Origin of the sequence: Tanticharoenia sakaeratensis NBRC 103193 (assembly GCF_000963885.1) — a bacterium.
Classification (GTDB): domain Bacteria; phylum Pseudomonadota; class Alphaproteobacteria; order Acetobacterales; family Acetobacteraceae; genus Tanticharoenia; species Tanticharoenia sakaeratensis.
In genome coordinates this window covers 57,672-101,509 of sequence record NZ_BALE01000015.1, presented here as the reverse complement: position 1 = coordinate 101,509, position 43,838 = coordinate 57,672, and the positions used below count along the sequence as shown (strand labels likewise).

Genomic DNA, 43,838 nt, shown 5'->3' with positions numbered 1-43,838 from the left:
TCCTGTCACGCCACAGAATCAGCGTTCAGTGGAGCCGCTCTAGTCGATGGAGACAATCCGCTGAAGATGGGCAGCAACAACAGCGGCAAGGCCGTCGGCGGATCGACGGTGCACTACGCCATGGTCTCGCTGCGATTTCGCCCCGAATGGTTTCGATCGCGGTCCCTGCTGGGATATGGCGCAGTCTGGCCGCTCGACTGGCGCGAGATGTGGACCTACTACGCGCAGGCCGAGCAGGATCTCGCCATTGCGGGTCCGGTTTCCTATCCGTGGGGTCCGTCGCGGCCGCGCTATCCCTATCGCGCCCATGAAATCAATGGCGCGGCGGCCCTGCTGGCGCGCGGCGCGGAAGCCATGGGTTACAAATGGACCGAGACGCCGCTTGCGACGGTTTCCGCGCCACGCGGCGATTTCCCGTCCTGCGTCAATCGCGGTTTCTGTCGGGGTGGATGCTCTACGAATGCCAAGCAAAGCCAGCTTGTCACCTATATTCCACGCGCTTTGAAAGCGGGCGCCGAAATTCGCGACCTTGCCATGGTCGGACGGATCGAGGTCGACGACGCCGGAACGGCACGCGGCGTGCACTATCATCGCGAAGGCCAGTGGCATTTCCAGCGTGCGAAGCATGTAATTGTCGCAGGCTATGCAATCGAAACGCCGCGCCTGTTGCTCAACTCCGCAACGGACCGTTTTCGCGACGGCCTGTCCAACAGCTCCGGCCTGGTTGGACGCAACCTGATGGTGCAGTCCAATCAGGCGGTCTATGGCGTGATGGACGAGGCGGTACGCTGGAACAAGGGGCCTCCGTCGCTCACGATCACCGAGCACTGGAATTACGAAGACCGGAAAGACTTTTTCGGCGGATATTGCTGGATGGCGCAGGGGCCGCTTCCCCTCGAGTGGTCGGCTGCCATGTCGTCCTCGCGCAAGCTCTGGGGTGCCGGGCTGCGCGAGAAAATGGCGGATTACAACCATCAGGTCGGCCTGAAGATGGTTGGCGAGATGCTGCCGAGCCTCGACAACCGTGTGACGCTTGCAGACGAAAAAGATCAATACGGCCTGCCGATCTCACGCATCACCTACTCGTGGCAGGATAACGATCGCACGATGATCCAGCATGCATTGGGTGAGATGCAGCGCAGCCTGGAGTTGATCGGTGCGCGCGATGTCTGGCGTCAGGAAAATGACACCAATCATCTGGCCGGCACTGCCCGGATGGGTTTTAACCGCGACAGTTCCGTCGTCAACGCTGACTGCCGGAGCTGGGATATTCCCAATCTCTGGATATGCGACGGCTCGGTGTTTCCGACCACGGGCGGCGTCAATCCGTCCCTGACGATCACGGCCATCGCCCTGCGTACCGCCGATCGCATTCGCGCGCTTCATCGAAGCGGCGACATTTCCTTCTGACGCTACGGCGTCTCGGCCATGACCTCCGCTGCGGACAGCTCCGTTCGCGCGATAACGGCACCACGCGCCGTTGCCACGGAAACAGCCGTGATACTTGCGAGAAAATTATGGAGCAGCGGTGATGCCGGCTCAGCCCAGGCGGCACCGATGTCGGACTGATAAGAACCAAGATCAAGCGGAAGGCGGCAGATGCCGTCGCTGCCGGAGGACATGGCGCAGGCGGGCACGATTGCGGCTCCGAGCCCGACAGAGGCCATCTGCACGGCACTGGTGAACTCCCGGAAATATTTGATGCGGCCAGGCATCAGTCCATTTTGATGGCAGGCGGCCGAGAGCGCATCGTGAAAACCAGGTGCGTTTTCCCGGGCCAACATGAGAATTGTCTGGCCGCGCAGGGCTCTCGGTGTCAGATGCGTGCGGCTGGCCAGCGGATGGCCATGTGGCAGGCACACGTCGAACGCTTCTTGAGCGATCGTCCTGATCGTTATTCCGTCCTGGCTGATCGGCATCCGGACAAATCCGAGATCAAAGCGGCCTTCGGCGATGCCCTCGATCTGTTTGCATGAGTCGATGGCCGTCAGGCAGATCTCCACATCGGGCCAGCTATCTTCGAACAGACGAATGGCCCGTGCCAGAAACAGGTTGATTGCCGACGAAACCGCACCGATCCGCAGTGTTCCGACGAAGCCCGTCCCCACGTTTCGTGCACTCTCAACGCTGCGATCCAGACTGTTGAGAATTTCGCGGGAGTTTTTCAAAAAGTCACAGCCGGCAGCGGTAAGACGAACGTGATGTCGCGAGCGTTCCACAAGCTGGACGCCAACATGCTGCTCAAGCTGCTTGATATGGCCGCTCAGGGCAGGCTGAACGATGTTCAGACGCGCCGCTGCCCGACCGAAATGCAGAGTCTCCCCCAAAACACAGAATGACTTCAAGTGTTTGATATCCATATATGTTTTTCAGCCTCTCATAAAAATATCTCACACAGGCAGATCGTTTGTCTCATTCTAACGGCGTAAGTGATCCATATGGATCACGCGTCGGTGATCACACGGCATGATGAACAGGATCATGCATCACTATTGGACATCGTGCCCCGGCGGACGGACATCGCATTACGCACAGGTAATACGGCGAGCCTGAAACGGGCCGCCATTTGAGAGAAGGACCCTCGGTCCGATGTCCAGTCAGCTCATTTCACCGTCACGACGCGGGCCAAGCCGCTGGCTTCGCATCATGCCGATCGTTTTCATAACCTACAGCCTCGCCTATCTCGATCGGACGAATTACGGGTTTGGTGCGGCCGCGGGGCTGAATGAAAGCCTGGGCATATCGCCCAATCGCGCGGCTCTGCTTTCATCACTGTTCTTTCTTGGCTACTTCGCCTTCCAGGTGCCGGCTGCCTCCTATGCGCGGCGCCACAGCCCGACGAAAATGATCTTCGGCTGCATCCTGGGCTGGGGCGTGCTCGCATCCCTCACCGGCGTGATCAACAGCTTCTGGCTGCTGGCGGCTGACCGCTTCCTTCTCGGCAGCATGGAAAGCCTGATCGTCCCGGCGATGCTGATCCTGCTGACGCACTGGTTCTCGAAGGACGAACGATCACGAGCCAACACCTATCTCATTCTCGGCAACCCGGCGACGGTGCTGTGGATGTCGGTCATTACCGGCTACCTCATTGCGCAGTTCGGCTGGCGGGACGTGTTCATCATCGAGGGCCTGCCGTCTGTGCTCTGGGCGTTCGTCTGGCTCGCCACGATGTCCGATGGCCCGAAGCAGGCGCGTTGGCTGTCAGATGAGGACCGGGCCGAACTCGATGCGCTGCTGAACCGCGAGCAGCGTGACATCGCTCCGGCCAGCACCGGAATCTGGGCCACCCTTGCCGACCGGCGCGTCATGAGCCTGAGCCTGCAGCTCCTGCTGTGGAGTGTTACGGCATACGGCTTCATCATGTGGCTGCCGGACATCATTCACCACGGCGGCGCGCAGAGCATGGGTCATACCGGGCTTCTGGCAGCCGGTCCCTACGCCGGCTCGATCGTGCTGATGATCGCGGTCTCGATCATTTCCGACCGCTTTCACATCCGCAAGCACATCGTCTGGCCGCTCCTGCTGGCGTCCGCCCTGTTCTTCCTGATCAGCTTTCTGGTCGCGGGCCAGAGTTTTGCCGTCGCCTATGCCTGCATGGTGATCGGCTGCGCCTGCATGCAGGCCCCTCTTGGCCCCTTCTTCGCCATTCCCGCCGACATCCTGCCGCGCGAGACAGCCGGCGTCGCAATGGGAATCATCAACAGCGCCGGCGCGCTCGGCGGTTTCCTGGGCTCGTGGATCATCGGCTACATCCAGGCCCGGACCCATTCGCTGGGCGCGAGCTTCGCCGCGATGTCTTTGTTCATTTTCGCGGCCGCCGTTCTCATGGCGCTGTTCGATGGCCGCCCCTCGGGACATCGCCACAAGACGCGCGCCCTTCCGCCGGCGCATCCCGTCTCGCTGTCCTGACCCCTTATCTCAACAGGAGAGAGCCATGTTGCTCAAACGCTCACAGATCAATGCCAGCATCGAACTCGCCATGGCCACGTTCCGCGAACATGGAATCGGCCTGCCCGAGTTCGCGTTCTGGACCGCCGACGACTGGCGGACCAAAGGCCACGAGGCGGACGAAATCCGCGACTGCATGCTCGGATGGGATGTAACCGACTTCGGCCAGGGCGACTTCACGAAGATCGGCCGCACGCTGTTCACACTGCGCAACGGTTCCATGCGGCATCGCGGTTACGAGAAATCATATGCCGAGAAACTGATTCTCGATCCCGAGGGACAGCGCTCGCCCGCGCATTTCCACCGCACCAAAATGGAAGACATCATCGATCGCGCCGGCGGCAACATTCTGGTGCAGCTCCAGAAAGCCGGCGCGGACAACGACCGCTCCGACGAGCCGTTCACAATCAGGGTAGATGGCATTGCGCGGCGTCTGAATCCGGGTGACATCATTCGACTCAAGCCCGGCCAAAGTGTCTGCATCCCGCCGCGCACGATTCACCAGTTCTGGGGGGAGGATGGAACAGGGCTTACGGTCAGCGGCGAAGTATCGTCGCTCTGTGACGACCATGCAGACAATTGTTTCCTGGAACCTTCAGCACGCTTTCCCGAGATCGACGAGGACGAAGCGCGTCGTTATTTCCTCTGCAACGAATATCCTCAAGCTTCCTAGCGGATCTGCTTCCCGGTGCGCGCGACCTGCCGCGCGCATCTGCGGACCGAACGCTGGACCCAGCCTTTTCCGGACCAATATGCGCGCACCATTTCATTGCCCGTTGTCGAAGTTTGCCCGGCGCGCGTGGCTCGCGCCCGCTCTGGCCACCCTGCTCTCTCACGAAGCGCACGCACAGTACCGGGGCCCGATCGCCCAGACGGCGCCGTCATTCGCGCTCGATACGCCGACTTCGTATGAGAACACGCCGTTCACACCCCGCGTCGAGCACATGTTCAAGTCGTGGGGCGACCTCATCAAGAGCCTGAACGACAAAGGCGTGGGCATTGTCGTTGACTACACCAGCGAAAGTGCCATGGCGCTCGATGCGGGCAACCCGGGTGATACCGGCTATGCCCACCAGATCGGCGTCGAGCTTGATCTCGACTGGGACAAGCTGATCGGCTGGCGGGGTTTCGTGACCCATGCGGTTATCGTCAATCGTGCAGGCCACAACATGGCCGCCGATTTCGGCGACAAATCGCTCAACGGGTTCGAGGAGATCTATGGCGGCGGCGGCAACACCGCCGTCCACCTCGTATACGTGTATGGCACGCAGAACCTCTTTCACGACAAGCTCCAGATCGCCGTCGGCAAGATGCCGGTCAACATCGACTTTTCGGCGTCTCCGCTCTTCTGCACGTTCATGAACAAGTCGATGTGCGGAAATCCCAAATCGCTCACGCGCGGCGCGGCGGGCTTCGGGACCTATCCGGGGTCGACGTATGGCACCCGTGTCCGCTACTGGCCGACGCATGGAATCTATGCGCAAGCCGGTCTCTACGGGGTCAATCCGGACCTGAACACGAACAAGTACGATCGCACCGGGTTCAATTTCAATACGAACCTCTACACGGGCGTTTATGTCCCGGTGGAAATTGGCGTCATTCCTACATTCGGCCATAACCAGCTTGTCGGTCATTACAAGATCGGCATTGCCTACGATTCATCGAACTATGCCGACAACTATTACGATATCGACAATGCTCCGCTCGCTCTGACAAAGAAGGCGGCGCGGATGGACAACGGCAAGACGCAGCTCTGGGTCGAGGGCGACCAGATGCTGATCCGCAACGGTCATGGGCCTCTGAACGGACTCTACGTCATGACCGGCATCGTGCGGAACACGCCGGAAAGCAGCCCCTATCTCTATCAATATTATTTCGGTGTCGTGGACCGGGGATTCTGGCGCGCGCGCCCTCTCGATACGTTCGGCATCGAGGTTTCACGGGTGACGGCGAGCTCTGAACTCGTCAGCACACAATGGCTGGACTACGCGCGCGGCATCAAGCTGCCGGCAAACGCCACCTATCCGCAGAGCCATCTGAGCGTGCTGGAAGCGACATACAGCATCCACGTCCTGCCGGGGCTGACGATCCAGCCGGATTACCAGCGGATCATGCGCCCCAACCTTCAGCGCAACAAGCCAGCCATCGATGCAATCGGCCTGAAAGTCCATGCAGTCCTCTGAGCGAACTGCCTGCCCTCTTTCAGGAGAGAGAGAGAGAGAGAGAGCTATCTTTCAGAAATCCCGCGTGAAAGACGCGGCGGACGTGCGCGACCGGCCTTCCGCCTGATAACCCCCGCGTGTCGATTGCCCGGTGGCGGCTGTTGGCCGGATTATCGACAGCCAAGGCGCAGCGTCAGCGGCATGTGGCCGGTCAGGACCCTCTAAACGCGTGCCCACGTCGCGTCGTTGACGGCACCGATCGTCTGGCGCGCGCGCCGTCGATGGCGACCGTCAGCCGAAGATCAGGCGGGTGATCCAGTAGCACCCTGCCCCGACCGTTGCCGCTGCCGGCAATGTTACGCACCACGCGATCACGATCCGGCGCGCCACACCCCAGCGCACGGCCGAAATGCGGCGCGCGGCACCCACGCCCACGATGGCGCCGGTGATCGTATGCGTGGTGGATACGGGAATGCCGGCCCAGGTCGCTGTGAACAGAGCCGCCGCAGCGCCCGTCTCGGCACCGAAACCCTGCATCGGCGTCAGATGCGTGATGCTGGTGCCCATGGTGCGGACGATCTTCCAGCCGCCGCACAGCGTGCCCAGCGCCATGGCGGTCTGGCAGCTCAATACGACCCAGAGCGGCACATGAAACGGGCCGGACATCATGCCCCGCGCATAGAGCAGGACGGTGATGATCCCCATCGTCTTCTGGGCGTCATTGCCGCCATGCGCCAGACTGAGCAGCGCCGACGAGACAAACTGAAGCTTGCGAAACCGTCGGTCCGCCGTGAACGGCAGGGTCCGGACGCAAAGCCAGGACACGACCAGCACGAGCGCCATGGCCGCGATCACGCCCGCCAGGGGAGACAGGACGATCGCGGATGCGACGGTCGCAAAGCCACCCCAGATCACGGCCGAGAACCCGGCCTTGGCGATCCCCGCTCCGATCAGGCCGCCCACCAGTGCGTGGCTGGAGCTCGAGGGTATCCCCAGACGCCATGTCAGGATGTTCCAGAAGATCGCGCCGCCGAGGGCCGATGCGATCAGCAGGCTGTCGATCACGTCGACGATATCCTCGCAGCGGTCCACCACAGCTTCGACCAGATCATAGACCTTCTCGACGATGAGCTTGTCGCCTGCGGGAAGGTCGGACGCGAACAACGCTCGCAGGCCCCGGTCGAGCATGTCATCGGCTTCACTTTCGCATGCCCGCACAGCCACCGACATCTTTCCCAGCGCCTCGGCGTTGCGATCGATCGTCCGCAGGAGCGGCATTGCATCCGAAATCAGGGACGATGCCCGCTCCGAACACTCCGCCATCGCGCGCATCTCCGGCGTGAACGCAACCCCGTAGAGGGTCATCCGGCGGCAGGTGTCCTTCATCAGATCGATCGTATCATCGAGCGCCGTGATGAGATCCAGGATCTGGGACCGGTCGAACGGCGTGATGAACGTGCGATGGATGTCCAGAACCGTCTGCCGGGTGATGGCATCCGCCTCGTTTTCGAGACGGTTGATTTCGGCGATATGCCGCTGTCCCTGGCCGTCGTTCGACATCAGCCTGGAGAATTCGGTCGCCGCTGCGACGATCAGTTTCGCATGGGCGCAGAAATATTCGATGAACCTCTCGTCCTTGGGCATCAGCGATCGGTAGAGCCGCAGTGCTGCATTCGGTCGGGACGGTCTGGTCATCGAACTGGATCACTCACGTTGTGCCTGACTGGCCTCGCTCGAGCCCCGGAGACATGCCCCGAGGCCAAGAGAAGCGGCGCGCGTGCTATACGCGATCGGCGGCACCCTGTCATGCCACGCACAAGCCTCGCGCAAACGTCGCGTCTCGGCAACGTTTCCGGCGCACCGTTTTTCATCCGGACCACACGGCCGCATGCGTGACCGCCCCCTGATCCGGCCTCGGGAGCCCCTCGGAGCCAATACGTCGTCCGGCATCCCCCCCCCCCGACCGACACGCCCGGGACCGGGCTTTCGGAGGGTCTGCTTGCAAGTAGAGATTTCGACCGGCTTGCGCCGTACGACAGGGCGGCAGAGGTCAGAGCGACGATCATGGCGATGGTGATCACGGTCGCATGCCCCTCGTTCAGAAACCCGAAGGCACGCAAGGCATCCGAAACGGGCACATCGGGTCTTCGATCCAAATGCCGATCGACGCGTTGACGGAACAGGCGTGACGGTTCGGACCGCAGCGCCGCCCCTGCTCTTTCGCGCTTTTCCTGCGTGATGCTTCCCGGAGACATTTCGTGCCCCGTTCGCTTCTGACCCGCAGCCTGATCTCGGGCACCGTATCCGGCATCCTGACGAGTGCCGCCTTGCTCGGACTCGCGCGCATGCGCGGCATTCCGGTCTGGCGGTCGCTGAATTGTACCGCACACTGGCTCGACGGTCCGAAGACGGCCGAGAACGAGGCTCTCGAACTGCGCCAGACGGGCGTCGGCTTCGGCACCAATCATGCCGCCTGCATTTTCTGGGCCGGTTTCGTCGAAGCCGCTCTGGGAGGCGGCCGCGTTTCGTGGGCGCGCGCCGCAGCCACGGCCGCGACCGTGACCGTGATCGCCGTTCCAGCCGACTACATCGCAACGCCCAAGCGCTTCACTCCCGGATGGGAGCTTGTCTTCCGCGTGCGGGATATCGCAATCGTCTATGCGGCAATGGCGATCGGCCTGACACTGGGCGCGCGCCTGACGCATCGGGACGCATAGCGGCCACTTTGCAACCGATCCGAGCAGCAAGCCGCCACCCGGGTCGACGCGCGATCAGAACGTCTCGCCGACCATGCGCTCGCTCAGCGCCCAGAGCGCGTCCGCCCGCGCCGGATCAAGTGCATAGGCGCGCACGCCCTGGTTCATGAGGCCGAGCGGCTGGTCGTTCGACACTGTCGGGCTGACCTGACAATCCTCGCAGTAATGCGCGCCCACGGCATCTGCCTCCGCTACGACACCTGCCCAGACGGACGTCGCGGCCCCCTGTGGGATCGACTTGAACTGGAAGGGCGGCTGGCCTTTTTCCGCTGCCGTGCGATTGATGTCGGCCACCATGGCCTCGATCTGGCCAGGCTCCATATGACGGGCGAGTTCCGTCATGATGCCGCCGGGATGGACCGCCGTCGCCCGGACGCCACGTGCGCGATGGCGCGCATCGAAGGCGACCGCGAACAGGATGTTGGCCGTCTTCGACCGGCCATAGGCCACAAACGGCGTATACTCGGTGTGTTCGAAGTTCGGATCGTCGAGATCGACGTCCGCGAACCGATGTCCCGACGAGGCGAGGCTCACCAACCGCGCGCCATCGCGCATCAGCGGCGCGATTCGGTTGACCAGCACGAAATGACCCAGGTGATTCGTCCCGAACTGGGTCTCGAAACCGTCCGCCGTGTGTCCGAACGGTGTCGCCATGACGCCGGCATTGGCGATGACGAGATCGAACGGCGCCCCACGAGCATTCAGGGTATCGGCGCAGGCGCGCACGCTGGCGAGATTGGCAAGATCAAGTTCGACCAGTTCGAAGGAGCCACCGCCTGCGGCGGCATCCGCACGCACCTGCGCGGTCGCCGCCTCCGCCTTGCGAAGATCACGCGCGGCGCCCACGACTTGGGCGCCATGGGCTGCCAGTGCGCGTGCGGTCTCAATACCGAGCCCCGCAGAGACACCCGTGACGAGCGCGCGTTTGCCTTTCAGGGACACGCCGCTCAGGACATCCTCGGTGGTCGATTGTGCGCCAAAGGAGTTGGACATGATGGCTTCTTTCCGGGCAATGGATCAGGGTGCGCACCGTCGGCCGACAATGCGCGAAATAAGAGGAAACATGCTCCGCTTTGATATATGCGGAGAGAGTTTCCGTTTAACAAGAGGGGAGCTGTCGTTTTGGAGGACAAGCCGGCGCGCCGTCGTCCGCGCAGTGACGGACAACGCAACCGCGCCGTCCTGATCGAGACCGCCAAGGCGGCCTTCACGGAAGGCAATATCGACATCCGGATGGATGAGGTCGCCCGCCGGGCTGGCGTCGGCATCGGCACATTGTACCGGCATTTCCCCAATCGCGATGCCCTGATCGAGGCGGTCTATCGAACGGAACTCGGTCGGCTCGCCGATGCGGCAGGCACCCTGCCGGCCGCGCATGCGCCGTTGGAGGCGCTGCGGGCCTGGCTGTATCTGTTCATCGACTATATGGAAGCGAAGCAGATCATAGCGCCTGCACTCGGCACGCTCGTCGGAGACCCGTGCGCGCTCTATGCACGCTCGGCGACATCGATCCAGGAAGCCGTCGCCGGCCTGGCCCATCGCGCGATCCAGTCGGGCGATATAAGGCCCGACCTCGACCCGATGGATCTTCTGCGCGCGATCGCCGGCGTCTGCACAATGTCCACAGGTGCCAGCTGGGCAACCGGCGCCCGGCGCGTGGCGGACGTCCTTCTGAAAGGCGCGCGCCCCGAGGTGTGACACTCATCGGGCGTGACGTTCAACGGGCACGACGCTTAACGGGCGGGCCAGTCCGGCACGGTCTGGAGGAACTGCTCCATTGCCGGCGCCCACATTTCCGGATGCATCATCGTCATGTGACCGTAAAGCTTCGATGCGTCGCGGATCATGAATTCATGCACGTTCGGCTGTGAAGGCAGGTGCAGGAGTTCGGGCGGGTTGAGCATGTCGTCGGCAATATTGATGGACAGGAACGGCGCCGTGATCCGCCCGAGATCCGGGGCCGGATCGTAGTCGTCCGAACTCTGGAACTGACGCAGGATGTCGCAGGCATTCAGGTTCCGGGCCTGTTTCGCCACCATCGCGTCCTCGAACGGGCCTGCCGCCTTGCGGTCCGGGATGGCCGCCTCAAGCCTCTGCACATCGCCGGTCATCAGCGCGAAAAGCGGCGATGCCGTGTAGGTCCACAGATGCGGCGGTCGCGCTGAATCCGGATGGCCGTCGTGCCAGTCGGGATCATGGGTGATCGCCTCCATGATCATCTGCCGCCAGAGCATGTTGCGCCCGCTGACCGCTGCGGGCGTCGATGACACCGCGATCAGGGCATCGCTGTCGGTCGGATAACGTTCGGCCCATTGCCAGACCTGCATGCCGCCCATCGATGTTCCGATGACGAGCCGCTCATGCGTGACACCCAGCCTGGCGAGCATGATCCGATCGAGTGCGAGCTGATCGAGATAGCCATAGCGCGGGAACGAATCACAGGCACCCTCGGACGGTCTGGACGAATCCCCTGCCCCGAGCCCGTCAGGACTGATGATGTAGAAACGGCGCGCATCGAGCGGTTTGCCGGGCGCATAGAGGTTGGAAAGATCGGGCGGCGACAGCGGTTCGCGGGCGGTTCCGATCGTGCCATGCTGGACCAGCACGGCATTCGTGATGTGTCCCTGCGGGTCGCGCACCGGTGTACCGAGCGTGAGATAATGCAGATGGACGGGACGCAGCGTCTCGCCATCCTCCAGTGCGTAGCGATCGAGCGTGACCGTGCCGGAACCCGGCGTGGACAATGTCCCTGCAAATCCCGGCATGCACGCCAGACCGACAAGTATCGCTGTGATCGCTGCGGCTTTCATCGCTCGCTCCCCCTGCTCCATCTCTGGATCATCGCAGGGAACGACGACATGTTTCGTCGTGATCGAGGTGTGAACGCCCCGCGCGCAGGGATAGTCTCCTGCGCGCGGGGCCATGGATCAGCCGGCGGGCGCCGCTGACGCTTCTCCAGGGTCCTGATCGGGCGCCTTCGGATGTGCGTCTGCGGGGGCGCCGGGCTGTTCGCCCAGGACGTGCATCGGAACGCCGGGCGGCGTCGTATAATACGATGTCGGCGTATAGAACTTGACGCTGGCGGCCGCGAAACGATTGGCGACCCGGCGATAGAACTCGCGCTTGACCTTCCATTTCATCATGGGGGCCGTGCGAATGGCGCCGAGAAGCGTGGCTCCGCCGCTGTCGCTCTGATCGACGCCAAGGTCGTTGAAGTCGGAATAGATCATGGGCTCGAAGATCGGGTCTTCGCGCATTTCCTTGACCACACCCGCCATGATCGCCACGACCCGCGGCAGGTTCTCGGAGAGATCGACCTGCTGGCGCACGACGATCTGGTTGTAGCCGCGCGCCGTGTTGGCGATCGAGGACACGGACGAAAACGGGATGATGTGCAGGTCCCCATCGATATCGCGCACCTTCACCGTGCGGATCGACAGGTTCTCGACCGTGCCCGAGACACCGCCCGTCGTCACCCAGTCGCCAACCTGAATGGCGTCTTCCACCAGCATGAAGAAGCCGGTGATGAAGTCCTTGACCAGACTTTGCGAGCCGAAGGCGATGGCCGCCCCCAGGATCCCGGCGCCTGTCAGCACCGGCGTCACATTGATACCGATCTGCGAAAGCGTCGTCACGGTGACGATGATGACGATCACTGCAAGCAGGACCGTGCGCATGATCGGCATCACCGTGCGAAGACGCGTGGCGCGCGTTGCCTGGTTCGAGCTTTCAAAGCGGTTCAACTGCCGATTGAGCAATACATTGACGATCTCCCAGACCGCCACCGCGACCGTGACGGCCACGATCATGGTAATCGCAGCGCCGAGGAGACGGCTGCCGAACGTATTGCGCAGGAAGAACTCGACCGTATGCAGGCCCCAGGCCTCCGTGATCGCGACGATCGTCAGGAAGATGAGGCTTCCCGTCAGCGCCGCGCGCGCGAAGGGATAATAGCGATCGGCACGCTGCTGAAGCTCCGGCATCCGGGCCGCCAGGGCCGGATTGACGCGGAAGAAATGGTCCTGCCATCCATACAGCAGGACGGCCAGAACACGCGAGACGACCAGAATGCCGATCGTGATGCCCGTCGTGCGCCAGATCCACATGTAGCCGCCCCGGAGCTGCGCTGCCCACACGAACCAGAGCGAAATGTCGAGAAAGATCGCGGGGATCCACCACAGCCGCGCTGCCGTGCCGATGAAATTCCAGATCGAGTGCGCACCGGCCGAGGACGGCTGGAGCGCGCTCGCCACGATATGCCGGATACGCCAGATGAAGGCCGCGATCATGATGTGCTCGGCCAGCACGATGGCGCGGATCATCGCTTCCGTGCCTCGCGGAGAGAGTTCGAAGACCTCGCCCAGCATCGACAGGCAGACCACGACGGCCGGGGCCGCGACCAGCACGTTCCACCACCGTGTGACCAGATGCGCCGTGGCGTTGCCTGCGGGTATCAGGCGAATGGTCGGGGATCGCGGCGCAAGACCGGTCTCGACGAAGAGATAGAGCATGCGCGCAACGGCGTAGGACTCAGCAAGGATCAACGTGACCGTGGTGCCGCGCGCGCTCCACGAAATCAGCCATGTCGCCGCACAGACGATGCCCAGAAACGCGGCAACCGGCAGGATCTTGAGCAGGAAATGGCCGAACGCATAGGGAATGCGGGCCAGAAACCGTAGCGTCTCGACCTGTCGGCGCTGATCGTCCGCGCGGATCTGGCGGGAATCATCGCCGCCAGAGGCCGCATTCACTGTCGCGTCGGTCTTGCGTTCCCGCCGGATCTCGCGGGCCTGCGCGCGCTGGGTCAGGCGCACGAGCGGCCCACGCAGGGCGAACACCAGACCGTATTCGACAATGAGCGCGACAAGGATGATCGCGAAGGCGCCCGTAAATGCCTCGAAAATCATGTGGCGCGCGGTCGGGTCGGCGATCTGCACGCGCGCCCAGCGCAGGACGATAGCCAGATTGGCGAATATGCCGAGAAAGTTCTGGGCATAAACCACCGCCTGATGGCGCAGGCTCGTCAGCCCGAGATCCAGGACAGGCTCGATCTTCTGCGTCGCGGCCGAGGGTGTGGTGGTTGTGGCGGGCAAGCCCCGCGTCATCAGGGTCAGCGTATGGACGAAGGCATCGCGCTGCTTGGGATCGTTGAGCACGTCGAGAAGCTGCTGGGCTTCCTGACGGGACAATGGGGCAGAAGGCGTGGCAGATGTTGCAGGTGCTGCTTGCGCGGATACGGCAATACCGCACTGAAATGAAACGACGATGAAAGCCGCGAGAAAGAAAAATGCGAGACGACCGACAAATGACCTGCTTCGGATACAATGAATACCAGGCTCTTCAATCATCAATCCCGCTTCCCCGCGTTCGGTCATCTATTGCAACATAGGCGCCCCGCGACACCGTCTCCCGGCAAATACGCATGGACTTCACCCGGAAGCGCCAATGCTTTGACCGTATCACCCTTGCCGCCCAGCGAACACCGGACGACGCCGCAGGTCTGCCTCCCTTGCCGGGAAATGGGTCGGAAAGCGGTTTCAACGTTGGCTGCCGCACGTCATGGGCGATGACGTCGACGCGTTACACAAACGCCACGCGTTCCTTGTGCGCCCGCGCTTTATTGGTGGGCATGGAGCAAAAGAAGATGTGAAACCTGTCGCATGGCAAGGACATTGCAGCCCGCGCATTCATTGGCTGGCACATCGAAGGCGGTAACGCGGTTCAGCAGGGGGGCGCCAATGGAAAACGCCGCGCACCGATGGTCAAGAATTCCGCCTCGCAAGGCGCTGGACAAGTGGGTTGATGCGGTCGCTGTCGCCTGATCGGTGCCTTCATCAATCCGTTGGCAATGCCTCATGATCCAGCATTGCATCAAGCCAGATATTCAGCAGCGGAAGGCCTGACCTCGGATCGGGCAGCGGCCCGGCTAGAACCAGAGCCACCGCCGCTTCGATGCCACCTCGTGACGGTTGCGAGCACTGGTCCCGGTTAGCGTGCGCACCACGGATACGGACGGTGGCTCACCAGATGCCGTCGGTTAACGACGATCTCCCCGGTTCGTGTGGTCCGGATATCCGGATTGCCATCGGCCACACGTCATCGCGCGAAAAGCGGGGCACTCCGTCCGGCACGATCGTTTCCCGTCGAAGCCCTTCAGCCAGCCGTCTGCCCTATCCAAAAGTATGATAGCCGCATGACGCCGGGAGGTTCAGGAGACATCCGTTGTGACAATGTCCTTCACGGAGAGAGCTTATGGATCCGATGCAACGGCGCGGTTTCTTGTCTGCGGCGAGCCTTGTCGGGCTGGCGGGTGCGGCGCATGCCGCGACCTTCGGTAACCCCGATCGCCCCCCCGAGGGGGCAGTCAACGCGCGCAACGCGTCGAGCCTGTCCGACCCCGGTCCGAAGAACCCGGCCCTCGCATCGCAGTTTCCGGATTTCCAGAATCCTCCGGCGACTGACATCAACGGCATGGCGCTGTTCTGGGCCTCGTTCAACAACGCACACAAGCGCATTCAGAATGGCGGCTGGGCGCGCGAGGTCACCCAGGACGATTTTGCCATCTCCGAGGATATCTCGGGCGTGAACATGCGCCTGAGTGCTGGCGGCGTCCGTGAAATGCACTGGCATCAGCAGGCCGAATGGGCGCTCATGATCACCGGCAACTGCCGGATCACGACGCTCGACGAGCAGGGCCGTCCGACCGTGGAAGACGTTCAGGCCGGTGATCTGTGGTATTTCCCCCCCGGCCTGCCCCATTCCCTCCAGGGTCTCGGACCCGACGGCGCGGAATTCATTCTGGCGTTCGACAACGGCCGCTCGTCCGAATTCAATACGCTGCTCGTGACCGACTGGCTCGCGCATACGCCGCCTGAGGTTCTGGAGAAGAATTTCGGTGTTCCGGCAGATTCGTTCAAGAACATCCCGCTGGACAACCTCTGGATCTTCCAGGGTGACATCCCGCCTGCTCTCTCCGCCGACCAGCAGGCCGCCCGTGTCGTGCCGGGCGCGGAAAAAGTGATTTTCCGCCTGTCGCGCTCGAAGCCCGTACGTTCGACGAAGGGCGGCACGGTTCACGTGGCCGACAGCTCGAACTTCCCGATTTCGAAGACGGTCGCGGCAGCGCTCGAGACCATTCATCCGGGCGGTTTGCGCGAGATGCACTGGCATCCGAATGCCGACGAATGGGCAATGGTGCTGAAAGGTCAGGGACGCGTGACGGTCTTCAATACCGGGCCGAAGGCGACGACGGCCGACTTCAAGGCAGGCGATGTCTGGTACATCAAGAAAAGCCTCGGCCATTACGTCGAGAATACCGGCAATGAAGACATGCAGGTGATTACGGTCTTCAAGTCAGACCGCTTCGCCGAAATCTCCCTCAACCAGTGGCTGACGCATATTCCGCCGGAAATGGTGCGCCAGACCCTCAATCTCGATCCATCCGTCATCGCGAAATTCCGGACCGATCAGCCGGAATTCATGCCGGCCTGATATTGGCTCCCGCCTGGACGATCAGTCCGCGCCGTATCGGCTGATGCCGGTCGCGCGGACACCGAGCCGCTCGAGCATGCGCACCAGATCCGCAAGCGACTGCGCCTCCATCTTGCGCATGGCCTGCCCCCGGTGGATCTTGACCGTGACAAGTTCCAGGCCGAGGCGTCCTGCGATCTGCTTGTTCATCAACCCTGCCACCACCAGCCCGGCGACCTCGCGCTCGCGCGGCGTCAGCAGCGCGTAGCGTCCCTGAAGCGCCGTCCGTTCGGCCGAAGCGGCCAGCCGGGCGCAGTCTCGCGCCAGTGCCCGGTCGATCGCCCCCAGAAGCGCGTCATCGGGAAACGGCTTGCTGAGAAAATCGATGGCGCCGGCCTTCATCCCCCGCACGGCCATCGGCACGTCGCCATGCCCGGTCATCACGATGACCGGGACGTCGATCCCCCTGCCGGGCAGTGCTGCCTGCACGTCCAGCCCGTCGACATCGCCCAGTCTGACATCCAGAAGCAGGCAGCAGTTCCGGGCCTCGTCATAAGCATCCAGAAATGCCTCGTGCGTGTCATGCAGCATGACCTCGAACGCCTCCGCGCGCAGGAGGCTGTCCAAGGCATCCCGAACATCCGCGTCATCGTCGAGAATATGCACGCGCGCCGTCATGAGCGGGGCCAGACAAGGCTGACGCGCGCACCGCCCTCGTCACGATTGTCGATCGCTATCTGCCCGCCATGCGCCACCATGATGGAACGGCTCAGGGACAGGCCGATCCCGACGCCGCCGGGCCGCGCGCTGATGAACGGCGCGAACATCTGCGCGCGGGTGTCAGGATCGAATCCCGGCCCCGTGTCGTCGATGATCAGAACGATTCCGTCGTCTCCCCTCGTCTGCAACGTCAGCGCCAGTTCGCGGTCCGGCGCGGCAGTCATGGCCTGCACGGCGTTGAGCATGACGTTCACCAGAACCTGCTGCATCTGGACGCGGTCCGCCATGATTGCCGCATGCCCGAGTGCTATGTCAGTGCGAACGCGTATGACATTGCGGCGCAGTTCGCCCGACAGCATTTCCAAAGCTTCCTGCACCAGATCACCTGGATCGAGCACCGTCATCATCGGCGGTTCGTTTCGGCTCATGGCACGCACACGGGCGATGACCTCTCCTGCACGCTCCCCGGTCCTGACGATCCGGTCCAGACAATGCGCGACTTCGCCGAGATCGGCCGGGGTTCGGGCCAGCCAGCGCTGGCCCGAACGGGCAAACGTCACGGCGGCCTGAAGCGGCTGATTGATTTCATGCGCGATGGTCGCCGTCATCTGGCCGAGCGCGGAAATCCGCGCGGCATGGGCGAGATCGGTCTGCATCCGCTCGATACGTTGCAGCGCACGCGTGCGTTCCGTCACATCGAGCGCCGTGATCAGCAGGACGCCCGCCTCGGCTCCGGCACTCAGTGTCAGGATGACGTCACGCCAGTCGTCATTGCATGTGCACAGATGCGCCGGCAGCTCCACCGTCTCGCCACCGGCGGATACGCGAAGGCGGGCCTGGCTCAGGGCCACCCGGTCGTCGAGTGACAGGTGCCCTGCCAGATCCATGCCGGCCAGGGTCGCGACATCGCCTGCATCCAGCAGGCGGGCGGCGGCACCATTGGCTTCGCGGATGAAGATCGTGGCGTAATCATCGGCCACGACCTCGAAAATAGCCACGCCCGCGCCTGCGAAGATCGCGGCATATCGCTTCTCCGAACGCGCGCGGGCCTGCTGGGCACGGCGTTGTTCGGTCAGATCCGCGCTGATCTCGATGATGCCGGCCGACCGCCCGTCCTCGTCCACGCGGCCCAGCCATCGACTGGACAGCACGATCGGACGACCGTCCCGACGGATGCGTGTGATCTCCCCCGACCAGCGCTCTCCCGGCAGAAGTGACGGCGGGTCACCGCCTGCCCGATAATCGGTCTGCAACAGAGCCCGCTCGCGCTGCCCGATCGCGTCGGCGCGAGTCCATCCGTAAAGGCGTGCAGCACCCTCGTTCCAGTCGAGGATCACACCATTATGATCGCGAATGATCACGGTATCGTGCATGATGGCGAGCCATGTCGCCTGCTCCGACAACGCCGCCCGCGCAAGCCGCGCCCGACGCGACATCGTCGTCGCGACGCCGATCGCGACCAGACTGACGGCCAGCCGGATATCCGCGCCCCCGAAGGCTTCTCCATGGTGCTTGATCACGAACGACGCGATCGACAGCCCTGCGCAGATGGCGCCCGTCATGAGGATCGTGCGGCTGCCACAGGCATCCGCGATCACGAGAACCACCAGCACGTAAAGCACGGCGACCGCATCGTGCAGCGGTGTCACGGTGTTCACCACCAGGATCACGGCGCCCAGACACAGTGCCGTGGCCGCCCTGAATGCCCCCGTCCGATCCATGTCGCGCAACCCCTTCGAAGGTGGCGATAACCCATTGCAGGCCATACAGGATCTTCCTTTTCCCGGCATCCTCATACCTTGGTACAGGATCGGTTTCCCTGCTCTTGTCAGGTGACGGGGCTTGCCGGATAAGTCGAACAATCCGACACAATTCTCGTGCCGGAGCGATCGTCCCGGGAGTGTCTTCGTGTCGGATTACGTCAAGCCGGCCACCATCGTCAGCAACATGATCGACGCCTCCGCCCTCAAGGCGGCCCTGCCCGCGCGGGACGTTCTGATCCGGGCCATGCTGGCCGGTGCCTATCTCGCCTTCGTCACCACCATGGCGTTTCTCGTCGCTGCCCAGACGGGACAGTTCATTGCCGGCGCCGTGCTGTTCCCCGCGGGTTTTGCCCTCATCATCCTTCTGGGCATGGAGCTGCTGACCGGCAATTTCGGCATGATGCCGCTGGGCGCGCTGGCCGGGCGGATCAGTGCGGGTGCCGTGTTCCGGAACTGGGGACTGGTCTTTGTCGGCAACCTGATCGGCAGCCTGATCTATGCGGTCCTGTTCTGGATCGCGATTACCGATTGCGGCCATGCAGCAGGCGGCCCGCTGGCCGACAAGCTGCGTGCCCTCGCTGTCTCGAAAACGACCGCCTATGAGGCGTTCGGCGCGGCAGGCATGCTGACGGTGTTCGTCAAGGCCATCCTGTGCAACTGGATGGTAGCACTCGGCTCCGTCGTAGGGCTGGCATCGACCTCAACCATCGGCAAGATCGCCGGATGCTGGTTGCCGATCATGATCTTCGTCAGCCAGGGGTATGAACACAGCGTCGTGAACATGTTCGCGATTCCGGCCGGAATGATGCTCGGCGCGCATGTCAGCCTTGCGGACTGGTGGCTCTGGAACGAAATCCCGGTGACGCTGGGGAACCTCGTTGGCGGTTTTGTCTTCACCGGGGGCGCACTCTACGCCACATACCGCAGTGCACCGATCTCGAATCAGGACCCCGCAGCACGCGCGGCCTGATCCGGAACGCGCAAGAACGAAAAGGCACGCCATCATGGCCGAAGAGACGCCGCGCTACGAAACCTATACCCACCCCGCCGGCGGCTGGGGCGCCGCGAAGGCGACCGCCAAGGTGCTGCTTGAGCAGAGCGTGGTCGGCAAGGGATCGCGCGCCCTCCTCTCGATGAACAAGCCGGGCGGCTTCAAATGCCCGAGCTGTGCCTTCCCGGATCCCGATCGGGAAAAGACGCTCGAATTCTGCGAGAACGGCGCCAAGGCGCTGGCCGTCGAAGCGACGAAGAAACGCGTGACCCGGGAGTTCTTCGCAACGCACACCGTGTCTTCACTGTCCGAACAGAGCGACTACTGGCTCGAGGAACAGGGCCGCCTGACCGAGCCGATGCGTTATGATGCGGCAACCGATCACTACGTGCCGATTTCCTGGGACGATGCCTACGAGACGATCGGCCGGCATCTGCGTGCGCTCGACGATCCGAACAGGGCCGAATTCTATACGTCCGGACGCACGTCCAACGAGGCCGCGTTCCTTTATTCGATCTTCGTGCGCGCCTATGGCACGAACAATTTTCCCGATTGCTCGAACATGTGTCACGAGCCGACCAGCCGCGGGCTGCCCGCCTCTGTCGGCATGGGCAAGGGCACGATCGTCATGTCCGATTTCGACCATGCGGAGGCGATCTTCGTCATCGGTCAGAACACGGGCACCAACTCGCCGCGGATGATGTCCAATCTGGTGCACGCGCGGAAGAAAGGCGTGCCGATCGTCGTCGTCAATCCGATGCCCGAGCGGGCGCTGATCCGGTTCACCGAGCCGCAGGACCCGATCCAGATGGCGACCTTCGGCTCGACCGCGATCGCGAGCGAGTTCGTGCATATCCGGATCGGTGGTGACCTCGCCTTCATCAAGGGCGTGATGAAGGTCCTGTTCGAACGTCAGGACGCAGGCGAGGCGATTCTCGATCACGAGTTCATCGCCCAGCATACCTCGGGCTTCGATGCCGTTCGCGCGGACGTCGTGAGCCAGGACTGGGCCGAGATCACACGGATTTCGGGGATCGGCGAAGAACAGATCCGCCGCGTCGCCGATATCTACGCACGATCCAGGGCGACGATCGTCTGCTACGGCATGGGCATCACCCAGCACCAGCAGGGCGCGCGCATGATCCAGCAGCTCGCGAACTTCCTGATGCTGAAGGGGAATTTCGGCAAGCAAGGTGCGGGTATCGCGCCGATCCGCGGCCATTCCAATGTGCAGGGCGATCGCACGGTCGGCATCGACGAAAAACCGACGGCCGCCTATCTCGACCAGGTGCGCGATGTCTTCGGCTTCGAGCCGCCGCGCGAGCATGGCCATCACGCGATCGAAGCCTTGCAAGCCATGATCGATGGTCACGCCAAGGTGTTCATCGGCTTGGGCGGAAATTTCGTGCGTGCCATTTCCGAGACCGAGCTTGCCTATGAGGCGATGCGGCGTCTCGATCTGACGGTCGGCATCGCGACGAAGCTCAATCGCGGCCATGTCGTGCATGGACGCGAAGCCCTGATCCTGCCTGTCATCGCGCGGTCGGAAATCGACCGCCAGAAATCCGGCGAGCAGTTCATCACGATTGAGGATGCCATGTCGAACGTGACGGCATCCAAGGGCATTCTGGCGCCCGCGAGCGACGATCTGCGTTCGGAGATCGAAATCGTCTGCCGCATCGCACGGGCCTCGCTGCCCGACAGCACCATCCCCTGGGAAGACTACATCGGCGATTACGGGCTGATCCGCGATCGGATCGCGGACGTCTATCCGGGGATCTACAAGGATTTCGCGGAGAAGATCAAAGATCCGAAAGGCTTCCACCTCGATGTGCCGCCGCGCAGGCGCGAGTGGCGCACGCCGAACGGCAAGGCGAATTTCCTGCTGTTCCAGGGGCTCCTCGTCGACGATGACGTAACGGAACCGGGCATGTTCCGGCTGTCCACCATCCGGTCCCACGACCAGTTCAACACGACGATCTACAGCAACAGCGATCGTTATCGCGGCGTGTACAACGACCGCATGGTGCTGTTCATGAATGCGTCGGAGCGTGCGGAACGCGGGCTTGCGGAAAAGGAGGTCATCTCGCTGGAGACGATCTCCGAGGATGGCATTTCCCGACGTGTGGATGGCCTGACCGTCATCGACTATCCGATGCCCCGCGGCGCGCTCGCGGGATACTATCCTGAACTCAATCCCTTGCTCCCGCTCGGGCATTTCGACGAGATCAGCGGAACACCGGCAGCCAAGTCCATTCCGGTTCGTATCGTGGCAAAGGCCGCTGCCGAGGTCGCATGACGGCTCCGGCAGCGTTCACCGCCGTCCCCTGCACGCGCATCCGCACCGGATGCCCGGCAGAGGCGGCGACGCGGGATATCGCTGAAGAAATTCCGGTCAATATCGTCTTCAACGAACTCTATCCCTACGCCGTCATGATGGCGTCCCCATGCGATCTTGAAGATTTTGCACGTGGTTTTGCCCTGACCGAGCGGATCGTCATGACGCCGGACAGCATTCGGGACGTATCGGTTCGGCCGGCAGAGGACGGGGTCGAGCTTCACGTCCGTATCGACGGTGCCGATCTGAGCCGCCTGATGCAGCGCGGCCGACGGGCCATGACGGGCCGTACCGGCTGCGGCATCTGTGGCGTGGACCGGATCGAGGCGCGGGAACACGCCCTGCCGCAGGTTGCGGCCGATGTGCGCGTGAGGCTTGGAGCCGTGCGGCGCGCACTGGATGACCTGGCAGAGCATCAGTCCCTGAATGCCCGCACCCATATGGTCCACGCGGCCGCATGGGCTAGTCAGATGGGGCGGATCGAGCTTGTGCGGGAAGACGTCGGGCGACACAACGCGCTCGACAAGCTGATCGGCGCGCGGTTACGAACCGGCGCCGGTTTCACGGACGGCTTCTGCGTGCTGACGAGCCGCTATTCGTTCGAGATGGCCGAAAAAACCGCCATCGCGGGCATGGCGGTTGTCGTCGCCATTTCGGCACCGACAGCGCGCGCACTGCGTGTCGCGGCGGAAACCGGACAGACGGTCCTGGCGATCGCACGGCCCGATGGACAGGTCCTATTCGGCGGCGCCGAACGGATCGTCATGGATTGAGAGGACGCGAAAGCAGCGATGCTGTTTGACTTTGAAAGCGATTTCGCAGGTTCGCTGCGCTGCATCCCGATGATCGTGCGCATGAAGCTCGACCTGTGCGGCATCAAGCTCACGCTTCGGCAGTGGAGCCGCTTTACGCACGAGGACCGCGTTGCCCTCACCGATCTCGCCTGTTCGACGCCCTCGGAACGCGAGACCTACCGCACGCGCGTCCTGGCGCTGATCGAGGCACGCAGCGAGGAGCCAGTGCGTTTCCTGCCCGAGGAAACACATGACGACTGGCAGCGTTCCGATCGGATGCCTGATGCCGTGACGCTGCAAGCTCAAGCCGATCTGATCGCTCCTCCCACCGCCGCGCAGTGGGCATCGTTGCTTCCCTTGCAACGCTTTGCCCTTATCAAGCTTGCCCGGTCGAAGCACGAGAACGAGAATTTCGTGCCGGCCATGAAGGAATTCGGACTGTGTCGCGCCAGCACGGACGCAGGCTGATGCTGGAAGTCAGCGAGGCAGTCGACCTGATCGAACGCCATGTCGGCAATTTCGGGACTGAAAACATCCCGCTGGTGGCTGCTGCGGGACGCATCCTCCGGCAGGCGGTCGATGCCGAGCGGGCACTGCCACCCTACGACCGCGTGATGATGGACGGCATCGCCGTTCGGCATGGTGAAGGACGCGTTTTTCAGGTCCTCGGCGCCCAGCGTGCCGGCATGCCGGCGCAGCGGCTGGACCGGGATGATGCATGTCTGGAGGTCACTACCGGCGCGGTTCTGCCTGAAGGAGCCGACGCCGTCATCCCTGTCGAGCGCCTGATCCGCAATGGCGATACGGTGACGCTGGAAGACGGCTATGTCATGGAAGCCGGGCAGTTCATCCACAGGCGCGGCATCGACTGTCAGCAGGGTGCGCGGCTTCTGGACCCCGGGCTTCGTCTGAATGCCCCGGCGCTGGCCGTGCTCGCCGGAAACGGGTGCGCCAACGTCGAGGTCGCGAAGGTGCCCCGGATCGGCATCGTCTCAACGGGAGACGAACTGGTGGCCGTCGATGCGCCGGTTCGCGAATGGGAGATCCGCGCCTCGAACGACCATGCGATCGCCGGTGCATTGCGGGCACGCGGTTTCGACGACGTCAGCTTCGACCGGATCGTGGATGATCTGGACGCGACTGTTGCGACACTCGGCGCGCTGCTCGATCGCTGCGATGTGCTGGTCCTGAGCGGCGGCGTCTCGATGGGCACGTTCGACTATGTTCCGCGCGCGATGGAAGCCCTGGGCGTGACGCGCATTTTTCACAAGATCGCCCAGCGCCCCGGCAAGCCTATGTGGTTCGGCGTCGGACCACGAGGCCAGCGCGTGTTCGCTCTTCCCGGCAATCCGGTCTCGGCCCTGACCTGCTGCGTCCGTTATGTCGTTCCAGCCCTGCTCTCGGCGCAGGGTCTGCTGGCGAAGGAGCGGTTCACGGTCAGGCTGGACGCCGAAGTCGCGCTCATCCCGACGCTTGCGCGCTTCGTGCCGGTGCGTGTGCACCACGATCAGGCCGGGCAGGCCTTGGCGCATCCCCTGCCCATGCCTACATCGGGTGACTTCAATCATCTGGCGACGACCCACGGGTTCGTCGAACTGCCGAAGGGGGAGCGCGCTCCGCCCGGCACACACGCGGTGTTTCATGGCTGGTGACGCAACACTTCCTGACCGGTTCGGCCGCCCGCTGCGGGATCTGCGGATTTCGGTCATGGACCGTTGCAACTTCCGCTGCCCCTACTGCATGCCGGAATCAACCTATCACGAGAATTTCCGGTTTCTGGAGCCGAAGGAACGGCTGAATTTCGCGGAAATCATCCGGGTTGCACGGGTGGCCGCAGATCTGGGGGTGACCAAGCTGCGCCTGACCGGTGGCGAGCCGCTCCTTCGCCCCAACCTGCCGGATCTCGTGGCCGAGCTGGTTCTCATCCCGGGGATCGAAGATGTCGCGCTGACGACCAACGGGGTGCTGCTTGACCGTCATGCCGAAACACTGCGCGCGGCCGGCCTGCACCGCATGACGGTCAGTCTGGACAGCCTCGATCCCGCGGTTTTCGCGCGCATGAGCGGTGGTCGCGCACAGCTCGCACAGGTGCTGACGGGCATAGAAGCCGCCCGCGCAGTGAATTTTCCCGGCGGGATCAAGATCAATGCCGTCGTGCAGCGCGACATGAACGATGCAGGCGTGCTCGATCTGCTCGACTATTTCCGCAACACCGGGATCATCGTCCGGTTCATCGAATACATGGATGTCGGCAACCGCAATGGCTGGCAGCGTGACGAGGTCGTACCCTCGCGGGAACTGCTCGCCATGATTGATGCACGCTGGCCTCTGGAAGCGCTTTCGCCGGCCTATCGCGGCGAGGTCGCACGGCGCTGGCGCTATCGCGACGGCGCAGGCGAGATCGGGTTCATCTCCTCCGTCAGCGCGCCGTTCTGTGGCGACTGCTCGCGCGCGCGCCTGTCATCCGAAGGCCAGCTCTATACATGCCTGTTCGCAACTGCCGGCACGGATCTGCGCGTACTCCTGCGCGAAACCTCCGATGATGCGCGCCTTCGCGAGGCCTTGGGCCGGATCTGGCGGAAACGCGACGATCGCTACAGCGAGGACCGTGCGGCACAGCGCGCGGGTGCGGCCGACGCCAAGATCGAGATGCATTATATTGGCGGCTGACGGGCCGCTTTACGGCCTGGTGCTCGCAGGCGGAGCAAGCCTGCGAATGGGCGCTGACAAGGCGGCCCTGACTTATCTTGGTCGCCCTCAACTGGCACGTGCTTACGACGCGCTGATATCCGTCGTCGATCACGCGTTCATCTCGGTTCGACGGGAGCAGGCCGACGATCCGCTCCGCGCCGCCTATCCGCAGATCATCGATACGCTGGCCGATGCCGGGCCGGCCGCCGGCCTGCTTGCGGCGCACAGGGCCTTCGCGGATGTCGCCTTGCTCGTGGTGGCCTGCGACATGCCCCGTCTGGATGCGGCGACCCTTGCGGCGCTGGTAGCCGCTCGCGACCATCAGTCTTCAGTGACCGCTTACCAGAGTCCTCATGACGGGCGGCCGGAACCGTTCTGTGCGATCTGGGAGCCGGCCGCGTTGCGCCGGCTGCAGGACCTCGCGGCAGAGGGACATTTTGGCCCCCGCCGCGCCATGCTGGCGACCGACACACGCCTGATCGTGCCTGCAGATCCGGGACGGCTCGACAATATCAATACGCCATCGGAGCGCGCACGTGTGTGCGACGGATCCCATGAAAGCTGATGAAGCCATGAGGCGGGCATGGGTTGCCATGTCAGGCAATTTGCCTTCAGAACCGGTCCGGAATGAGACGCGACCGGCCAGCCAGACGAAATGCATCGCCCAAGGGCCTGCTGCCCGCACTTACCCTGGCCATCTGCCTGTCGGCGTGTGCACCACCCGATTTCCGCGTGCCCGGCGCCATCTCTCCTTCCGCAACCTATGATGCCCTGTTTCCTGACTACATCGAGTTGTGCGCGGTATCGCAGATCGCGAAGAAGCCGGGCTTCGGTGCGGACATCGCGGGAGGACCGGGCGGCCATGCCGTGCTGTTCCTGCAAGGAGCCTGCCTCGATCGCTCCTCCGGCTATCCTGTCCTGAGGCATTGCAGCGGTCGTGGCACCGGTGTCAGCATGAATGCCCATTTCACCAATGCGAACTGGGTCGGGGTGTCCGATCGTGACTTCTTCTTCGACGGAATCCTTTCACATGACGGCGCGCTGACACGCACGGACTATCTCGCGACGAAAGCCGAAGCCCGGCGGCGCGGTCTTTACTCGGCCATCGGCTTTCATGACTGGGCGGTCGCGGATCGCCCCGCCGGTGTTCCACGCGATGACTGGAAATACGAGGTGTCGATCGGCACGGACTATGCCGTCGCCTTCGGCCGCGCCCGGTATTGTGCCCGGCTGCCGGTCACGAGCGCGCAGATGACGCGCACCATCGATTTCCTGAACGCCCGCAACGCGGTGTACCGGTCCGGGCAGCGGGTTTTCGATTCCAACGTGCTGCAGGACAATTGCAGCCATCTCAACCACAATGCGATCGCCGCCACGGGCTTCTGGAAACCGTGGCCGATCAATCAGTTCATCGTCTCGGCGGCCCTGAGCTTTCCCGTCCCGAAAAACGAGCTGGTCAATCTGCTGGATCGCGAGCAGAGCCATGATCCCGGCGATCTCGACGGTCTCTATCATGACAGACTGACGCGGGAGACCTTGCTGGCGGACGGCTGGCTGCCGCAGGAGCCCGGTGTTCTGGTGGACTCAGCCCCCGTCCATACGCCCAATGATGTCTATCGCACGAAACTGTCTCTCATTTTCTACGACGATCCCGTGTTCGGGCATTACCCTCGCGCCTTCACGCGCGATCTGAACGATGCGCGTAACCATGACCTTGCGACAAACCTGCGCTGGTATCAGGCGACATACGCAGCAATTGCACGCTGCAGACGCCCGCTGCACTGGTGGCTCAAGCGGGAGCCTGCTGATTTCTCGCGATTCTACAGCGCATATTACGCATGGCTCGAACGCGAGCAGGCCGTCGTTGCGCGGGGTCTCACAGCGCTGAACGGCGCCGACGCCACTGCTTCAGGCCAAACACGCCCCTGAACAGCGCCATGGGCACGCGCACGCGCGGGCCGGCTTCGAAATCTCCCGCCAGAAGCGCTATGATCGCATCGCGCATCCGCAGGAAATTGCGCGGATGCATGAAGAGCTCGCGCAGGTCGGGCGTGTTGATCCGGTAGATCAGCCATGAAATCCGCCGCATCTCGCGCCGTGTCCGACGCTCCGCCAGACGCGCCGCTCGCGCCCCCGCCTCCGCATCACGCAGCCACGCCCGGGCAACGACTGCGCCGCGACGCGCGCTTTTCATGGCCAGCAGCACGCCGGACGAGAACACCGGATCGAGAAAAGCGTAGGCATCGCCGATCAGGTAATAGCCCGCGCCCCAGGATTTCTCGGCACGATAGGAGTAGTTCCCGGTCGTCGCGAGCGGCGCAAGCGGCTCGGCCCGCGTCATCCGTTCCGAAACGCTCGCGCTGCCGGCGACCTTGCGCCAGAACAGATCGGCGAAGCTCCCGCCCCGCTCAACAAACGCGCTGCGGTTACCGACGAAGCCGACGCTCATGACATCGTCCGGCAGCGGAATCATCCAGAACCAGCCGTCCTCGACAAGATGGACGGAGATATAGCCGCCCATATCGCCGGCGCGCCGCGGCACGTTGCGGAAGTGACCATAGACCGCGGCCGTCGAATTGTTCCGGTCGGATATGCGCCGGCCCAGACGATGCGCAAGGAAACCGTCCCGTCCGGACGCATCCAGCACGAACCGCGCCGCATAATGGTGCATGGTACCCGAGCTGTCCCGGGCCATCAGGATCGAGCGTCCTTCCGGCACGATGCGCGCCTCGATGACCCGCCTGTCTTCCCGGGTCTCGGCGCCATTGGCGGCCGCGTTACGGAACAGCAGCGCATCGAAATCAGCGCGTCGCACCTGATAGGCATGATCGTCCCGCGCGCCGATGGCATGGCGGAACGGAAAGGCCAGAGCCCCTTCCCCCGTATCCGCCACGAACTCGGCTCCCGGCTTGTGGACGCCCATCCGCTGGACCTCATCGAGCACGCCCAGCTCGCGCAGGAACGGCAGGCTGCACGGCAGCAGGGATTCGCCGATGTGAAAGCGCGGATGCTGCTCCTTTTCGAGCAGCACGACATCAACCCCGCGTCGTGCCAGCAGTGTCGCCGCCGTGCTGCCGGCCGGACCGCCGCCGATCACCAGCACGTCGCATTCCCGCGTGGTTTCCGAAATGCTCATGCCATGCCGCCGTTGATTCCAATTGTCTGACCCGTGATATAGGCCGACCGTTCCGATGCCAGGAAGGCGACCAGATCCGCGACTTCATCGGGCTGTCCTGCACGACGTGCGGGCACCATGCCTGCGATCTGCTCCGCCGAGATGATCGTATCGGTCGCCGGCGACGCGATGATGCCGGGCGCCACCGCATTGACCGTGATACCCCGGCTTGCCACTTCGCGCGACAATGACCGTGCAGCGCCTTCGAGCCCGGCTTTTGCAGCGGCATAATTGACCTGCCCACGATTGCCGAGTTGAGCCGCGACTGACGACAGCACGACGATGCGTCCCCATCGCGTGCGGGTCATCGGGAGGAGAAGCGGCTGCACCACGGCATAGAATCCGTCGAGCGAGACAGAGAGAACATCACGCCATTGCGACGCGCTCATCCCGGCCATGGTGACGTCGTCATGCGTTCCGGCGTTGTGCACGACGACCTGCGGCACGCCGTCCGCCAGAAGCGACTGCATGGCAGAGCCGGTCGCCGCGATATCGGACAGGTCGCAGCCGAGCGCCTCAGCGGACGCGCCCTGCGCCTGCAACTCGGCTACCAGCGCCTCTGCCCGCGTCCGTGAGGCATGCGCATGGACGATCACATGCAATCCATCAGACGCCAGCTTGCGGCAGATCGCAGCACCGATCGGGCTTGCCCCGCCCGTCACCAGAGCGCGCTTCATGACAGGGTGCCCGAAGCGCGCAGCATCACCGTGCCCCGTCCGCTCACGAAACGCGTGCCGGCCTCCGTCGAGACCGTGAAGCGATAGATCAGGCCGGCCTGATCGGCCTGTTCGCGGAAAACCTCGATCCGCAGCGTTTCATATGCGGGCTCATCGAGGCGCTCGCAGGCCAGATCGAGATCGCGCAGGCCGGCGAGATAGCCCGGCGGCCCGCCATGCGGTGCCGTCAACGCCCCATGCAGGGCCGCAGCCTGCATTGCCATTTCCGCTCCGACGATCGGCCCGAGCCGGCCGTGCTGACGCAATGGATTGTCGGACAGCAGATGCGCCCGGGTCGTGGCGACGAGCGTCTGTGCATCCCATTCGGGGCACGCATCGATCAGGCAGCTCGCCCCCTGATGCGGGATGAGACGCAGGATGGCCTGCCGATCCAGCGTCATGACAGGCGCACCGTCAGATGCCCGGGCCGACAGGTCAGGCGCACCTGTGTCGCATCTCCGCGCGCGATGGCCGCGAGAAGCGGCAGGCTCCGCGCGGCCGGATTGAAATGTGCCATGTCGTTCAGTCGGTCGATCTCAAGTGTATCGTCATCCATCCTGCCCGCCCCATACTGCAGATCGAGCTGCATGTGCCCCGCCCCGTCCGGGTCGAGCACCAGTGCGCAGGCAAATGCGCTTCGCGTGATGCGAACTGTCCCGATCGGGCCCGGAATGGGCTGGTCATAGGCCACGAACAGGACCGGCCGTTTCTCGATCACGGCTTCGGCCGCAGCTCTCATGAGGCCTTGCGCGAACGACCAGTCGTAACATCCCAGGGCGGTTGCCGGTGCGATCGAGCCGTGACCGATCGTCCAGTAGCCCGCTGCGGCATTGTGGACCGAGTTGTGAAACTGGGTCGGCGATACTTCGCCGGCGCCGGCGACGATGGCGGACAGGATTGCATTGACGACGGGCCCGTCGCCGTTGGAGGTCGCGAACACCGATGCGAGTTCCGCCGGGTCCATGTCGGCATGGACGCAGGCCTCTGCCGCCGCCGCAAGCGCCAGCCGTGTCACGGGACCGCAGCGGCGTCGCTCGTTCGGCGGCAGACATGCGGGCGCCGGCGGGGGCAATTCGGCGTCGGCCAACGGAACATTGCCACGCAGAACGGCCTGCCCCTGTTTCCACCCGGCAAGCCCCGGTCCCCAGAGCCCAAGGCCCCGCACGCCGATCTTCATGGCGCCGCTCCGAAGATCAGGCTGCAATTCGTGCCGCCGAAGCCGAACGCGTTGCTCATGACGTGTCGCACCGATTTCTTCACGTTGCGATCCAGGACGCGCGACCGGAACGCCGGATCAATGGAGGTCACGTTCAGGCAGCCCGGCAGGAGCCCGTCCCGCAGGACGATCGCTGCGATCATCGTCTCGACAATGCCGGACGCACCCAGCGTGTGCCCCGTCCAGCCCTTGGTCGATGAACATGGCACGGCGGTGCCGAACACGGCGGCCACGGCGGTATCCTCCATGGCGTCGTTCACGAGCGTGCCCGTGCCGTGGAGATTGATATAACCGATGTCTTCCGGCGCTAGGCCGGCCCTCTCAAGCGCCGCCTGCATCGCCACGGCGGCGCCGCGTCCTTCAGGATCGGGCGACGACATATGATGCCCGTCGCTACTGGCGCCATAGCCGAGAAAACGCGCGAAGATACCGGCCGCGGTACGGGCATCGCGCGCACCTTCGCGCTCAAGCAGGGCGAAGCCTGCTCCTTCTCCGATCGAGATCCCCTGCCGATCTGCATCGCAGGGTCTCGTCGCGGTCGGCGCGACCAGGCCCAGCGACGCGAACCCGAGCAGCGTCATCCGGCACAGACTGTCCGCACCGCCGACCACGACGGCATCGCACAGACCTGTCTCGATCCAGTAGCGCGCGTCCACGAAGGCGCGTGACGACGACGCACAGGCGTTCGAGACCGTCAGCAGCGGGCCGCCCAGATCCAGTGCGGCCGCGACGTAACGCGGCAGCGAAAACAGGTCCTGCGTATGGGACTGGTCGAAGTCCGCCGGCAGGGCACCGGTTTCGCGGTCGTGCGCCAGGCAGGCGTCTTCGGCACTCAGGATGCCGGATGTCGAGGTGCCGACGACCACGCCGATGCGCGCAGGCCCATAGAAGGATGCAGCCTGTGTCACGGCACCGGCAAATCCGTCGAGGCGCAGCGCCATGTCGGCCAGCCTGTTGTTCCGGCAGTCGAAGCGGGCCAGCGCGTCCGGCAGGGCATGCGCCTCGACGCCCTCGACACGCCCGACGAAGCCGGTCGCCAATCCGGCGAAGTCACAAGGAGTCAGCCCGGAGCGTCGTGATTGCAGCGCGGCCCGCAAGGCATCGATACCGGCACCCGCGGCACTGATCGCGGTGCCGGCGGAAATCACGAGAGGGGTCATCGGCCGTTTGTTGTCGTACGGTCCGGCAATTGTCCAGCAAGCAGAAAGCCGAACAGCATGGCGAGCGCGACGCCGCCTGCGACCGTCGTGCCGATTTCCTGCAACAGGGCCGACTGGCAGAAGCCGAGCAGGCCGAAGGTCAGGATGGTCATGACGTTGCAGGTCAGAAGCGTGCGCATGGTGCGGGCCCGTTCATGGCCATCGAGCTGGGGCCTTGCAAGGAACAGGGCATAATCCAGCCCGACGCCGAGCACGAACTGGATCGAGACCAGATGGATGAGCGACAGCGGGGCTGCGCGCAGATCGAGCATGGCCAGCAGCACGATCATCGCCGCACCTACCGCCGCCAGCACGCGCGCGATCCGGCGCACATCCCGCAGACCGATCGTCAGGACAGCCAACGCCAGGCCTGCGCCTGCCGCCATCCAGCGCAGGGCAAGCCCCGTGTGATGGGCCGTCAGACCATTGACGGCGTCATGCAGATCAATGGCCATTGCGTCCGGGTGTCCCGCGAACGCTGCCATAATGGCGGTCCGATCTCGCACCGCTTCCGGCAGAACCAGTCCCCACCAGCCATCGGCACGCTGGAACAGCAAGGGCGCTATTGCCGCGCCCAGTGGCGTATGCGCCAGATCCGCTGGCTGGAGAGGGCTTTGCCGGCGCGAGGCTTCGACATCGGCCATGAACCCGTCGAACGCATCCGGCTGGAACGGCAGACCGGCCAACGCAGTGCGGACCGAGGCGCGCAGGGCGGCGCTGTCGGGCAACGCCAACGCACGGGCGTGCTGGCGCGCGATCGAGGGCGAGAACTGCGCGGCATCTTCAAAACCGGAGACGGCGCCCTTCGCCCGGAGACGATCGAACACCGGGATCAGTGCTTCCTCCCGCTCCAGCACTTCCTGCGCGCTGGTGCCGCGGACCGCGATTACAAGCGACGGATCGGGTGCCCCAAGTTCGCGGCGCAGGGCGACATCCTGTGCGCGCGCCGCGGCCGGGATCGGGCTCAGTGAGGACACGTCCGTGTCAGGCACAGGCGGACGATGCCAGAGAATCACAAGGGCCGCCGCGACCGGCAGCACGCAGACTGCGCGGGCGTGACGCCATCGCTCGGCGCGGGCAAGCAGCGTGGATGGCCCGCTGACAGACGGTGCCAGATCGGCCGCCACGATCAGGCGCGGCATCAGATGCAGCGTGACGAGTGCGGCCGTCAGAAGCCCTGCCGCCGCGAAGACGCCGAGTTGCTCCAGCCCGGGCAGGCCGCACAGCATCATGCCTGACAGTCCAAGCGTTGCCGTCAGCACGGCAAGGCGCAGGCTGGCTGCAATGCGGCGCAACGTCGCCTGAGGTGCCTCTCCCGCATCCCGATGGCCGATCAGCAGCACCGGATAATCCAGCGCGACGCCAAGCATCGTCATGCCGAAGCCGAAGGCGATTCCGTGGACGTACCCGAACACCAGCCGGACCACGACCATCGCGACAGACAGCGACAGCAGGAACGGCACGCCGATCGCCGCCAGAACCCAGAGCGAGCGGAACCGCCAGTAGAGCACCCCGATGACGAACAGGGTGGAAAACACCGACATCAGTTCGATGTCGTGCCGCATGCCGGCGGCACTTTCGACCGCGAAGGCCGCCGGCCCGCTGAGCACCAGCCGCGCATGTCCGGGATGAGCGGCTGCGAAGGCAGCCCGGATGCCATCCTGCGCGCTTTTCTGGCCTGCGATGTCCATACCGGATGCGCGCGTCCGGATCAGAAGCAGCGCGCGATGCTGATCGGGCGCGAACCAGACACCGTCCTCGAGACGCGCGTGCGTATCGGGCTGGAGGCCCTGCATGGTGCGCAGGAACGCATCGGTCGGATCACGCAGGACGATGTCCTGCAGCACGGGCTCGGCCGAAGATCCGAGCGTGTCAAGCGCGCGACTGAAATCCGCATCCAGTGCGGGCGCACTGAAATCATGCGCCGGACCGTCGGGAGCCAGAAGGTAGCGGCGGGGGAAATACAGATCCCGTATGGCTGCGCTGTCGTCCGGTGCGATCGATCCGTTCAGGACGGCGGCGAAGCGCGCGTCACGCACAAGGGAGGCCTGCAACGCCCGGCTCAGTCTTGCCAGTTCGGCGTCGTCCGCGCCGTCGATGCCCACCGACAGGACCGTCCCGGCAATGCCGCTGCGGACCTCGCGCAACAGGAAGCGTGTCGCGACGTCGTGCCCGGACGGCAGGAATCCTGCCATGTCGAGCCGCAGCGGGATCAGTCGAAAGACCAGAAGCGCCAGTGCGACCGAGGCCGCCAGCGCGAGGCCGAGCTGCCTCGGGTCCCGAACTCGTGGCCTCAAGGGTCGATCGTCGTCGTCTGCACGTCGCCGTTGGCCTGCACGACGCGGACGGACGCGATCGCGTTGTTATGCCCGACCATCGTGACCGACTGCACGAACCGGGCCACTTCGGGCCGCGCAGGTGTCAGTGTCAGCGTCCATGAGCCAAGATCGCCCGCCGCATCGAGCCTGTAATATTGCTTCAGCAGCGCCGCATCGCCTTCGAGCGGTCCGCGCAATGTCGCCACTAGCAGCGCAAGCCCGGGGTTGTGGGCCGCATCGACCAGCCGTGCCGGCGCCGTGCCGCGCGTGATCGAGATGGTGCTTCCGTTGACGACCAGATCTTCCGGCCGCGGTGCCAATGTCTTCTTCTCGATGTAGTCGGGTCGACGGAACAGCAGCACGCCCTGACTCCGCAACGGTGCGGTCAGCGCCCGGATCTCGCGCGTTTCGTGGAATGTCTGCTGACGCTGCGGCACCTGTCCGAGCCGGGCCATGATCTCGTCGCCCAAAGCACTCGAGTTGCCGACGGAAGTGGCAGCATGCGCGTCCTGCAGTGCGAGCGTTGCGAGCAGCAGGACAATGGGCGATCTCACGGCAGTTCTTTCCAGAAGTCGTAGAAATTGAACCACGAGAACGGATTGCGACGGCACAGGTTCTCCATCCAGGCCACGTAACGATCCAGCCCGGCATCTACAAAGGCGCGACGGGGCGTCACCGTGTCGGGCGAAATGCCCAGCGGTTCGAACCGCACGTCATAGGTTCCGTCCCGAAGGCGGAGTGCGCGAAACAGCACGACGGGCGCTCCCGTCACTGCCGCAAGCCGCAAAGGCCCTTCCGGCAGGTCAACTGCCCCGCCCAGAAGTTCTCGCTGCAGGTATCGGCCGATGTCGGGCGCCCTGTCGCCCAGCATGCCGACGACCTCGTTCCGCCGCAGGGCTTCGGCGACACGCAGCATCGTGTCCGGCTCGCCGATTGGGATGATCGCGTCCTCGTATCCCGGATCGAGTGCCTCGAGACGACGCGTCGCACCGCCTACGATCGCGCGATACATCAGGATCCGCATGCGGATCCGCACGTCCCGGCCCACAGCGCGCAGAGCCTCGAAGGATCCGATATGCGCGCCAATCAGGATACAGCCGCGCCCCTCGGACAGTGCATCCAGAATGGCTTTGCCGCCCGACACGCGCGTCAATGGCGCCGCATTGGGCTTGCCCAGGAAATAGACGCGATCGAGAATGACGAGCGCGAATGCCTGGATATGGCGCAGGCTCTCGATCCAGGTCGGCGAGCGTCCAAACACACGCCGCAGATAGGCGCGCGAACCTCGGCGCGCCGTCCGGTGCGTCAGCAGGTAGTAGAGCGACACGGGCCAGATCAGCCGTGACAGTCGCCTGCGCCCCAGACGTTGGGCGAGTGCCACGAGCACGGCCATCGCAGACTGGTTGCCGAGTTCAGGAAGAACCCATGTCGCGTCCCGTCCGGCCGATCCTCTCATCTGGAGATGACGGCGCGCAGGACGATCGCATCGTCCTGCCGCCCGGTCAGTCGCAGCTTGTCGCCATCATCCTTCAGAAAGAACCTGACCTGCATGTCCGACCCTACGGGACGGACAAACTTGACGAGATCGATCCGCGCCGGAGGCTTCACGCCTGCGAGCGTCATAGCGGCATCGAGCAGCATCACACCCGGCACGACCGGCAGTCCGGGGAAATGCCCCGGAAGCGCTGCATGATCACCGGCCACGACGAAATCACCGATGAACCGCTCGGACGACGCTTCTGCCAGCTCCCGCAGGGCCTGCATCGTCAGCTTGCCCACCGCATTGCGGGGCAACACATCCACGATCCGCACGGCGCGCGGCAGGAATGCCGGCTCGACGACGGCGCGCAGCCCCTGCAGGACCTCCTGCGCGGCGACGCCTTTCACGGATGCGAAGACCTGCATGCGCGCACCTGGTCCGTCTTCCGGCGGCGGCAGAAACGCGCCGTCCTCGACGCCCGGTATCGCCAGAAGCGCCCCGTTCAGTGCCGCAAGCGACGCACGCTTGCCGCCGAGCTTCACCATGTCGCTCAGGCGTCCAAGCAGGCGAAAGCCGCCCGCGCCATCGGCTTCGACGACATCCGAGAGCGGATATGCGGGCGCGCCGGGTGCTGCAATCGTCGCGGTCTCCCCTGTCGCGTCCAACATGACGCCATCGTAGAGCTGCCAGCGTGCACCCTCGATCGTACGCCGCAGGGCGACCGATCCGATTTCGGTCGCACCATAGATCTCCATCACCGGCGCATTCAGCGCGCTCTCTGCCTCGCGCGCCAGCGCCTCGTCCAGAGGCGCTGCCGCGGAGACCACACGGGCAGTCGCCGGAAGGACGAGGCCCGCGCGAATGAGGCTGCGCAACTGCAACGGCGTCGTGACCAGAAGGCGGGGCGCAGGTGCCGAGGCAAGCCGCGCCTGCCAGTCCGCCGGATAGAATGCCGGACCGACGGCCGTGGCGCCGCGCGTATGCAGCGCCTGCAGGACGAGTGTCTCGAACCCGTACATATGATAGGGAGGCACGGTGCCGATCGCGGTCGCAGGCGCGGTCTCCGGATCGAGCAGCACACGCGCGGCGATGCTGCGTGCGACAAGCGCGCCCCAGCGCTTCTCATGTGCAACCGGCGCGCCCGTGCTGCCGGACGTGAAGACGACAGCGACCAGCCGGTCGGCAGGAATCTCAGGATCATCGGCGCATTCGGCACCAGCGCCATCCGTCCTCGGCAGGATCAGGGCACCGTCGACGGCCTGATCCGTGCCCTGGTCGTCCTCGAAGCCGACGCACGTCGCATCGTGGGCCCGGGCTAGCGCCAGGAACCGCGCGGGCGTCCTGTCGCTGGACAGCAGGACCGGATGACCGCGCAGGATCGCAGCCAGAAACAGCACGGTGAAGCCGTGAACACTGTTGCACAGCGGCACGATCGGCGTGTCGGGCAATGCAGCGGCCGTTGCATGGGCCGCCTTCAGCAGCTGCCGGCCGGTCAGCGGGCCATCGGCCGTGTGGAACACGGCGCGATCAGGATCATGGACGAGCCGGAAGTCGAGATCATGATCCACGGCCGAAGCCATGGATGGGCCGGCGTTCATCACCCGGCCTCTTGCCCTGCCTGAACATAGGCGCTGAGCGCGCGAAGGGAGCTGAAGATCCGCTTGTTGTCAGGGTCGTCCGAACGGAGCATGATTCCGAAATCGCGGCCGACCATGAGCGCCACTTCCAGAGCATCGATCGAGTCGAGACCCAGACCGTCGCCGAAAAGAGGCGCTTCGGGATCGATGGCCTCGGCGGCCACCTCGAGCTGCAGGGCCGCGACGAGACGCTCGGCCATATCGTGCTCGAACGGCGTTTGCATCACGGTCGAGGGGTGCGTATCCACGAGTATTCCAATGGTGAACCAGACTTGAGTGCCCTGCTACCACGCCCGCGACCCGACGCAAAGCGAGCGACGACGGGGAGTGCCCTGCTGATCGCAAGCGTCCTCCTGAGCCATCTCCTGCCGGTCCGGCCTCTCACGGCAGCGAGCATCCTGGCCATTCAGGCGCTCGGACTGGCTCTCGTGACGGGACGATTGGTCCTGTGCTGCGTCCTCGAAGTCCTGCTGGCGCCGGCGGTGCTGCGCTGGCCGCAGGAAGCCCGGATCGCGGACGCTGTTCTGATCTATGCGGCAGCGCTCGGAGCGCCGCTCATTGCATTCTCGGCCACGCTGAGGCCGGGAGCGGAGCCGCTTGTGTCATCCCTCGCCCGCCGCGTGCATGGCGCGCTGCGTCCGGATGTCGCCCGTTACACACGCTGGCTGACAGGGATCTGGTGCGGGCTCTTCGCGGCCAGCCTTCTGGCGCCTGTCGTCCTGCTGGTCACCGGGCCCGCAGGCGCGTGGCGATGGCCGATGAATGGCGGCGCTCTGGCGGCCGCAGCCGTGCTGATGCTTACGGAGTATCCGATCCGCCGTATCGTGATCCGCGATTTCGACCACGCGTCCTTCGCGCAGTCTGTCGCAACGTTTCGTGCGCGCAACGCAGAAGCCAGCAGAGACCGAGGCGCAAATGCATGAATGTCAGGCGCAGATTGTCCCGCCCATAGCGGAAATGGGAGATCCCGCCTTCGCCGCGTGAGAGATATCGGACGGGGACGGCCAGATTGACGGCCGGAACACCCGCCCAGCACAAGCGCACCGCCACTTCCGGATCGAAATCGAATCCCCGCATGAAGAGGCTTTTGCGCAGGACGGCAAGAAGCGAGGCCACTGGATAGATCCGAAAGCCGAAGAGTGAGTCGGCAACAGCGCCGCCTGATTCGATCCACGCGCACGAATTGGAGCCCAGCCGTCCCCACACGCGCAGGCGAGGCGCTTCCGGCCCGAAGATGGGCTTGCCCAGTATCATCGCATCCGGTTGCCGTTGCGACGCTTCAATCAGCCGCATGATATGGCCGGCAGGATGCTGCCCATCGGCGTCCATCGTGAGAATATGCGTAAATCCGGCCCGGCTCGCCTGTTCGGCCCCGGTCCGGACCGCCCTCCCCTTGCCCGCATTGCGCCGACACCGCACGACGCGCAGACCCGCGTGGTCGGCCTTGAAATCGGCAAGCCCGCTCTCGCTGCCGTCCGTGCTGCCGTCGATGACGACAAACACGTCCGGCCAGAAGGCCAGCGCCCCCAGGACCGTCGGGACCAGCAGGGCCCCGGAATTATAGGACGGAATAACCACGGCGTAGTGCGCATTCATCGCCATCACTGCTGCGCGCCTCTCGCTTCGCGTTGCGGCTGTGCCTTATAGGCCTGTTGCGATAAGAGCCATACGCCCTGCCGGAGAAGCCCAGAACCGATGTCCGAAAAAGAACCGCATCCGCCGCATCCGCTTCTCGCCGCCTATTACGACAAGATGGAAAAACGACCCGCATTCGTTCGGGCAATCTTCGACCGCACGGCCCGTCATTACGACCGCATCAATGCAATCTTCTCGCTGGGAACAGGCCGCTGGTATCGACGCTGGATGTTGCGGCAGGCCGGTCTGAAGGCAGGGGATCGCGTGCTCGATATCGCGACAGGCACGGGGCTTCTGGCGCGCGAGGCCGCCGCCATTGCGGGTCCGGCTCATGTGACGGGTCTCGACATGAGTGCCGGCATGCTCGCGCAGTGCCGACGAACTCTGCCCATCGCCCTGGTCCTTGCCGATGCGCAACAGCTTCCGTTCGCGGATGAGAGCGTCGATTTCCTGAGCATGGGCTATGCCCTGCGACATGTCGGCGATCTGGACCGGGCTTTCGAAGCATTTCGCGACGTTCTGAAGCCGGGCGGCCGCGTGATGATCCTCGAGATCGGGCAAGCGCGTTACAGCCTCGCGCGCACCGTGCTCAGGTTTTATCTCGGACGGGTCGTGCCCCTGCTGTCAGGTGTCGCGGCAAGCAAGGACAGCGGCACCCTGATGCGTTACTATTGGGATACAATTGCAACATGCGTGCCGCCTGCTGAAATCATATCGTCCCTGAAAAGAGTTGGTTTCTCCGATGTCAGGCAACAGACATCGCTGGGCGTCTTTCATTCGTATACCGGTCGCAAGGTGTCCTGAACCTGAGGTTATCAGAACGCTCGCCCCTGGTCACACTATCGTTTCGTCGAGTCTTGATCACATTCGCAATACGAGCCCTTCATTACGTTCTGTTGCTCGACTCGGACCCGACCCAAAGTCATTTGATACTGGAAACATAAAGTCATACATCGTTTGCAACGAACGTGACACTTCTGCAACATAGGTTGCAATTGCTCTCTTTTATGTAATAAACCGTATTGATCCCCGAGCCTGCCATGTGCGACCGATGATCGCAGTGACGACAATGTCCAATGCCCTGCTCAAGGAACGACTGCATCGATCAAACCGACTTCGCTGTAATGCGCGGCAGTGCCACGCATTCGTAAAAGTGCTGGAACGTCCAGGAAAAATCTCCGGGCAGATTTGAATCCTGACGTCACGCGGCTCGTGTATCCGGATCGGTCCGGATCTGAATATGCGGCAGTACAGGACGCACAACGGCGGTCGTTTTATCGAGCAAATACCGAACGGCAGATGCGGTTGGACCATTGCGTGTAACTGAACATCACATTTGAAGCACGGGGCGTCGCCGCCCGCGCTGTTTCCGTTGCACATCAGCATCGAAGGAAATCTCGATGGGCCATTCATTGCGGTTTCGCAAAAGGATCCTGCTGTCGACCAGCCTTGCGGCAGGCTGGCTCGTGGCAGGCGTTGCGTCTGCTTCTGCTCAGACCGCTACTTCTCCCAGCGTCGCCTCCCCTGCGACCACTCATGCCAAGGCCCATCACGCGCGCAAGCGGCCCGTGAAGCAGGTCGTGCGTCCGGCTGCCGCCAGCGCGGTGCCCGCACCGGCGGCAACCTCCACGACGCCGTCCGCGCCGATCACGGCCCAGGATCGCCGGACGCTGAATGCGTCCGTTGCAGCACCGACGCCGCAGCATGAAAGCATCGTGGTCACGGGATCGCTGTTCCGGGATCCGAATATCCAGAGCGCCTCGCCGATCGTGCGCATGACCGCGAGCGAGTTGCAGCAGCGCGGCATTCATAACGTCACCGATGCCCTGCAGTCGCTGTCGTCCAACGGCGCGGGCAACCTGACCAACTCCTGGTCGGCCGGCGGCGGTTTCGCGGCAGGTTCTTCCGCGCCATCGCTCCGCGGCCTCAGCACGGACTCGACGCTCGTCCTCATGGACGGCCAGCGTCTGTCCTACTACCCGCTGGCTGACGACGGCGAGCGCAACTACGTCGACACGAACTGGATGCCGTCCTCGATCATGCAGTCGGTGGACGTCCTGCAGGACGGCGGATCGGCCACATACGGCGCCGACGCCGTCGCGGGCGTGATCAACTACACGACGCGCAAGGAAATCAAGGGCTTCGAAGGTAACGCCGAAGGCGGCCTGAGCCAGCGTGGCGACGCAGGACACCAGAAGCTTTACGCGACCTACGGTTTCGGTGATCTCGACCGCGACGGTTACAACGTCTACGTCAACTCCGAATACCAGCAGGACGATCCGGTGTGGTATCGCCAGCTTCAGGCGCCTTATAACAACGGCGATCTCACGGGGCTCGGCGGAACGAACGGGAACACCAACGTTCTTGAAGGCGGTTCGATTGCCAACTTCAACCAGACTCCCGTGCCCAGCGCACGTGCTGTCGTCAATGGCGTGCCGACAGGCCCTGCCCGCCTGATCAACCAGCAGGCCGGCTGCGGCTCGCTCGGCAGTGTCGTGACCGGTTCCGTGTATTCCGGCGACAACGGCCAGACCCAGGCCTGCACGCAGAACAGCCAGCGTTATGCGCAGGTGGCGCCGTCGCTTCGTCGTATCAACGCGACGATCCACGGCACCGTGAACGTCAACGATCAGTCTCAGCTGGTCACGATGTTCAATTATTCCCAGACGCTGACCGATCTTGCTGCCGACGGCCCCTCACCGGCCCGCGCCTACACGCAGAGCCTTGGTGCGTCCACGCTGCAGACCTACGAGCCGGTTCTTCTTGCCAATGGTCAGCTGAACCCCAGCAATCCCTATGCCGCGCAGGGCCTGCAGTCGACCGTCTACGGCGACATGCCGAACATCGTCAGGCATACCACCGAGTACAGCCAGAACTTCCGCGGGTCGGCTCGTTATTCGGGCTTCCTCAACTCGAACTGGGGCGGTGACTGGAACTACGACGTCAACTTCGTCGGCATGAACTCGACTCTGGACCAGACGAACACCGGCTATCCGTATATCAGCCATCTCCAGAACGCCATCAGCACCGGCGCATACAATTTCTATGATCCGTCCGCGACGCCGCAGTCGGTTCTTGACTACATTGCGCCTGCCAACAAGATCCATGCCTTGACCAAGGAATACTCGGGCGAGGCAACGATCAACAAGGGACTGTTCAAGCTGCCCGGCGGCATGGTTCGCCTCGCCATCGGTGGTAACATCCGTTACGAATACCTGAATGATCCGAGCGCCAACCCGGCAAACCTGGCTGACCCGGCTGAGCAGTATTACAGCATCAACCCGGTCAACGCACATGGCCATCGTTGGGTCGAATCCGGCTTCTTCGAACTCAACGTGCCGATCGTAAAGATGCTGAACGCGGACGTGTCCGGCCGCTACGATCATTATTCGGAAGGCTTCTCGCACTTCTCGCCGAAGGTCGGCGTGCAGTTCAAGCCCATGAAGGAACTGACGCTGCGCGGGACGTTCTCGCGAGGTTTCCGCGTTCCGAGCTTCGCAGAGACCGGTGGCAGCAACGTCGGTTATACGCCATTCCAGGTCACGAATGCTGCATGGCTTGCCCAGCATCAGGTCGGTGGCGCGCCAGACGCGTATGCCCAGAACTATTATCTCGGCATCAACACGGTTGGAAATCCGAACCTGAAGCCGGAAATCTCGACCAACTTCAACGCTGGGCCGGTCTTCACACCGACTCGTTGGCTGACGATTTCGGCTGACTACTACTATATTCGCAAGAATCACTACATCACGTCGGATTCGACCGGCTATCAGGACTGGGCCAATGACTGGGCGGCAGCCTATGCCACAGGCGGAGCAAGCGCTGCCGCACGCGCAGTCCCGGGCACGGTCACGATCACGCCGAACCCGGTCGACACGCAGAACCCGAACGGTGCCCCTGCACCCGGTATCGTCAATGTCGGCTACATCAACGCCAACAAGATCTATACCGACGGCGCCGATTTCTCGATCCAGGCCAATACCAGGCTCCCCGGCGCACTGCATGACGTGCGCTGGATCAGCCAGGGCAATGCGACGTTCGTGCATCGGTTCAACCTCGTCCTCCCGGACGGCACTGTGAACCGGTATGCTGGAACGCTTGGTCCGTACGAAGCCGTTTCGGGCTCGGGAACGCCGAAGTGGCGCGCCAACTGGTCCAACACGTTCATCTACAAGAAGCTGTCGGTCACACCGACGGTCTATTACACGAGCGGCTATCGCAACGTTGCTGACGATGCGCAGACGGGCAGCTCGACCTCGGGATGCGCCAACGTTCTCGCAGGCAACAACTTCGTTCCCTACCGTTGCCACACCAAGGGCTTCTGGGACGTCGACCTGACCGTCAACTACAACGTGACCAAGCGCTGGTCCGTGTATGCCAACGTCTACAACCTGCTCGGCTTCCGGGCACCGTATGACTACGGCACATACGGCGGCTACCTCTACAACTCGTCCTGGTCGCAGCAGGGCGTGATCATGCGCTCGTTCCAGTTTGGTGTTGTCGGCAGCCTCTGATCGACTGCAATCCAGACCCACTATCGAGGGGCGGCTCCATGGAGCCGCCCCTTTTCGTTTGTCGGGCCGAGGAGCTTCGGCGAACGACTGAATATCGTCCAGCCCGAACATGTCGTCGGCCCGGGCCGGAATGGCGCTCATCCGGAGCCTGTGCAAGTTCAAAGAAAATGCCGTGGACGATCTGCCGGCAGGCACTCGAACTGCTCGAGGCAGCGTTCGCCCGGATCCGGCTCCGGTCTCGGCTGCTTTGCGCATCCATCTGCCCGCAGAAAACCGGCACCTGGGGGGAGTATCCGACGCGGCGGGTGCCTGATG

Annotated in this window: 35 protein-coding genes; 17 read left to right on the top strand and 18 right to left on the bottom strand. The window is 63.7% G+C overall.

Annotated features, from left to right (window positions below):
• Positions 1–1,410, top strand: a 1,410-nt coding sequence (locus B8446_RS06970; protein ID WP_048848640.1) for a GMC family oxidoreductase, incomplete at its 5' end; no start/stop codon positions are given.
• A gap of 2 nt (positions 1,411–1,412) precedes the next feature.
• On the opposite strand, the gene B8446_RS06965 is transcribed toward B8446_RS06970, so the two are convergent.
• Positions 1,413–2,345, bottom strand: a complete 933-nt coding sequence (locus B8446_RS06965; RefSeq protein ID WP_158507535.1) for a LysR family transcriptional regulator — start codon at positions 2,343–2,345, stop codon at positions 1,413–1,415.
• 301 nt (positions 2,346–2,646) lie between these two features.
• Between B8446_RS06965 and B8446_RS06960 the strand changes: the two genes are divergently transcribed.
• From B8446_RS06960 to B8446_RS06950, 3 genes are all read left to right on the top strand, one after another.
• Positions 2,647–3,909, top strand: coding sequence for an MFS transporter (locus B8446_RS06960; protein ID WP_199484062.1), 1,263 nt, complete (start codon positions 2,647–2,649; stop codon positions 3,907–3,909).
• Positions 3,839–4,621 (top strand): D-lyxose/D-mannose family sugar isomerase, encoded by a 783-nt coding sequence (locus B8446_RS06955; RefSeq protein WP_084712149.1) that lies wholly within the window; start codon positions 3,839–3,841, stop codon positions 4,619–4,621. The genes B8446_RS06960 and B8446_RS06955 overlap by 71 nt, the downstream gene beginning before the upstream one ends.
• 79 nt (positions 4,622–4,700) lie before the next feature.
• On the top strand, positions 4,701–6,131 hold the full coding sequence (locus B8446_RS06950) for a carbohydrate porin (protein ID WP_241767677.1): 1,431 nt from the start codon (positions 4,701–4,703) through the stop codon (positions 6,129–6,131).
• A gap of 270 nt (positions 6,132–6,401) precedes the next feature.
• On the opposite strand, the gene B8446_RS16705 is transcribed toward B8446_RS06950, so the two are convergent.
• A complete protein-coding gene (locus B8446_RS16705; RefSeq protein ID WP_306301104.1) occupies positions 6,402–7,805 on the bottom strand; it encodes a DUF47 family protein in 1,404 nt (467 codons plus the stop codon).
• A gap of 563 nt (positions 7,806–8,368) precedes the next feature.
• On the opposite strand from B8446_RS16705, the gene B8446_RS06940 reads away from it, so the two are divergent.
• Positions 8,369–8,827 carry a hypothetical protein gene (locus B8446_RS06940; protein WP_048848621.1) on the top strand — a complete coding sequence of 153 codons (459 nt, stop codon included), beginning with the start codon at positions 8,369–8,371 and terminating at the stop codon, positions 8,825–8,827.
• A gap of 54 nt (positions 8,828–8,881) precedes the next feature.
• On the opposite strand, the gene B8446_RS06935 is transcribed toward B8446_RS06940, so the two are convergent.
• Entirely contained in the window at positions 8,882–9,859 is a 978-nt protein-coding gene (locus tag B8446_RS06935; protein WP_048848620.1) for an SDR family NAD(P)-dependent oxidoreductase, read from the bottom strand.
• 129 nt (positions 9,860–9,988) lie between these two features.
• On the opposite strand from B8446_RS06935, the gene B8446_RS06930 reads away from it, so the two are divergent.
• A complete protein-coding gene (locus B8446_RS06930) occupies positions 9,989–10,564 on the top strand; it encodes a TetR/AcrR family transcriptional regulator (protein ID WP_241767676.1) in 576 nt (191 codons plus the stop codon).
• Positions 10,565–10,599: 35 nt separating this feature from the next.
• Here the strand turns inward: B8446_RS06930 and B8446_RS06925 are convergent, their stop codons facing one another.
• On the bottom strand, positions 10,600–11,676 hold the full coding sequence (locus tag B8446_RS06925; RefSeq protein ID WP_158507534.1) for an alpha/beta fold hydrolase: 1,077 nt from the start codon (positions 11,674–11,676) through the stop codon (positions 10,600–10,602).
• 117 nt (positions 11,677–11,793) lie between these two features.
• Positions 11,794–14,214 carry a mechanosensitive ion channel family protein gene (locus B8446_RS06920; RefSeq protein WP_084712153.1) on the bottom strand — a complete coding sequence of 807 codons (2,421 nt, stop codon included), beginning with the start codon at positions 14,212–14,214 and terminating at the stop codon, positions 11,794–11,796.
• Positions 14,215–15,145: 931 nt separating this feature from the next.
• Between B8446_RS06920 and B8446_RS06915 the strand changes: the two genes are divergently transcribed.
• On the top strand, positions 15,146–16,357 hold the full coding sequence (locus B8446_RS06915) for a cupin domain-containing protein (RefSeq protein WP_241767674.1): 1,212 nt from the start codon (positions 15,146–15,148) through the stop codon (positions 16,355–16,357).
• A gap of 21 nt (positions 16,358–16,378) precedes the next feature.
• Here the strand turns inward: B8446_RS06915 and B8446_RS06910 are convergent, their stop codons facing one another.
• On the bottom strand, positions 16,379–17,014 hold the full coding sequence (locus B8446_RS06910) for a response regulator transcription factor (RefSeq protein ID WP_048848617.1): 636 nt from the start codon (positions 17,012–17,014) through the stop codon (positions 16,379–16,381).
• Positions 17,011–18,777 (bottom strand): PAS domain-containing sensor histidine kinase, encoded by a 1,767-nt coding sequence (locus B8446_RS06905; RefSeq protein WP_048848616.1) that lies wholly within the window; start codon positions 18,775–18,777, stop codon positions 17,011–17,013. Before B8446_RS06905 ends, B8446_RS06910 begins: the two co-directional genes overlap by 4 nt.
• Positions 18,778–18,898: 121 nt before the next feature.
• On the opposite strand from B8446_RS06905, the gene B8446_RS06900 reads away from it, so the two are divergent.
• From B8446_RS06900 to B8446_RS06870, 8 genes are all read left to right on the top strand, one after another.
• Complete coding sequence (locus B8446_RS06900; protein WP_199484061.1) at positions 18,899–19,789, top strand: formate/nitrite transporter family protein; 891 nt, start codon at positions 18,899–18,901, stop codon at positions 19,787–19,789.
• Between the two features lie 34 nt (positions 19,790–19,823).
• On the top strand, positions 19,824–22,109 hold the full coding sequence (locus tag B8446_RS06895; RefSeq protein ID WP_048848615.1) for an FdhF/YdeP family oxidoreductase: 2,286 nt from the start codon (positions 19,824–19,826) through the stop codon (positions 22,107–22,109).
• On the top strand, positions 22,106–22,921 hold the full coding sequence (fdhD, locus tag B8446_RS16015) for a formate dehydrogenase accessory sulfurtransferase FdhD (protein WP_048848613.1): 816 nt from the start codon (positions 22,106–22,108) through the stop codon (positions 22,919–22,921). Before B8446_RS06895 ends, fdhD begins: the two co-directional genes overlap by 4 nt.
• 18 nt (positions 22,922–22,939) lie before the next feature.
• Entirely contained in the window at positions 22,940–23,410 is a 471-nt protein-coding gene (locus tag B8446_RS16010) for a nitrate reductase associated protein (protein ID WP_048848611.1), read from the top strand.
• Positions 23,383–24,594 (top strand): molybdopterin molybdotransferase MoeA, encoded by a 1,212-nt coding sequence (locus B8446_RS16550; protein ID WP_084712146.1) that lies wholly within the window; start codon positions 23,383–23,385, stop codon positions 24,592–24,594. Before B8446_RS16010 ends, B8446_RS16550 begins: the two co-directional genes overlap by 28 nt.
• Positions 24,584–25,612, top strand: coding sequence for a GTP 3',8-cyclase MoaA (gene moaA, locus B8446_RS06880; RefSeq protein WP_241767673.1), 1,029 nt, complete (start codon positions 24,584–24,586; stop codon positions 25,610–25,612). Before B8446_RS16550 ends, moaA begins: the two co-directional genes overlap by 11 nt.
• Complete coding sequence (locus tag B8446_RS06875; RefSeq protein ID WP_241767672.1) at positions 25,602–26,198, top strand: NTP transferase domain-containing protein; 597 nt, start codon at positions 25,602–25,604, stop codon at positions 26,196–26,198. The genes moaA and B8446_RS06875 overlap by 11 nt, the downstream gene beginning before the upstream one ends.
• A 62-nt stretch (positions 26,199–26,260) precedes the next feature.
• Complete coding sequence (locus B8446_RS06870; protein ID WP_048848607.1) at positions 26,261–27,562, top strand: hypothetical protein; 1,302 nt, start codon at positions 26,261–26,263, stop codon at positions 27,560–27,562.
• Here B8446_RS06870 and B8446_RS06865 read toward each other — a convergent pair.
• From B8446_RS06865 to B8446_RS06815, 11 genes are all read right to left on the bottom strand, one after another.
• Positions 27,510–28,769 carry an FAD-dependent oxidoreductase gene (locus B8446_RS06865; RefSeq protein ID WP_048848605.1) on the bottom strand — a complete coding sequence of 420 codons (1,260 nt, stop codon included), beginning with the start codon at positions 28,767–28,769 and terminating at the stop codon, positions 27,510–27,512. The two genes, B8446_RS06870 and B8446_RS06865, sit on opposite strands and share 53 nt — an antisense overlap.
• The gene (fabG, locus tag B8446_RS06860; protein WP_048848604.1) at positions 28,766–29,485 is read right to left on the bottom strand and encodes a 3-oxoacyl-ACP reductase FabG; all 720 of its coding nucleotides are present in this window, start codon (positions 29,483–29,485) and stop codon (positions 28,766–28,768) included. Before fabG ends, B8446_RS06865 begins: the two co-directional genes overlap by 4 nt.
• Complete coding sequence (locus B8446_RS06855) at positions 29,482–29,925, bottom strand: phosphotransferase (RefSeq protein ID WP_048848603.1); 444 nt, start codon at positions 29,923–29,925, stop codon at positions 29,482–29,484. The genes fabG and B8446_RS06855 overlap by 4 nt, the downstream gene beginning before the upstream one ends.
• A complete protein-coding gene (locus B8446_RS06850) occupies positions 29,922–30,701 on the bottom strand; it encodes a beta-ketoacyl synthase chain length factor (RefSeq protein ID WP_053053744.1) in 780 nt (259 codons plus the stop codon). The genes B8446_RS06855 and B8446_RS06850 overlap by 4 nt, the downstream gene beginning before the upstream one ends.
• Positions 30,698–31,900, bottom strand: coding sequence for a beta-ketoacyl-[acyl-carrier-protein] synthase family protein (locus tag B8446_RS06845; protein ID WP_048848601.1), 1,203 nt, complete (start codon positions 31,898–31,900; stop codon positions 30,698–30,700). Before B8446_RS06845 ends, B8446_RS06850 begins: the two co-directional genes overlap by 4 nt.
• Positions 31,897–34,236: an MMPL family transporter gene (locus B8446_RS06840; protein ID WP_048848599.1), complete on the bottom strand. Its 2,340-nt coding sequence runs from the start codon at positions 34,234–34,236 to the stop codon at positions 31,897–31,899. The genes B8446_RS06845 and B8446_RS06840 overlap by 4 nt, the downstream gene beginning before the upstream one ends.
• Positions 34,233–34,811, bottom strand: a complete 579-nt coding sequence (locus B8446_RS06835; protein ID WP_048848597.1) for a LolA-related protein — start codon at positions 34,809–34,811, stop codon at positions 34,233–34,235. Before B8446_RS06835 ends, B8446_RS06840 begins: the two co-directional genes overlap by 4 nt.
• Positions 34,808–35,713, bottom strand: a complete 906-nt coding sequence (locus tag B8446_RS06830; RefSeq protein WP_048848595.1) for a hypothetical protein — start codon at positions 35,711–35,713, stop codon at positions 34,808–34,810. The genes B8446_RS06835 and B8446_RS06830 overlap by 4 nt, the downstream gene beginning before the upstream one ends.
• Positions 35,710–37,335, bottom strand: coding sequence for an AMP-binding protein (locus tag B8446_RS06825; RefSeq protein WP_084712143.1), 1,626 nt, complete (start codon positions 37,333–37,335; stop codon positions 35,710–35,712). The genes B8446_RS06830 and B8446_RS06825 overlap by 4 nt, the downstream gene beginning before the upstream one ends.
• A complete protein-coding gene (locus tag B8446_RS06820; RefSeq protein WP_276325075.1) occupies positions 37,335–37,622 on the bottom strand; it encodes a phosphopantetheine-binding protein in 288 nt (95 codons plus the stop codon). Before B8446_RS06820 ends, B8446_RS06825 begins: the two co-directional genes overlap by 1 nt.
• 550 nt (positions 37,623–38,172) lie before the next feature.
• Complete coding sequence (locus tag B8446_RS06815; protein ID WP_048848590.1) at positions 38,173–38,976, bottom strand: glycosyltransferase family 2 protein; 804 nt, start codon at positions 38,974–38,976, stop codon at positions 38,173–38,175.
• Positions 38,977–39,069: 93 nt separating this feature from the next.
• Between B8446_RS06815 and B8446_RS06810 the strand changes: the two genes are divergently transcribed.
• On the top strand, positions 39,070–39,813 hold the full coding sequence (locus B8446_RS06810; protein WP_048848588.1) for a class I SAM-dependent methyltransferase: 744 nt from the start codon (positions 39,070–39,072) through the stop codon (positions 39,811–39,813).
• A gap of 596 nt (positions 39,814–40,409) precedes the next feature.
• Positions 40,410–43,523 (top strand): TonB-dependent receptor plug domain-containing protein, encoded by a 3,114-nt coding sequence (locus B8446_RS06805; protein WP_048848586.1) that lies wholly within the window; start codon positions 40,410–40,412, stop codon positions 43,521–43,523.
• Positions 43,524–43,838 lie beyond the last annotated feature (315 nt).

What these genes read in the sequence shown, in the direction of transcription:
- B8446_RS06960 (WP_199484062.1), top strand. Translation starts at nt 2,647, where the DNA reads ATGCCGATCGTTTTCATAACCTACAGCCTCGCCTATCTCGATCGGACG.
- B8446_RS06955 (WP_084712149.1), top strand. Translation starts at nt 3,839, where the DNA reads ATGGCCGCCCCTCGGGACATCGCCACAAGACGCGCGCCCTTCCGCCGG.
- B8446_RS06950 (WP_241767677.1), top strand. Translation starts at nt 4,701, where the DNA reads ATGCGCGCACCATTTCATTGCCCGTTGTCGAAGTTTGCCCGGCGCGCG.
- B8446_RS16705 (WP_306301104.1), bottom strand. Translation starts at nt 7,805, where the DNA reads ATGACCAGACCGTCCCGACCGAATGCAGCACTGCGGCTCTACCGATCG.
- B8446_RS06935 (WP_048848620.1), bottom strand. Translation starts at nt 9,859, where the DNA reads ATGTCCAACTCCTTTGGCGCACAATCGACCACCGAGGATGTCCTGAGC.
- B8446_RS06925 (WP_158507534.1), bottom strand. Translation starts at nt 11,676, where the DNA reads ATGAAAGCCGCAGCGATCACAGCGATACTTGTCGGTCTGGCGTGCATG.
- B8446_RS06920 (WP_084712153.1), bottom strand. Translation starts at nt 14,214, where the DNA reads ATGATTGAAGAGCCTGGTATTCATTGTATCCGAAGCAGGTCATTTGTC.
- B8446_RS06910 (WP_048848617.1), bottom strand. Translation starts at nt 17,014, where the DNA reads ATGACGGCGCGCGTGCATATTCTCGACGATGACGCGGATGTTCGGGAT.
- B8446_RS06905 (WP_048848616.1), bottom strand. Translation starts at nt 18,777, where the DNA reads ATGGATCGGACGGGGGCATTCAGGGCGGCCACGGCACTGTGTCTGGGC.
- B8446_RS06895 (WP_048848615.1), top strand. Translation starts at nt 19,824, where the DNA reads ATGGCCGAAGAGACGCCGCGCTACGAAACCTATACCCACCCCGCCGGC.
- fdhD (WP_048848613.1), top strand. Translation starts at nt 22,106, where the DNA reads ATGACGGCTCCGGCAGCGTTCACCGCCGTCCCCTGCACGCGCATCCGC.
- B8446_RS16010 (WP_048848611.1), top strand. Translation starts at nt 22,940, where the DNA reads ATGCTGTTTGACTTTGAAAGCGATTTCGCAGGTTCGCTGCGCTGCATC.
- moaA (WP_241767673.1), top strand. Translation starts at nt 24,584, where the DNA reads ATGGCTGGTGACGCAACACTTCCTGACCGGTTCGGCCGCCCGCTGCGG.
- B8446_RS06870 (WP_048848607.1), top strand. Translation starts at nt 26,261, where the DNA reads ATGAGACGCGACCGGCCAGCCAGACGAAATGCATCGCCCAAGGGCCTG.
- B8446_RS06865 (WP_048848605.1), bottom strand. Translation starts at nt 28,769, where the DNA reads ATGAGCATTTCGGAAACCACGCGGGAATGCGACGTGCTGGTGATCGGC.
- fabG (WP_048848604.1), bottom strand. Translation starts at nt 29,485, where the DNA reads ATGAAGCGCGCTCTGGTGACGGGCGGGGCAAGCCCGATCGGTGCTGCG.
- B8446_RS06855 (WP_048848603.1), bottom strand. Translation starts at nt 29,925, where the DNA reads ATGACGCTGGATCGGCAGGCCATCCTGCGTCTCATCCCGCATCAGGGG.
- B8446_RS06850 (WP_053053744.1), bottom strand. Translation starts at nt 30,701, where the DNA reads ATGAAGATCGGCGTGCGGGGCCTTGGGCTCTGGGGACCGGGGCTTGCC.
- B8446_RS06845 (WP_048848601.1), bottom strand. Translation starts at nt 31,900, where the DNA reads ATGACCCCTCTCGTGATTTCCGCCGGCACCGCGATCAGTGCCGCGGGT.
- B8446_RS06830 (WP_048848595.1), bottom strand. Translation starts at nt 35,713, where the DNA reads ATGAGAGGATCGGCCGGACGGGACGCGACATGGGTTCTTCCTGAACTC.
- B8446_RS06825 (WP_084712143.1), bottom strand. Translation starts at nt 37,335, where the DNA reads ATGAACGCCGGCCCATCCATGGCTTCGGCCGTGGATCATGATCTCGAC.
- B8446_RS06815 (WP_048848590.1), bottom strand. Translation starts at nt 38,976, where the DNA reads ATGGCGATGAATGCGCACTACGCCGTGGTTATTCCGTCCTATAATTCC.
- B8446_RS06810 (WP_048848588.1), top strand. Translation starts at nt 39,070, where the DNA reads ATGTCCGAAAAAGAACCGCATCCGCCGCATCCGCTTCTCGCCGCCTAT.
- B8446_RS06805 (WP_048848586.1), top strand. Translation starts at nt 40,410, where the DNA reads ATGGGCCATTCATTGCGGTTTCGCAAAAGGATCCTGCTGTCGACCAGC.